Source organism: Gloeocapsopsis sp. IPPAS B-1203 (assembly GCF_002749975.1).
GTDB lineage: Bacteria > Cyanobacteriota > Cyanobacteriia > Cyanobacteriales > Chroococcidiopsidaceae > Gloeocapsopsis.
The window spans coordinates 1-56952 of the sequence record NZ_PEIG01000014.1 but is presented as its reverse complement, the minus strand read 5'-3'; the positions used below and the strand labels follow the sequence as shown (position 1 = coordinate 56952).

Genomic DNA, 56952 nt, shown 5'->3' with positions numbered 1-56952 from the left:
AGTGGTAGTAACCACGGTGTCATTGAAACTTGTACCGATTCAGCAGCTTTGGCTTTCACAGCAAAAAAGACTGCAATCCAAGAAAATGCTGAGGCAAAGATGACTGGTAAGAGTAAAAACGTGATGATAGAAAGGATACCAGTTTGAAAACGAAAGCCAATGAAGTAACCAACAAGAGTAATGATGATAACTTGGGCTAATAAGCGCCCTGCACCACCCAAAATTCTCCCAGCGAGTAATGCAGAACGGGCGATCGGGAGTGTTCGTAGTCTTGTATCCATACCACTATCAAGATCGTTATATAGCGCCGTGCCAATACTAGTGGTACTAAATAGTAATCCTTGAACGATGCTCAAGGGAACAAGAAACTGGGCATAGTCAGCATAACTTCCCTGTGGGACGACAACTCTGGCAAAGCTAGCTGTGAAAATGAGCATTAAAAAGACTGGAAACCCTGTTGCACCCACTATAACTGCGGGGTTTCTGATATCGAGTAACAAGTTGCGTTGCGTAATTAGGGCAATGTCATTAAGCGTACGGGTGATTCCACCCTCGCGGCGTTTTGCGACTAGGTTAGATGCAGTAGAAGATTTTGTCATGACACCCGTTGGTAAAGTCGAACTGCAATTAAACCAAAGGCTACAAGCAGCCCAATTAGCCACACAAGTGACCAAAATAAGGGAACAAGTAATTCAGTGCCATTCACTAAGGCACGCAGTGCAGCTGCAGTGTAGCTCACAGGTTGTACTTGGACAATTGGTTGCAGCCACTGGGGAAAATTTTCTGCCGGACTAAAACCTGTACTCAATAGTAGTAAAGGTGCATAAGGAACAATTAGCAGTGAGTTTACTAAATCTGGTTGACGTAAAACTAAAGCAAAAACCGCATAACCCGCTACAGCAGTTGTTGTAAAGAGTAATGTTAATGCTAAATAGCCAAGAACAGCGATAAAAGTTTGAAAGCGAAAGCCATATAAATGCGCAAAAGTCAATAAAATGATCGTGGCAGCGATCGCCCGCACCAAATATGCCAGAATCAACCCTCCAAGTACTGCAGCCCGTGAAATTGGCATCGCCCGACAGCGCTGAAGCATTCCTGTTTTGATATCTTTAGCTAAAGTCACTGCTGAACCCATAGCCGTAAAAAACATGGCTTGCAACGTAATAATCGGGACAAGATACTGGACGTAATCAATTCCTTGGAAACTCATCAATCGCTCAAACGCAAGCAAAAAACCGCTGAAAAATAAAATAGGAAAAAGTAATACTGAAACAATAACCGCAGGGGTACGACTGAGACGAATTAGGTTACGCCAAGCAATGAGTAAACTATCACTAATTGCCCGATTTATGCCCGATTCATGCCGCAGTTTTACCAATGATTGTGCTTTAGAGCGGAAATCAGCACTATTCACGATCCTTCATCTCCTGTTGCATGACCTGTTAAGGCAAAAAAGACATCATCTAAACTCGGACGACGCAGTGAAATGTCGGCTAACACAATTCCAGTAGCACTGACTCGTTGCACAATTTCTGATAATGTTGCTACTCCATCGGGTGCGGGAAGCGTTAAAGTTGACCCTCTACCTTGAAGCTCTCCAAGATCTACAAGTAATTGTCTGACTTGCATTTCATCTTTGGGATCTGCTAATTCCAACTCACAAAACGTTCCGCCAACGCGATCTTTCAAGTCGTCAGCAGTTCCTTCAGCAATGACTGTTCCTCTGTCAATCACAACAATGCGGTTAGCTAATTCATCCGCTTCTTCGAGATACTGCGTTGTTAACAAAATAGTGATTCCGCGTGCTTGCAAGGCGCGTACCATTTCCCACAACTGACGGCGACTGCGGGGATCGAGTCCTGTTGTTGGTTCGTCCAGAAATAAAACCAACGGTTCTGCTACTATACTCGCAGCGAGATCGAGGCGTCTACGCATCCCACCAGAGAATTCTTTCACGCGACGCTTACTGGCTTCAGTTAAGTCAAATTGCTCTAACAGTTCAGTTGTGCGATGCGCTGCTTGTCTTGCTGAAAGCCGCAAAAGTCTGCCAAATAAAATGAGATTTTCTCTTGCAGTAAGTTCTTCATCCACAGCTGCAAATTGACCTGTGACTCCAATCAAGGCGCGAACTGCAGCCGGTTGCTTCACTACATCATACCCAGCGATCGCAGCCCATCCTGCATCTGGTTTGAGTAATGTTGTTAAACAGTTGATTGTTGTGGTTTTACCTGCACCATTCGGACCAAGCACACCCAACACTGAGCCAGCAGGAACTGCTAAATCAATACCACGCAGCGCCACCATGTTGCCAAAGCGCTTTTTCAGTCCTTTGGCTTGTACCATTATGTCCGTCATCAATTTCTGAAAAGTAAGTAGGTGAAAATAAACGTAATATAAAAAAGTTTTGAGTTTTGAATTTTGAATTTTGAATTAAAAAATTTTCTTAACTCATAACTCATAACTCAACACTCTTAATGAGTAACTCTCTATTACCCATTACCTAACCTTAAAAGGCGTACTTTCTCATTATGCTTCATTGATAGATGCCCCTAGAGGGCATTGCAAATCTTCTGGAAAACTTATGTGATGAAGTATTAAGGGACAAATTGTGTAAAGTTTATCAAAAAATAGCAATGAGGACACAGCTGTTGAGTTTAGCAGGGTTAATTTTTTTAGCCCCAGGAATAATAATTGGTTGCTCTGTGGATCAAACTCCAGGCGAACCTCAAGCACAAGAACAGTCACAACCGCAAGCAGCAGCAGGAACGCTTCAAGTTCGTGCTAATGGCGAAGAAAGAGCAAGAGAAGGCTTGGTGAGTAGCGATGGCTGGAGAATAACTTTTAATAATTTGTACGCCAACTTAGCAGATGTTACTGCTTATCAAAGTGAGCCTGCATTTAATCCAGAACAGGGAGGAGAAATTCAAGCCGAAGAAAAAGTCGTAGTGCTTGACCAAGTTCAAACTGTAGATTTAGCGCAGTCGGGTGACGGACAAGATTCCGTTTTAGTTGCTGAAGCATCAAATGTACCTCCTGGTCAATATAATGCACTTTCGTGGCGCATGGTTCCAGCAACCGAAGGTCCAGCACAAGGACAAACAATGGTCATGAGTGGTACAGCCGAGAAAGAAGGGCAGACAATTAACTTTGTCCTTAATATTGATCGAGAGTTTGAATATGTTTGTGGAGAGTACGTCGGTGACGAACGTAAAGGAATTGTCCAAGCAGGCGACACTGCAGATTTAGAAGCAACTTTTCACTTAGACCACTTGTTTGGTGATGGCGAAAAAAGTGCAGACGATCCGATTAATCAAGGGGCGCTGGGTTTTGAACCTCTAGCTGCTTTGGCACAAAATGGGAACTTACAAATAAGTACCAGTGAGTTGCAGTCACAATCCCCACAGACTTACCAGCAACTTCAAGAGATTCTGCCATCAATAGGACACGTTGGCGAAGGTCACTGTCGAGAAGCTAACACCCAAACCGTTGGTTAAAATCTATCTTTTGTCCTGATGGTGTAACGCATACAAGGGAGAGCTTTTTCTCCCGCGTTGCTGAATTAATCAATTAATTACCTTAGTAGCTATTAATACAAATTAGACAAATTTAGAACAGAATTATGAATTCTCAGTGGAAAATAATCTTCCCATTTGTTGTTATTTCAGTTTTTGGCGCATCAACTAGAGCGATCGCCCATGGTGTCAGAATGCAAGCTAGAGAAACCCAAGCAATTGAGGTCAATGCTGAATACGATAATGGCGACCCAATGGTCAACGCTCAAGTTACAGTATATGCTCCTAATGACCCTGCTACTCCTTGGCTAGAAGGAACAACCGACAACAATGGCAACTTTGTCTTTACACCAGATGCCTCACAGTCGGGCAATTGGTCAGTACAAGTACGCCAGGCAGGTCACGGTAGTATTGTCAATGTTCCCATAGAAGGTAATCAAGCGCAAGCTGGAGGAGACAGTGCAACACCTGAAAGTAGCACTTCTCGTGTCATGAATACTGGAGCAGCTAACTTCACCCCACTGCAAATCATATTAATGGGAGCCGCAGGTGTCTGGGGATTCATTGGTACAGCATTATTCTTTATGCGGGGTAATAAAACCAATTCTGAACTGCGACGTTCTGAGTCGCAAAGATAAAGCTCGTAAGACTTTAGATATTAATCTTCTAGCTACAAAGTAATGCATATTCCTGACGGTATTCTTCCAGCTTCGATTATTGTTGCAGGCTACGCTACCACTGGCGGGGTAACTTGGTACTCATTGCGTCAAATCAAGCGCGATAAAAATCCTCAAGAAAATATTCCTAAAGCATCGTTGCTAACAGCTGCCTTTTTCGTAGCCTCTTGGATTCATATTCCAGTACCGCCAGTGAGTGTTCATTTGATTCTGAATGGACTGTTGGGAACTATTTTAGGATATTATGCCTTGCCTGCAATTCTCATCGGTTTATTTTTTCAAGCAGTGATGTTTCAGCATGGAGGTTTGTCAACACTGGGAGTCAACGCCACAATGTTTGGTATTCCAGCAATTGTGGCTTACCACTTGTTTCAATTGCGTCATAAAGTTGGTAAGAATAACCGCGTGTGGACAGGAGTATTTGCATTTCTAGCTGGTGCTGGTGGGCTGGGGGTGTCGGTAGTCATATTTTTCTTTTTGATAGTTACGAATATTCCCGCAAATATTGATGCAGCCGTGGAACGAAATGTCATTTACGGACTCGTGCTAGCACATATCCCGCTTATGTTCATTGAAGGTGCATTTACCGCAGCTGTAGCTTTGTTTCTGATGCGAGTTAAGCCGGAACTATTGAAACCATGACACATGGATTAGATGCTTATGCTTATCTGAAGTCTCCAATTCATCGTTGGGAACCCCGATGCAAGCTGATTGCGCTTTTGGCTTTGATCTTTGCCTTTGCTTTTGTACAGCAGTTAATTTTGCTACCGGCGATGGTGTTAGTAACTCTAAGTTATTATGCTATCTCGCGTCTACCAGGAGCTTTTTTATTAAAGCGGTTGCGTTACCCTGGTTTTTTTTTGGCAGCGATCGCCGTTTTACTACCCTTTAATGTTGGTAACATTGTCATCTGGCAACTAGGTTTTTTAGCACTGCGACAAGAAGGATTATTAGCGTTAATATTGATTGTTACTAGATTTTTATGTATTTTGACCGTTGGATTGATTTTATTTGGTACTGCCCCATTTTTGACAAGTATCAAAGCAATGCGATCGCTTGGACTACCATCAGTTTTAGCTGATATGATGCTGCTGTCGTATCGCTACATCGAACAATTTGGCGAAGATTTGGCAAGAATGCAGACAGCAATGCGCTTGCGGGGGTTCCGTGCTAACAAATTTAGTCGCCGTAACTTGACGGTTTTGGCATCTCTCGCTGGTAGCTTATTGGTGCGGAGTTACGAACAGTCTCAGCAAGTTTATCAAGCAATGATTTTGCGCGGGTATGGTTGCGTTCCTTCCCGCCGTCATCAACTGTTCAAAATTCATGCTAGCGATTTAATTGGACTACTGGTAACTTGTGTTGTTGCATTAGGGTTTGTCGTAGCAGAAATTATTTTAACAAACGCATGAAGCAGCAAGCACCAGTGTCATACTCCGAACAAGCGACAGCAGCAATCGCAATTCAAAATCTCACTTTTTCTTATTCAGAGTTGAATGTTTTACAAAGTATCAACGCAACTATCCACGTAGGCGAAAGAGTTGGTTTGATAGGACCTAACGGTTCTGGTAAGACGACATTATTTCTCTTAACTTGTGGCATATTAAAGCCCGCAGATGGAGAAATCCTATTATTTAATAAACCAATTGTTGTGGGAGAGTTTCGTCCTGAAATCGGTTTAGTATTTCAAAATCCCAACGACCAATTATTTTTGCCCTTAGTTCGCGACGATATTGCGTTTGGTCCAGAAAATATGGGGTTGTCTGCAGCTGAAGTAGAAGAGTGCGTACAAGAAGCTTTATCTCTAACTGGTATACAGAATTTAGTTGAGCGAGTTCCGCATAACCTCTCTGGTGGTGAGAAGTGTATGGTGGCTATTGCGGGAGTTCTCGCGATGCGTCCTCAACTAGTTCTATATGATGAGCCTTCTGCTAACTTGGATATGCGTTCTCGGCGTCGTTTAATTCAGTTTCTCCAGCAGTCGCAACAGACAATGATGATTTCTTCACACGACTTAGAACTAATTTTAGAAGTGTGCGATCGCGTGCTACTTCTCGATCAAGGTCAAATCATTGCTGATGGCGATCCTTGCGACGTTATGGGCAATCAGTTATTAATGGAAGCACACGGTTTAGAAAAGCCTTTTTCGCTGACAACCCATTAGTAGGTTGCACGCCGATTCTGAATACTATAGACAAATGTATCTATGTCCTACACGGATGAACTGTTCAGTTGTCCACACATCATCTTCAGCTTTGGCTCGTTGGTTGACGTTTACAGGAAGAACATATGCCCAGCTTTGGCTGAGGTTGATTAACTGTTCGGTTGTCCAATCTTGGTTGTTATTGTTTACTGTGTTGCGTCTCATATGAATTTTCTCCGTCGTTGTGATTTATTGGCAGGTTTCTTGTTGAACTTGAGTACTATAGAGAAATATGCTTGTTACCTATACGAATAAAACCTTCAGTTGTCCATACCTCATCTTCTGCTTTGACTCGGTTAGCGTTAACAGGAAAAACGTATGCCCAGCTTTGACTGAGGTTGATTAATTGTTCAGTTGTCCAGCCTTGGTTGTTGTTTGCTTTGCTGAAATTTTTCATATTGCTTTTCTCCGTTAGTGTTACTTTATGTTTCTAATATAGAAAAAAGTTACATAAGATACAAAAACTAATCTGCATGTTTGTTATGAGCAGCTTCGATGGATTAAGCTGAGTTACTTAGAACCGCAGCGACACAGACAAGAACAGATCAAATTCTGAAATTAGGATATGTAGGGTACTAGTCTGATTCTGAAATGTTTGCTAGATAGCTAGATCGTCTATCAGGGCGCAGTTGAAATTTATTGATAGGTAGCCATCATCACAATAGACCTCCTACGTGAATGCGATCTCGTATAAATTCGCACCTAAATAAATAAAGTCCACCTCCGTGGACTTACTACTAAAAATCTCATTTTAGTGTACGAAGGTACACTTTGCCTGGATAGCCCCGAAGGGAGTCGTAGGGCATCTACGATTCATGCAGGAGGTTTAATGGCTACACAATTTGTATTGATGACAAAGAACTGCGGCTAGTTTTTTAGCTGTGATTAACGAGTATGAGTTTGTGTAGGCAATACTGAAGGTAATTCTTGCAGTGGTGGATTGCTAAGATTAGCAGATGGACATAAGTCAGCTAGCACACAAGCATCACAGGCAGGATTTCTAGCTTTACAAATAGCCCGACCGTGATAAATCAATCGGATAGACCAGTTTTCCCAATCTTCTTGAGGTAGTAAGCGCATTAAGTCGCGTTCAATATGAAGCGGATCGGTGTGTTTCGTTAATCCTAAGCGATAAGTTAACCGCTTCACATGAGTATCTACTGTGACTCCGACATGAATATCATAACCATGAGCGAGAACAACGTTTGCAGTTTTCCGTGCAACTCCTGGCAACTTTAACAAGTGTTCCATCCGTGCTGGCACTTTACCACCGTACTCTTGCACTAACATGCGACAAGCCGCTTGAATGTTTTTTGCTTTATTACGATAGAAACCTGTTGGACGAATAATCGTTTCTAACTCAGCAGTATCTGCATTCGCGATCGCAACTGCATCAGGAAACTGCCGAAACAACTCTGGAGTGACTTGATTGACTCGCTCATCAGTACACTGTGCAGAGAGAATCGTAGCTACCAAAAGTTGCACCGGCGTTGCATAGTTCAATGTGCAAGGGGCTTCTGGATACAATCGCTGCAAACGAATCAAAATTTCCAGCGCCCGTTGCTTTTTACTTGCCAATTTACGAACAATACTCACTAGAACAACTTCTGCACCCACTCAAGGTTAGCAGTATCGCGCACAATTAAGAAGATACCTAATCCTAACAATAACATGAGTCCAGTTTGCATGACTCCGTCTTGAATATGTGTAGGTAGTGGCTTACCGCGCAATCCTTCAATCAGTAAAAAGGCAAGTTGTCCGCCGTCTAACGCAGGTAGAGGCAGAATATTAATTAAAGCAAGGTTAACGCTGATCAACGCTGCAAACTGAAAAAGATTACCTGCATCAGATTGGGCAATACTTGCACCAATTTCTACAATTTTTACAGGTCCAGCAACTTGATCTGCTGTTTGACTAAAGTTACTAATTAACTGAACAAAACCTTGCCCTGTCAAAACAACAATCCGCTGAAATTCAGTTGCACCTGTCGTAAACGCTGCTAGAATATTGCTGGCGCGTTGGCGTTCTACTTTACCATTAGGCGCTAGCTGTACGCCGATACGTCCTTTACCATCTTCACCAGCTTCTGGTATCACCTTTAAAGAAACTCTTTCGCTATTGCGTTGAATCGTCAGTGGTAGCGATTGGTTAGGGTGTTCTTGAATCACCTGACGCAAATATGGCAATGCTTCTTGTGAAGCAGGTAATTCTTTACCATCGACACTGACAATAATGTCTCCTGGCTTGATCCCAGCTTGTGCAGCGACACTCGTTTGTTCGCTAACAACAGCAGGAACTAAAACACCAGGTTCAAAATTGAGTTGTGGCGCACCAACAGTACCAATCTGGACTACGAGTAATAAGTAGGCAAAGATTAAATTGGCAATAACACCAGCACTAATGACAATTGCCCGATCGAGAACAGGGCGATTGCGCAGTAAATTGGGATCGTTGGGAGGAATTTTACTATCAGGATCGTCATCAGGAAAGCCGACATATCCACCTAAAGGAAATGCCCTGACAGCATACTCAGTTTCCTTTCCCTGGTACTTCAACAAAGTGGGACCAAAGCCCAGTGAGAAACGGTTAACGTGGATACCTTGAGACCTTGCTGCAATGAAGTGTCCTAGTTCGTGTACCACGATCAATAGCGCTAAAACTGCGATCGCTGCCAAAACTGACATAGATATACTCTATTAATTATTTACACATTTCTTTATTTTAAGGTGTTGTTCAAGTTAACACCTCTTGCCTGAGATAAGGTTGCAGTGCCTCGGGAACGCGTACAGTTTTATCAGGCTGTTGGTAGTTCTCTAAAATTGCCGCCATTGTGCGTCCTACCGCTAATCCTGAACCATTGAGTGTGTGAACAAACTGAGTTCCTTTCTTACCACTTTCTTTAAAGCGAATTCCCCCGCGTCGTGCTTGAAAATCTCGACAATTAGAACAGCTAGAGATTTCCCGATATTTGTTTGCTGCAGGTAGCCAAACTTCTAAGTCATAAGTTTTTGTCGCTGAGAAACCCAAGTCTCCCGTACACAATTCTATGACTCGATAAGGTAGTTGCAACTCTTGTAAAATCGCTTCAGCATGCGCAACTAACTTTTGATGCTCGTGTTCTGAAGTGTCAGGATGAACTAATTTATAAAGTTCGACCTTATTAAATTGATGCAGGCGAATTAAACCGCGTGTATCTCGCCCGTAACTTCCTGCTTCTCTTCTAAAACATGGGGTATATGCACAGTGATTAATTGGTAAATCTTCAACAGCGAGAATTTCTTCACGATAAAGGTTCGTGATGGGAACTTCTGCTGTCGGACTCAACCATAAATCATCCGCAGCACACTTAAAGCTTTCTTCGGCAAACTTAGGCAATTGACCTGATGCTGTCAGTGATTGAGTATTAATTAAAATTGGCGGTAAAACTTCTGTATAACCTGCTGCAATTTGGCGATCAAGCATGAATTGAATTAACGCTCTTTCCAAAGCTGCACCCAATCCTATTAGCGTAACAAATCGACTTTGAGCAACTTTTACCGATCGCTCAAAATTTAAAATTCCCAAATGTTCCCCAATTTCCCAATGAGGTAAGATTTCCGAAGAATTCTGAGGAATATATTCATCGCCCCAACGCCTTACTTCGACATTATCTTCTTCACTGTTACCAAGAGGAGTCGATTCACTCGGTAAATTTGGTAATGTCAACAACAGATCTGCTAATTGCGACTTAATTTCTCTTTCTTGGGGTTCGAGTTCGCCAATCTGGTTTTTGAGATCGTTGCCTTCTTGACGCAAACTTTGAATTTCTGGGCTTTGCGGATCGCTACCTGCTTTAATTTTCTGTCCTACAAGTTTACCAATTTCATTACTACGAGCTTGTAAATGCGATCTCTTTGCTTCAAGATCTCTTTGTTGCTGATCTAATGTTAATAGCGGTTGCAAATCATAGTCACCACGGCTTTGCAACCTTTTCTCTACAAATGATGGATTTTCTCGAATCTGTTTAATATCCAACACAGACTTATTCCCATTCTTGTCAATACAACAGAATACAATGCTTATGCCTATTCTGCCGCGACTTGGGCTAGTTTTTAGTAATGCGTCCTAAAAGAAATAGCGAAGCCACCAGTCCTGCAAAATGAGCCGCTACAGTGTTTGTATTTGCTTGGACTACTAATATATCTAAGGGACGAATGAGTTGCTGTGGATTGTAAATCGCTGCACCTAAACCTGTCTGTGGTAAAGCAAAAGACCTTAGTAGCAGTGTACCGGCGATCGCTTGCGCTCCCATGATTGTTAACAACATTCCTACCAAATTAACAATCAATCCCAGCCGGAGAATTTGAATGGTATCTGCCTTGCGCGGACGATTAGTCGCATTTGCCGAAAGTAAACGTTTACCAATGCGGATATAACGAAAAGCTAAATAAATACCTAAACCTAACGTGACTAATCCACTGACGGCTAAAACGATGCCAACGCCTGTTCCTGGACTTTGTTGTGCAGTTGGCGATGTATCTCGACTGACACTTGCTGATAACAATACCACAGCCGAGACTACCGCTAAAACTAACTGAGTCCAAAAACTAAGCCAGCCAGCTATCCGAAATGCGATCGCAATTCGTTGCAACCCCGAAGGTAGCGAAGAATCTGACTTGTTAATCATCGTTCTAGTCTCAAGTAGCAGTACCCATAACTAGATTCTTATCACATTTATTAGTGACTCTGACAGCACATTTAGTTGGAAATCTCACAAAATTGACGATCAACCAATTACACTTTGTTCAGCTAAGTGTTTCATTTATTAAGTAGCTTTCTCATTAAGCCATCACTACTTGACTTACATCTGTTACCACTTAAGCATTAAATAGAAAGTTTTTTGACTCACTAAACTTCTTTTCTCTGATTAAGTTTTTTTTCTTTATCATTGTTTTATCTTATATATGCCAGGCTTTACACTATCTAAAATTAAAATTATTTATAATCTATTTTTAATTGTGCAGGTACTTTTCCTTTATTAATAAGATAGGTATCGTAATTGATTTAACTTATGAGTATATTAGAGTTAATTATTTATCACTCTTGCCAGGAGAAAAATATCCTTTATTTTTCGATCAATTTTTCTCTGAAAGCAAAAAATATTGGTAAGTTTAAGATTTATTCATGTTAGTTATGTTTGCTCACCGCGTATAAGTACATATTTCATAGCATTAAGGTAATTTTAGTTTTTTATTCATAAACTTTCGCAGACAAAAGCAAATTAAAAGTATAGAATTACTAAACGGTACGCGTGCCCAAAATGCTTGTTGAATAGTCAGCCTTTCAATAGATTTGCAATGAGGCGAACAATATAGTTTTGATGATAAATACCTGGAGCAATGCTTGAAGTTAGCCATAGGCAAATTAAGCGATTTAAAGAAATGAAAATTCATGAGATTTATGAGTTTTTTCAAAACCCTCCTCCAACTTATTTATGCCAAGAATTAGCAGTATGTTATGTTTTGTCAGTATTGCTAGAAGCAGAGTCTTATGGAACAGAGTTAATTCAACGCTTGGAGACTGAGAATCCTCTATACCGTCTTTCTGATACTGTTTTGTATAGCGCGCTCAAATTTCTTGAAGATGAAAAAGCTATTACTGGTTACTGGCGCAAGGTAGAAGGTCGCGGTCGTCCTCGCAGGATGTATCAAATCAATCCTGATTGGTTGCCGCAGGCTCAGGAATTAGCAAGTTTATGGCGAGGGTATGCAGGTAGTGGTATGCGTGTAACAAATAATCAATAATTAAAAGAAAGCGTTGCACACTGTAACGATAAATGATGAGTGTTACATCTCTTGCTTCTACGTTGGTACTGACTTTGCTACTAGCAGTCGGGCTATTTTTCTTTATTCGAGCATCAGTTAAAGACCGTACCAAAGAAGTGACTCTTGTCTTTGAGCAAGAGAAAACTTCTATGTTTGATGAGCTACAACAGTATTTTGCTCACCGCTCATATCGGGTAGCTACCATTGACTCAGCACAAAATCAAGTGACATATGAAGGTTTCGTCAAACCGAGCATTTTCTTAGCAATTTTTTTAACATTGCTAGCAGCTATCGGAATATTGTGTCTGGCTCTTGTCTGGTCTTTGCTTTTCCCTGGGTTGAGTTCGCTCTTCCTTGTTTTAGTGCTACTGTCTCCTGTAGCCGGTATATTTTATTGGAAAAAAGCTGGTCGTCCAGAGCGGGTACTACTTAAGTTTCCCAATCAATCAAGCCTACCGCATGAGTTGCAACAAATTACAGTTGTGGCTCATAGAGACGAGCTAATTGAGTTACAGCGCTCTCTTAAGTTAAAACCATCTGAATAAGACACAAGGCTGAAATAAAATACCCCACTTAGAGATTTGCTCAAATGTGGGGTAAAAGATGTAAGACAGATTGCTCTACTTTCTGGCAAATCCTCGCAAGCTTTTCAAGAAAAAAAACTTTCTTAAAAATTTTTAACAGTTTGGCCAGCGATTGAGACAACAGGTGCATTCATTTGCGAACAGCCAGGCTTTCTTGCTCTGGAGATTCTAATGTTCTTAAACTAGGAAACAAAAAATGGTTTTCTTCCACATATTGCGCCCCGAATAGACCTTTTTCTGCCCAAAAATAACGGTCTGTCGTATGCTCATTCCGTTTAACTAGAAGCAATGCCGGTGGCAGAATCCCCTCCGCTTGAATAAATTTTCGTGCGGCTGTCACAGGTTTATCTTCGCCACTTTCAATGCTAAATTGGGCAATGTGCTCGAGGATTCGGCGTCCTTCTTGGCGACGACGACTCTTGCGTTTCCGTCTCCTTGCCAACCTCTTTCCCTCCTCTTTCAAGCTGAAGATTGTAGTCATGGTTACAAAAGCCGTCGTCAGTATATGAGATTGAGATTAAAAAATCAACTTTTATTAAGGTTTTGATACAAAGTCGTTTATTTTAGCCTAGGAAAATTTGCTTAAGATTTATAACTCAAGATTGAGTGAAGAAATAGCCTGACGATTTTTAAATAGAGAGTACCAGTTATTACTTTCTACGGCACGCTTGATGAAACCGTTATTGTTATATATGTACTTTCTTAGTCTTGTCTGACACCTGCTCTCACAGAATACTAGAATTAAAAGTTTGGTTTACACAGATTGAAAGAGTACTTTGTTAATGTTAATGTCCAATAGTTCCGAGTTAGTTGCGCTATATCGATCGCAAGTTGCCTTACTGACGCAAAGTTTAGGAGCAACTTTAAGTGTCGTGTACCTGACAGAAGAACTGCTAGAAGAAGGAGAAACACAAACAAAGTTAATTCCGGTCGTTGCCTATCCAGAAGCTGCTTGGCAAGCTTCACAGCCTGTAACGCTCATACCCGAAGTGAGTAACGCCTTGCTACCACTGTTATCTGATCCTCAGAAAGTTATCTCGTTAGAGGTTGAACCTTTAGAATCTTTACTAGAAACAGAGCAAATAAACGACACATCGACTCACTATAGTCTGTTACCAAGTACGCAAATTATTTTGCCCTTAATGCATGACAACGTTTTCATGGGACTACTAGTAACAAATCGCGAGCATATGCCTTGGGATGAGCGCGAACGTGATGAAATTGAACGTATTGCACAAACACTTGCATTAGCAAGAGTACTTGATCAACGTCGCGAGTGGTATGAACAGCAGTTTGCTCAACAGCAAGTTTTATTAGAAACGCAGCGCGATTTGCTTGATAATTTATTGCATCAATTGCGCAATCCTCTAACAGCTTTACGCACGTTTGGAAAACTTCTTATTAAGCGCTTTGTTCCAGGTGATGCTAATCATAAAGTGGCAGAAAATATTGTTCGAGAGAGCGATCGCATCCAAGAATTACTCAAACAATTTGACCGTATTATTGAGCTAACACCACAAACAGAAAAGCCTGTGTTGTTAGAAAAGTCAGTTGAACAAATATCAAAGCCTTTGGTACTTCTACCGAATATTCAGGAAAACACTGAGCCGTGTTCAATAACTAATATTCTTGCACCTCTATTAGATAGCTCAAATGCGATCGCTCAAGAACGTCACTTAAATATCCAGTTAGATATTCCTCCTAATTTGCCCTTAATCAGTGCTAATCCAGTCGCTTTAAGAGAAGTGTTCAGCAATCTACTCGACAATGCCTTAAAATATACACCACCAGGAGGACGAATTTATATTCAAGCTGGGCAAACAGCTGATAATTTTCAGGGTATTGCAATTAGTGATACTGGTTCAGGAATTCCAGCGCAAGATTTAGAGCATATGTTTGAGCGACACTATCGTGGTGTACAAGCAGCATCACAAATTCCTGGGACAGGTTTAGGATTGGCGATCGCGAAAGATTTGATTGAGCAAATGCAAGGAAAAATTCAAGTTTTTAGTCCTGCACAAATCTCTAATTCAACTAACAAAAATCCTGGAACGACTTTTGTTGTGTGGCTACCACTGACAAAAAAAAGCGATTAGCTATTGACTAATCGCTATACCAATGGGCAGGCAAGATGCCTAACCCACATTTCATAGCCTCTTTAGTTAAAAAACTGAATGACTGGTACTTGTTTTACTTTGTTGGACTATTGCGGTGATTGCTGTGTGGAACCTGGAGTAAGTACTAAATCAGAACCTAGTGTTAGTTGTAAATCAGTATCAGGATCAATAGCAACAAGATCAACACTGTCTCGACCTAAGAATAAGCCGAGTAAAGCACCAACGCCTGCACCACCTAAGACTTCTTCAGTAGCGATCGCCCGATCTCCAGTCACTGCAGAAATAGCAGCAGCAGCAGCAGCACCTAAAGCAGCATTGCGGACAATTCGACCTGCATTAGCTCCGCGACGTACTCGCTCTGTACGAGTAATCACTTCAGATGTTGCATCAAACTGAAAACGCTGCCCATTAGCTAAAACTAATTCGCGGGCAACAAATTGAGAACCCCCCTCCGCAGGTCGCAGTTCACCAACAACTTGGCTACCTGAAGGAATTAACACTGTGCCGTTTTGCGTGATGATGTTTTGTGCTACTGTGAGCGTCAACGGTGCTGTTTCATCGCGCGTGACGAGAATGCGCTCAGCTTGATCGTATCTTACAGGAAGACTTGTACCACTAGGAATTGTGAGTGTCGCTGGCGTTGTTGGTTGCTGCACTTGTCCGACAACATAGGGTGAATTAACGGCAGCCACTTGCCCCGCACTAGCTAACGCTTGATAGATAAATGCTGCTACATCTGCTCGCGTTGCTGTTTGCGTTGGATTGAGGAATTGGACATTTGGGTAATTAACAACAATGCGTCGTTCGGTTGCTGCGGCGATTGGAGCGCGTGCGTAGCTAGAAATCGCATTAGCGTCGCCATAAAATTGACTCAAAACAGTATTAGCGTCGGCACTCGCAGTGTAATTTAAACCATTAGCGAGAGACACTAAAACTTGTTCGCGGGGAATATTTTGATTCGGTTCAAAACGATTACCAGGATAGCCTGCCAGAAAGCCCGTTGTGTAAGCTTGCTGAATTGCTGCTGCGCCCCAGTAGTTTGCAGGTACATCGGTGAATTGGACTGCAGGTCTTTGTCCTGCGCGTGGAAAAGCCCTACTCACCATTGCCGCAAACTGAGCGCGTGTCACTGGCTCTTCTGGTCGAAAACCGCCATCTGGAAAACCTGCAATAATATTTCTGCTTGCTAGTTCTGCAATAAAAGGACTTGCCCAATAGTTAGCGGGAACGTCAGCAAACGCAGACGCTTGTGCAAAAGATGGAGCGGGTGCGATCAGAGGAGCAACAGCACCAACAGTTATCCCCAAAGCCATTAATCCAGCGGTTCCCGATTGCCAGTGCTTGAAAGTAGACATATGTAAAGGACTCTCCGAAAATTTTGGTAGCTATCTAGAATGAGTAGACATTAGCAGGAATTAAAGGTTCCTATGGTTAACTAATGCCAGAAAGTAGTTTGTTTAAGCGTAAAAAAGCGCAAATATTGCTCTTTTTAAAGCAATATTGCTACTTGTTCTCTAAAGCATATTGACGTACGGTTGACAAAATAGTTGCTTTAGTGCTTGCAGATCTTTTGTAACTTGAGACACATTTAAGTAGACAGTGTCTGAAGATAGAGTTGCAATAAACCAATGACAATTTCAGGTGCTTCAAGATGAGGTAATACACCTGTGGATGCGATCGCTTGAAACTGCTGAATCGTTTGTGGGTTCAACTGAGCTAGCCGTCTTCCCAAAGCAAGCGGTGTAAATTGTGCCGCTTCTCCCCAAAGGATGACTGTAGGTACAGTTAGCTGTTGAATATATAACGACAAGTCAAAATAAAGCTCTCCTTGCAAGAACGCCAGTGCTGCGTATTTGGCATTAGGTTGTTGTGCTGAGGCTAAGTAGGCAGCTACCATTTCCTCTGTAACTCGGTTTGGTTGAGCAAAGAGAAATTGCTGTAGAAAGTTACGGACTGCAAGTTCATTTTGTGCGCCTACAGCGTAAATCAAGTCGTTTAATAGCGGTGTTCCAATAAGTTGTAAGGGTAAGCGACGTCCCGCGCCCTGCCCAAAGTCGTCAAATCCAGAAGGACAAACAAGAAACAGCGACTGAAATAAATCAGGCTGTTGAACAGCGAGACGAATCACCAATGCAGCAGTTAAAGAAGAAGCAACAGCGATCGCACCTTGACGACAAGTTTTTTGGATGAACTCGGCAATAGTTGTGAGATAGTCATCAATTTGGTAATCTCGCGCAGGATGCGTTGATTGACCCCAACCGATTAAATCTGGTGCTAAAACTTGATAGTCATTTGCAAAAGCAGGGTAGACTTTAGACCATTCATAAGCAGAAGCCCCGCCACCAAAGTTATGTAGAAAAACTAAAGATGGTACATTTTCATCTGGCTTGAAGGTAGCAGCAGCCCACATCGGATCGACAGGGGCATAGTAGACGATTAAGCCTAATGATGTTTGTATAACTCCTTGACCAAAGCCTAGAGGCTGAAACTGTAGCATAATAATTTTAGAGTGATTTGAGCCTGTGCCAAAACGAATATAGACAATAGATATCTTGAAACAACCGTTTTTAGTAAGCTATTAAAAGCAAAACTATAGAGAGAGATATGATGATCCTGCCTGGAACAGCTGTGTGCGTGACAAATCCCAACGATACTTACTACCGTTTTCAAGGATTAGTACAGCGTGTGAGTGATGGTAAAGCCGCTGTGCTATTTGAAGGAGGCAACTGGGACAAGCTGATTACTTTCAACCTCTCAGAACTAGAACCAGTAGAGACTGGACGCAAAAAAGCCAAATAACCCAAAAGCAATTAGCTGTTAGCTCTTAGCAATTAGCTAATTGTCAGGAGTTGCAAGCCCTAGCTTGAGTTATAGAAAAAATCCATAGTATTTCTACATTTAACACCCCCACTGTCAGTTGTAGGGTTTAGCTAAAAGCTAATTACTATTTTGACCTCCGACCCCTCATATGCGTCTTCCCTTACCACAATTTGCCACAGGCGATCGCGCTCCAAACTACATCGCTGAAGTCATAGAAACCTCAACAACTGAATTCTGGGCTCAGTGTCTAGAACCAGACGATTTAAGCTTTCCTGTTATGCCTGCGTTCGGCAGTTGGGTAAAATCTGTCGATGAAGAATCTGGTAATCAAGTTTATGCGGTAGTTTACTACGCAACGACGATGCCAATTGATTCGATCCATCGGGCAAGAGCATTAGGTTTATCTTTACAAGACTTGCGCGAACAACAACCACAAATCTTCGCGATGCTCAAAACTGAATTCAGAGCTGCGATCGTGGGCTTTGAGCGACCGCCTGAGGCAAGATCTCCACAGCGATTTTATCAGTATTTACCACCCCGACCACCACAAATTCACCAAGCTGTTTATCACTGTGACCCTGAGACCATTGTTGCTTTCTCGGAACAACTCGATTTTTTGAGGACTTTGCTTCAAGTTAATGGCGCGCCTGTAGAAGCACTGACAGCTGCTGCAATTCGCGAAGTATATCAATTACGCAAAGCTGACCGAGAATGGCTAGTTAAAGCAGGGAGAACTTTAAGTGTGTTATTAAAAGATGACTACGACCGCTTAAAAGTTGTTCTTAGCCAAATTCATCCATAGAAGGGGTCAGGGATCAGGGAAATCAAGAATGCAGTCGCGCATGATGCTGCCCCACAACCCTTGTCTCTTTGTTGACTTACTGTTAAAAGCTTGCTCTAGGTACAAAGGTGCACACTTTGCTTGAATAGCCCCGATTTTAGTCGGAGGCATCTTAAGTCTCCTCAACTCCAATCCCCAATCTCTGACTTTTTGGTCAATTCAACATACAATCTCAGGAAGCAGTCTAACAACTTGAAGTAGGGAAATTTATCAAGTTTTCGTTGCCTTTGTTGTTTTTCTTGCTCTTGTAAATGCTGACAAGCTGGCTACATAAATCCCTCTAGCTTTTCTCCTCAGTGCTGTCTATGTCATTCCTTCACGTCCTTGCAGTGGAACCGGCTTCGGAAGTTTTCGCAAACGAACCAATCGTTCCTTTTGTGATTTTACTGATAGTCATTCTTGTTGTACCAATTGTATTTGAACGGTTGCGGCTACCAGGTTTAGTTGGTTTGCTACTAGCTGGCGTTTTACTAGGACCTAATGTTTTAAATTTATTCCAGACTGAACAGCCAACAATCAGGTTACTATCCAATATTGGTTTAGTCTATCTCATGTTTGTTGCTGGACTGGAAGTCGACATGGAACAGTTCCGGCAAACACGTAATAAATCTTTGGGGTTTGGGACTTTTACATTCTTAGTACCGCTTATTGTCGGAACACTTGTCGGGCGGATTTTTGGCTTCGGCTGGAATGCATCAATTTTAATTGGTTCGCTGTTTGCTTCACATACGCTATTGGCATATCCAATTATTAGTCGTTTGGGAGTTATTAATAATGAAGCTGTTACGGTTACTATTGGTGCCACAATTTTTACAGATATTGGCGCACTGTTAGTATTAGCCATTTGTGTAGCAATTCATGCAGGAGAATTTACTGCTCTGAGCTTGATTACGTTACTAGGCTCATTGTTTCTTTATTCAGCTGCGGTTTTAATTGGCTTTGATTGGGCAGGAAAAGAGTTTTTCCGACGTTCAGGTGATGAGGAGGGAAAGCAATTTCTCTTTGTTCTACTGGCAGTATTTCTAGCTGCTGTAGGCGCACAGTTGATTGGGGTAGAAAAAATTGTCGGCGCATTTTTGGCAGGATTAGCAGTCAATGACGTTGTTGGGGAAGGACCTGTTAAAGAAAAGGTTGTATTTGTTGGCAGTGTACTTTTTATTCCGATCTTTTTTGTTGATTTAGGGTTGCTGATTAATATTCCAGCTTTTGTTGCCAGCATTAGTAATATTTGGCTGACGCTGGCGATTGTTATTGGTTTGATTGGTAGCAAATTTATTGCTGCTTTTTTGGCAAAGCTGATTTATCGATACAACTGGCTAGAAGCACTAACAATGTGGTCTTTGTCAATACCGCAAGTGGGAGCAACCTTAGCTGCAACATTAGTAGGATACCGCGCCGGACTACTCAATGAAGGTATGTTGAATAGCGTTATTGTTTTGATGCTTGTAACAGCAACTTTGGGACCATTGCTAACGAGTCGAGTAGCAGTTGGGTTGATGACATCTACTGTGAGTGTGACTTCAGATGCAAAGCCACTTGATTTGGACGCTACAAATACTGAACAGCCTTTGACTGTGGTCGTTCCGGTCTACAATCCTGATACAGAGCAATATTTGATTGAAATGGCAGCATTAATCGCACGTCAAGCACAAGGACGGCTTGTACCACTTGCGATCGCTACTGGACCAGCACACATGGATGCACCACAGTTGGAAAGTGCTATCGTCAAAGCTGATGCACTGTTAGATAAAGCTACTGCACTCAGCCACGACTTAGGTGTCACTGCCGAATCAGTCCTACGCATTGATGATGCGATCGCCCTTGGCATCACGCGTGCTAGCCGCGAACAAGATGCTAATTTAATTGTTATGGGCTGGGGGAAACGTACTGGCTTTCGCGCTCGCTTGTTTGGTAATGTGATTGATAGTGTCTTGTGGGCATCACATTGTCCAGTCGCTGTCACCCGCCTGCTTGAATCTCCCACAAAAATTCGACGCATTCTTGTACCTGTGCAAAACTTTACGCCAGAAGCCTTGCGTCCGTTGCGTTTTGCTTTACTGCTCGCTACAGCCATTGGGGCACAGGTTACTTTATTGAACGTCTGCGATCGCCGCATTAAACCGAGTAGCATTGCCTGGAACAAATCAAATATTGAGCTTCTAGTGTCCAAACTGGCTTTACCTCAAGCTCCAGTTGTTGAAGTCGTCCCCCACGAAAATGTCGCACAAGCAATTATTACTGCAGCTAAAGCATACGATTTAGTCGTGCTGCGCTCGATTCAGCGTCGTACAAGTGCTGGCGGATTAGCGGTGAGTGATTTGACGTCTCAGTTAGTCGCGCAACTTTCAGGGTCGATTGTCTTGCTAGGAGAACCACAAAAAAGTAACGCTGCTGTAATTAGAGAGCAATTCCTGCAGCGCTCAAACCGCACAAAATTGGAGAAATAACAGACTGCGACAGAATCTATAAGAATTTATTAAAGATTTTGTGAATTGTACGCTATTATGCTGAGTTAATATTTCCAAATTTGATAGCTTGCTATTGAATCTCGTTAAATTAATACTCAGTTTGTTTCTAAAGTTGATTGAAGCTAGAGAAAAATTATCATTTGCGCTCAGAATACAGCCTAAATCGTGCCTGAGGTACAAGGGGAGGTAATGACTTGATTTTAGTATTGCCTCTTTACCGCTGCCTTAAGGCAAGCTACCTTATACAAAAGTGCGATCGCTGGTTAAATATACCTAATTTAATTTGTTGACAAACTATGAGAATCTTGGTTACAGGTGGTGCTGGTTTTGTTGGTTCCCATCTTATTGATCGATTGATGGTAGAAGGACATGAGGTTATCTGTCTAGATAACTTCTACACTGGTCACAAGCGGAACATCCTCAAATGGCTGGATCACCCTTATTTTGAATTAGTTCGTCATGACATCACCGAACCTATTCGGCTGGAAGTAGACCAAATCTATCACCTCGCTTGTCCTGCCTCTCCAGTTCATTATCAGTACAACCCAGTTAAAACAGTTAAAACCAGCGTCATGGGTACGTTGAATATGCTGGGATTAGCGAAGCGGGTCAAGGCTCGCTTTTTGTTAGCTTCAACATCAGAAATCTACGGCGATCCTGAAGTTCATCCCCAAACAGAAGATTACCGTGGAAATGTCAATCCAATTGGAATTCGGTCTTGCTACGACGAAGGTAAGCGAATCGCTGAAACGCTCTCATTTGATTATCATCGCCAAAATGATGTTGATATTCGTGTTGCTCGGATTTTTAATACCTATGGTCCACGAATGTTAGAAAATGATGGTCGAGTTGTCAGTAATTTTGTTGTGCAAGCCCTGCGTGGAAATCCCTTAACTGTCTATGGAGATGGTTCTCAAACTCGTAGTTTCTGCTACGTTTCCGATCTGGTAGAAGGGCTGATGCGACTAATGAATGACGATCATATCGGTCCTGTTAATTTAGGAAATCCGGACGAATATACGATTTTAGAGCTAGCCACTGCCGTACAGCAGTTGATCAATCCAGATGCAGAGATCAAGTTTGAGCCTTTACCTTCAGACGATCCTCGCCGTCGCCGTCCAGATATTACCCGAGCTAAAACTTGGTTGGGTTGGGAACCTACAGTACCTTTACAAGAAGGTCTCAAGCTCACAATAGAAGATTTTCGGACTCGCATTCAAAGTGAGCATCCTGTTGAAGCTAGCAAAATAGCAAAGTAGGGAATGTGAGTCAGAGGTCAGGGATCGGGGAATTGTCATGTTAAAACCTGTCGATCCACAATCTTGTAAACCTCTAAATCCCACATACTCTACTAACTACTAACCACCATAAAACAATAAAATCGAGGATTGACAAAATATGCGTGTTTGCGTAATTGGTACTGGATACGTTGGTTTAGTGACTGGTGCTTGCTTGGCTCATGTTGGGCATCATGTCATTTGCGTCGATAACAACGAGGAAAAAGTTAAGTTGATGAAAGCCGGACAGTCACCGATTTTTGAACCAGGACTGTCAGAGATTATGCAGGCGGCGATCGCCTCAGGCAAAATTGAGTTCACGACTGATTTAGGTGCAGGTGTGAATCATGGAGAAATTTTATTTATTGCAGTAGGAACACCTCCCTTACCAACAGGGGAAAGTGACACTCGCTATGTAGAAGCTGTCGCTCGCGGGATCGGTACGCATCTCAATGGTGGCTACAAAGTCATTGTTAACAAATCTACAGTACCAATTGGTTCGGGCGACTGGGTACGCATGCTCGTACTCGATGGGATTGCCGAACGTCAAAGCGAAAAAGTTCCTGTTACCGCTGGTAGCGTTAAAGAAGACTTGCCTTTAACACAAATCGCTGAGTTTGATATTGTCAGCAACCCAGAGTTTTTGCGGGAAGGATCGGCAGTTTACGATACATTCAACCCCGATCGCATTGTCATAGGTAGCAATAACCCTAAAGCGATCGCGATGATGGAGGAACTGTATACTCCAATTGTGGAACGTCAGTTTGCTGAAGATAAGGCTTTACCAGCAGTTCCCATTGTAGTCACAGATCTTAGTTCGGCGGAGATGATTAAGTACGCAGCTAATGCGTTTTTGGCAACCAAGATCAGTTTTATCAATGAAGTTGCAAATATTTGCGATCGCGTAGGTGCGGATGTTACTCAAGTTGCTAGAGGTATTGGGCTTGACTCGCGGATTGGTAACAAATTCTTACAAGCTGGGATTGGCTGGGGTGGTTCCTGCTTCCCTAAAGATGTCTCAGCATTAATTCATACTGCAGATGACTATGGCTATGAAGCCCACCTCCTCAAAGCTGCTGTAAGTGTAAATCAGCGTCAACGCCTAATTGGAGTTGAAAAACTGCAACAGGTTCTCAAAATCCTGAAGGGTAAGACAGTTGGCTTACTCGGCTTAACCTTCAAACCTGATACTGATGATATGCGTGATGCTCCTGCGCTTAACTTAATTGAGCACCTCAATCGTTTGGGAACAAAAGTCAAAGCCTACGACCCGATTGTTTCTCAAAGCGGGATGCGCCACGGTCTTTCTGGCGTAATGGTTGAAACCGATCCTGAGCGCCTTGCAGATGGTTGTGATGCTTTGGTTTTAGTGACCGACTGGAAACAGTTCCAAAACCTTGATTACGAAAAGATGGCAAGCTTGATGAACAATCCTGTTATGATCGATGGTCGTAACTTCCTCGACCGCGAGAAGCTACAGCAAGCTGGATTCTATTACGTTGGTGTAGGACGGTAGAAGAGGGAATAGGAGCGAGGGAAAGAGTATTTAGTGACTAGTGGGAGAGTAGGAAAGTGAGAGTGTGGGAGCATTGTAGGGATTGAGAGATTTAATTGCTATTTCTCCCTCTTACCCTCCTACTCCTCTTTATAACTAAGCATTACCAGGAATGCGGTCAATTTGAGCGTAGCCGCTGAAGATAAGTTTTTGACCTTGAGTTTCTAGACGGTTGATCCGCATCATGACGCCATCTAAGTCAAAGCGATCCAAATCAACCATGTTATTTAAGATTTCGGCTAAGGCATTAGTTAAAGTTTGCGAAAGCTCGCGTTGCTCTTCTGGAACGTCTTCTGCTTCAAACTGAGGATTTTGAAAAGTGACACGTCGGCGTCGTTCTACTCCTAAAGTTGCTTTTAGGCTAATTGGTACTAATTCGCCGTTACTGATGTCGGCTTTTGCTGAAATTTTGACTTGATTTTCTGGTAATAGTTGAACTCGAACATCGCTAAAAGAAATTGACTCACCACCAGAAATATCGGCTAAGCCTGGTAATGCAATATTTTGAAGGCGTTTTTTGACTAGTTCAGCGTTGAAAGCGTTATTGATACCGTCTTCAGTCAAGGTAACTTGAGCAACAGCTTGCGTGGATTGTTTAAGCGTTAGTTTGCCGCCTAGAACTGAGCTAAAGTCAATAGCAACCGCATCGGTTTCAAACGACATCTCATCGACATAAAAGTCTTTACGAATCACTAAGCCTTGACCGCTCATTTTGAAGCTGTCGATACTACCTTGAAGTAATTTACTGGAGGGATAGCAGCGGACAGAGACTTCTACCGACTCGCTTCGCGTAAATAAATGGCGAATCGTTTGACTGGCAACTGTATTGAGCATTCGCTCTCCCCAGTCAGTGCCAGTAGGATTGGTTAAACCACTAAGTCCGCCAAATAACATTGCGTTTTAAGCTTTACGGAACGTCTTCCTACCTTTGTAACAAAATGTGAAGAACTCAGCAAGTGAAAGTGTGATTAGCTGTCCTGAAGGATGTGATAAGTAATTGCGATTACACCTGCTGGGAGGGTGTTATAGGTTCAGTGTGAGATCTAGAGTAGCAACACAATCGCCACTAAAAGCAACTTGCAACTGACGTAATAGATTCATGATATTAACGCTACCGTATCCTGGAGATTCAGCACAATGTGTTTGTAGTGTTGTCAGAATCTCCTGAAGTTGCTGCTCTATTTCGGCTGGAGATTGAAAGTGCGAGTGCAAGTGACTTAAAATCGGCTCTAAAATCATCCGAACTTGGCTTTTTTTGACGTAATCTTGAGCAGTAGCTTTGAGCAAAGGGTAGCGGTTCAACAAGTAAATTTTGCCTGTGGCAATCTCCACACACACCTGTTTAATGAATTGCTCGATTGTGAATTCCATAACAATAGAATGTTGGATAAATCCAGCAGGACTTTTTTCAATCAGCGATCGCCAACTCAATGACTCTAACGTATCGATAACGTGCGATCGCGATATTGCCAAGACACCATCTGCTTGTAAGTGTGCGGCTAAAACTGGTTCGCGGTTGAGTGCAAGCCAGTACATAACTTGTTCTTCTAAGGGCGACAGCCGTTGAATTTGGTGAGCTAATAAATTGCAAATGCTATTAAGAGCAATGGTTCTTTGCTGTAAGAGGTCTGCAATCTTACCATCAAATAAATCTAAAATTAAAGTTGCCGCAATTTTTAAAGCTAGTGGATTCCCTTGGTAGCATTCAATGAGTTGTTCAGTTTCATCCACAGAACTTGGAAGTCCTTTTGTCACTAAAATCTCCTGTCCTGTACCTATTCTTACTCCAGAAACCTGCAGTGTTCTTACAGGAAGACATTTGTCTTCTAAAGCTGCGATTTCTATAGGTTTTTCTCGACTAGTGAGTAATAAACAACTTTGATGTGGTACTTTGCCGACTTGGAGTAGCAGTTCTCCATATTCCTCGTAGCCTGGGCGATAGCGACTAGTGCATTGATTGCTGCTGAGGATTGCTTCAAAGTTATCGAGAATGAGTAAACAACGAAAAGCCTGCAAATATTCGATGAGTTCGGGTATGTTGCCTACTGCAGGTAAAATCTCATGCTGTTGCGAAGTGAATTTAATGAGTGTTGTCAATAGTTCTGACAAAGGTGGCGCATCTCTAAGACTACACCAAATGACAAACTCAAACTGACTTTGCACTCGTTGTGCTAATTTCACTGCTAAAGCCGTTTTCCCGATACCTCCTACACCTACAAATGCGATTAAGCGACAGTAGTCTTTTGTAACCCATTGTTGAAGCTTGGCAAGCTCTAAGGCACGTCCGTAAAATACTGAAACATCGATTACTTCTTTCCAGTCGCAGTGTGAGGATGCGATCGCTTGTGGATGATTAATTGTCCTAGTTGCTAATTTTGCTTGTTCGCCGATCAAGTCGCTTGTTTTGAATTCTGCTACTTTTCTTCTTAAAACAGACTTGAAATTACTTTTGCTTACTTTTTCTCCTAGTGCTTTTGAAAGCATTTGCCACAATTGAAAACCAACAAACTTGATGTAATCAGCTTCATAATTGGTTTGTTCGGCAATCTCTGTGTAAGTTAATCCTTGCCATGTCAGGCGAAACACGAGTTCTTGTACATCAACTAGTCGTTGCTGTGGCAAAAGTTTGTCTATCAAGCGTAATGCTTCCTCTGCATCCATTGGCGATCGCTCCCTGAGTTTCTTCTTAAATTGCAATTCTCCTCTTCTACCTACTGATAGGTGCATGAGGCGAACTATATGCATTTGACACTATTTATGTATTTATACTTAAAAATCTTTCATTGCGGCATTTTTTTTAACAAACTTTAGAAAGTTTAGTTTAGATAAATTTACTGTTGAATAGGGCAATTTTTATAGCTTTGGGAAAAGCTATGCTTTGAATTAAATGAGTTGAGGCTGACTATCCAGCGCTTGTAAAGCCTTCTAATCTGAGACATCACCAGATGTTTAAATGTATTTTATAATACATCAATCTAAATATTTAAGCACTTTTAAGGACAAGTGTTACAAATCATTCTGAATATATTAATGTTTTTAAACATAAAACATTAATTTGAAATGATGTAATTCGCTCTTAATATGCATAGATAAGAGCTTGAATAAATCTATATATTGTTATATTTTTAAAAATTAATTAACTGTAAATACTAACTTTATCTAACTTTTTAATATTGCTAATAGCTTTATTTTCATGTTTGATTCTTTCTAGAAAGTTAAGTTTACGCTTACTGGCTTAGCTAAAAATACTATTTTCATCTCTGCTCAGATAAAAAATAGCTGCGTCTTGGTATTTTTAACTATTTATCCGCTATTTTCAGTTTCTCACTACATATAACAAAGGAATTCATTTTGATGCAACTCAATATAGATGAAACACTCCAACAAGCACTTGAAAAATCTCTTAGGATTTTGACAGCATTTGCCAATACTGAAGACTTTCTAGATAAGTTAACTGTTAGCTTTGGAAATAGTTTGGAGCTACAAGCAGCAAAGCTGTTGGCTCAAGACTGGGTAAAGGGAGATTTTAGCAAGCTACCAAAAATAGAAATTCGTCCAACATCTGAAATTAATGAGCCACACGGTACTTTTAATAGCACAAACAATACAATTGATGTATCACGAGATTACCTAAGTCAAAATATTGATAATCCCACAGTCATTACAGGTGTTTTACTAGAAAAAATTGGGCAATATATTAGTTCACGGGTTAATAATGACACTGAGGTGTTTGGTGATGAAGGGGCAATTTTCTCTGTACTAATGCAAGGTGCGATTCTAACTAAAGAGCAAATCCAACTTTTAAGAATAGAAAATAACTCAGCGCTTGCTTTAGTCAATAGTCAAAGCACTGAAACTGAGCAGTTGACGACAAATCTAAACAATACCAATCCTACTTGCGGCTGTACATTATGTAATTTGAATCGGTCAACACTAACTAAGCAGTTAAGCTATGGCTTTGATGATTCAACTTCTGCTTTAGGCACACCTTTGAATTCTACTGGGTCTTCTGACAGCATAGTTTTAGATAGTACAGTCTCTTCTGCTGGCATACCTGCAGCAGCAACTCCGACTTCAAACGGTGTTGTGTCTATAGTAAGCTTTTCTGGTTTAAACAACATTGATAGTCTAATCAGCGGACAAAAATGGGGAGGTGCTACTGGAACGGGTGCTAATTTGACTTATAGTTTCGGTGAATTTGGCATTTCATATTATGCTTTTAGTGTTTATCCTCAACCTGGTGCTCAACCCTGGAACGGCTTTACACCATTTACAGCTACTCAAAAAAATGCGACTAGAAAAGCTCTGGCTGCCTGGAGCGAAATGGCTAATCTTCAATTCACTGAAGTAATCGACTCTGCAACAGTTGCTGGCGATCTGCGCTTTGCTAGATCATCTCAACTGGCTAGTGGTGCGACTACAGCTGAGGCTTATACTCCCGCAGCCTCACCCACTGCTGGAGATGTTTGGTTTAGCAATAACAGCGTCTACAACACCGAAACTGAAGGGACGTACGGATATGCAACATTTATGCATGAAATTGGTCATGCGTTGGGGCTAAAGCATCCGCATGATTCTGGTACTGGTGGCATTGCCAATAGCAACATAGATACGACTGCTTATTCAGTTATGAGCTACCGATCTTACATCAATGCACCTCTTACTGGTTACACACAGAATTTTTATTCCACCTCACCGATGTTGAATGACATCGCTACCATTCAGTATCTCTACGGTACAAATATGAGTACGCGCAGCGGTAATACAGTTTACTCGTGGACACCAGGACAACAAATTTTTGAGGCGATCTGGGATGCCGGTGGTATAGACACAATTGACTGGTCTAACCAGTTTTCTAATGCCAATATTAACCTGAATGCTGGTACATGGAGCGAACTGGGTCCTACTTATTGGAATGGGCAAGCGGCTGAAAGTCGGACGCTCGCGATCGCTTACAATGTAACAATTGAAAATGCGGTGGGTGGCTCCGGAAATGATACGCTTACGGGTAACTCAGCCAGCAACCTAATTGAGAGCAGAAATGGCAATGACAACATTTCTGGTGGACTAGGCAATGACACGCTCGACGGCGGTGGTGGTATTGATACAATGAATGGCGGACAAGGTGATGACGTTTATCTTGTTGATCATGCTTCAGATTCTGCTATTGAAAACCCTGGAGAGGGAACAGACACTTATCGTTCGAGTGCAAGTTCGTTCCAGATGAATCCAAACGTCGAGAACCTCGTCATGCTTTCGGGTGCTATTAACGCGACTGGAACAAGTATTGCGAATCAGATCACGGGCAACTCCGCAAATAACACACTTGATGGCGGCGGTGGTGCTGATACCCTTATTGGAGGATTGGGAAATGATATCTACATTGTTGATAATGCATCAGATTTTGCTATGGAAAATGTAGGGGAAGGTACAGATACTTATCACTCCACAGCTACCTCCTTCGTAATGGATGCAAATGTAGAAAACATAGTGATGTTTTCTGGTGCAGTTAATGCTTACGGCACTTCAACAAATAATACGATGACAGGCAACTCCGCAAGCAATACCCTTGATGGTGGCGGTGGAAATGATATTCTTTATGGCAAGCTTGGCAATGACACTTTGATTAGTGGTACAGGAAACGATACTCTAGTGGGTGATGTTGGTGCAGATGTGTTGACGGGTGGTTCTGGTAAAGATGTTTTTTACTTTCAGTCGAGATCGCAAGGTATTGACCGAATTACAGATTTCTCAGTAATTGACGATACTATCCAAGTTTCCAGAGCAGGTTTTGGTGGTGGACTCGTTGCAGGTAGGGTAATTTCTACAGCTCAATTTATCATTGGTTCGTCAGCAGGTGATAGTAGCGATCGCTTTATCTACAACCGAAACACTGGCGGTTTTTTCTTTGATGCGGATGGTAGAGGCGGAAGCAGTCAAACCCAAATTGCAACACTCTCGTCTAATCTCGGACTGACGAATGCTGATATCTTTGTTGTTGCTTAAAATACTTACAAATTAGCTATCGAAAAACCACCCTTGATGCGATTGATACAGGGGTGGTTTATACTTTTGATAGCAATTTGTCAGCGAAAGCCAAGTTACATGGATAATGCTAGGCGCTTCCGGTAAAAGCAACTTCCGGAAATTTTGCCTGCGCTTCAGCAACTGGGCGATTTCTGCCTTCCTCTTGCCAGTAGTTGATGACTTCGGTTGCTTTGTTGAGCAACTCGACACGCTCTTGATCTGTAATCCAGTTTTTTGATTCTAATTCGTTTTTTAACTCTTCCCAAGCATCATTACGAGGCCAGAAAAAGTAACGAGTTAAAGGGCTTGTCCCTTTACCAACTACTTGATCGACAGCAAGCGCCACATTTTCGTCTAGCCAGAGAACTTTTAAAATAAACTTTGACAATCAAACCTCCGAGGCAGTACCAGGCAAAATTACTAACTGTGCAACCATTTATATTAACGCAATGCCATAACATCTGCTGAAATGAATTTAAAGGGGTCGGAGGTCAGGGGTCAGAGGTCTGAATTTTGTACGACTGGTGGATGAATAAATGGGGTAAAATGGTGAGACTCACAAGGGAATAATCCCTTAACGAGATAAAGATGACACAACAATCTCAACTTGTTTCAGCAATCGTTGTTTTTGATATTGATGGCGTAGTACGCGATGTTGGTGGTTCCTATCGACGGGCGATCGCAGACACAGTAGAACACTTCACACAAAATGCTTATCGTCCATCTTTAGCTGACATTGACGTGCTCAAATCTGAAGGCATTTGGAATAACGATTGGGAAGCGTCACAAGAGTTAATTTATCGCTACTTTGAGGAACAAGGGCAACAGCGTCATTCGATAACGCTAGACTATTCAACAATTGTCGCATTCTTTCAATCTCGATATCGCGGCTCAGACCCCGAAAACTGGACAGGGTATATTTGTAATGAACCATTGCTATTACAAAGTAGTTATTTAAACGAACTGAGTAAGGCTGGTATCGCTTGGGGATTTTTTAGTGGTGCGACGCGAGGTTCGGCAAATTATGTGTTGGAAAAACGCTTAGGTTTGCAATCTCCTGTGTTAGTTGCGATGGAAGATGCACCGAGTAAACCCGATCCGACAGGACTAATTGCAACAGTACAACAATTAACAAGTGACGCTCTTGACAATTTTACTCCTGTAGTGTATGTAGGAGATACAGTTGCCGATATGTACACAGTAGAAAAAGCGCGATCGCTTGATCCGAGTCGGATGTGGATTGGTGTTGGTATTTTACCACCGCACGTTCAAGAATCATTGCAAAGACGTAATGCCTACACTGAAACACTAAAAATCGCAGGCGCAAAAGTTATTTTTGATAATGTACAAGAATTAACTCCTACTGAAATTCAAAAACTTGTATGATTCAGTACAGGTTGTTTGGTGAGAACAGCTTGTTCAATGATATCTGCTGCACGACGCACTCCTCCTGCACGATGGATTGCTTGCTGTAGTTTAAGTGCATTTTGTTTGTAATTTTCATTTGTCAAGATCTGTTGAATCGCCTTTTGCAGCCTAGGAACACTCAAACGAGATAACGACACAAACTCTCCCGTTCCTGTCCAAGCAATTCTTGCTGCTACACCAGGTTGATCGTTTGTAATGGGTATTGCTACCATTGGTACACCATTACTCAATGATTCCAACGCAGTATTTAATCCGGCATGAGTAATTGTTAGTGTCGCTTTTTGCAAAAGTTCGAGTTGTGGTGCATATTGAACGACAAGCGGTTTGCCTAGTAGTTCAAGTAAGCTTTCAGGAGTGCTACCACCACCGAGAGAAATTACCAATTGAACGTTGAAATTTGTACACGCAGAGGCGATCGCCTGAAAAATTTTCTGCTGCTGATTTTGTAGTGTTCCCATTGAAGCATAAATGAGTGGTTGTCCAGTTAATTTTTCATAAGGAAAAGCTACTGGTTTACGCCCAGCAGGATCAACAAAAGGTCCTGCAAAGTGAAAACACTCTGGTAACTGCGTTCGAGGAAACTCAAATTCTGCAGGTTGCTGGCTAATTTGTGCCAAGTTGGATAACGAGTCTGCAACTTTTTTATAAAGTGGTAAATTCCACTTGCGGTGGTAATCATCTAAGACTTGGCGAACAGGTTGGGCGACACGTTCTAAAACTGCATAAGTTACGCCATTCCGAAGTAATGCCCACCAAGCTGTGTTACGCTGCCAAGGTGTTACAAAAGGAGGAATCCCAGGTTCTTGATTGAGAATTAATGCATTACAGATTGTGATGAAAGGAATGTTCAAGTGCTTTGCTACAGTTGCACTTTCTGGAGAAACTTGATCAACTAATAATGCTTCGATGCCAATTGATGTAATCATTTTTGGAGCATCACGCAGGATAATTGTGCCACCCTGTTTGATTAAATCGAGTGTAAATGCGATCGCCTTCAAACCACTGAGTTGACCAAGACGAGCAAATTTTTCGGCAAGTATCCCAGGTGGAAACTCTTTGGCACCAATTGCTTGAAACTCTAACCCTGCTGCTAATGCTTGAGACTCTAGTTCCGGAACTTGAATTAAGGTAACACGATGTCCGCGTCGTACTAATTCCTTACCCAATGCCATCATTGGATTGAGATGTCCAGGAGAACTAGGGCAAAGAATACCGAAGTGCGTCATATCAATTTAATACTTCATCTTGACTGGTAATTGGTACTTGGTCATTGGTAATTGTTAATTAGACATTGAAAAAACACCTATTACCCATTCGCCATTACCTATTACCAAATTAGCTTGCTAAGATTTTAATTTCTGAAACTTCTCTAATGCTGCTACCATGACAGGAGGCCAACGACGTATATTTGCGACCCAGTTGATATCTTGATAACGTTGATCGAGTCCAACTGCTGATACCCAGTTACTCTCAGCTTCGCCTTGTTTTCCTTGTTCCCAATATGCTGCAGTTAGGGCAGCCCGCATATCAGCAAAGTTAGGATATTTACGGACAATATTGCGCATATTACGAATTGCTTCGTCTTTTTTGCCGACTTGATACAACGCTAAAGCATAGTTGGCACGAGCAAAAGCAAAATTAGAGGCAATCTCTGTTGATTTACGATAATCGGCAATGGCATTTTCCCATTGTCCTAAACCAGCCTCAGCATTACCGCGATTGTTATACGCCATCGCATCATTGGGGTCAATTTCGAGGACGCGATTGTAGTCAGCGATCGCCAGATCCCATCGTTCTAATCCCTCATAGGCTGTACCGCGATTTAAGTAAGGATCGGGAGCATTCGGGGCTAATTCTACAGATTTATCGTAGTCGGCTAGTGCTTCATCAAGTTTGTTTTGACTCACTCTGGCATTTCCACGATTACTCCATGCAGCAGGGTTATCAGGAAATAAGTCAATAATTTGCGTCCAGTAGGTTTCTGCAGTGGCAAAATCGCCACTGTTGGTAGCATCTAAAGCTTGTTGGGCTAAACTGTCGAGTTGTTGAAACTGTTCTGCTGTTATTTGTGGTTGGGATTGCGCTAACGCCGGTTCCGTTACCCCAAATAAAAGTATTAAGAAAATAACAATGAGTCGTATCATCTAGATTTATCTGTATTAAATAGTGCGCTACAAGACTGACGAAGGTACCAAACTTTAACTTGATCAGGCAAGATACCCAACCCAAAAAAGCTGAATTAGTTCCAGCATAATGATAAGCGGTGATGGATTATTAAATTTAAGCACCCATTACCCATTACCCATTACCAAGTTCCATGCTTATGGTAGTAAAGAAAGCTGCTCATTAGGCGGAGTAAAACCCAAGTGTTGATATGCTGCAGGACTAGCAACTCTACCGCGAGGTGTTCGCTGGAGATAGCCTATTTGCATCAGGTATGGTTCATACACTTCCTCAATCGTCTGTGTATCTTCGCCTGTGGCTGCTGCCATTGTTTCAATACCGACAGGTCCGCCATTAAACTGTTCAATCATCACACTTAGCATTTGGCGATCTGTCCAATCTAAGCCGCAAGGATCGACTTGAAATAGTTCTAATGCTTCGGCTGCAACATTTTGGTCGATAGTTCCCGCAGATTTAACTTCGGCGTAGTCGCGTACTCTTTTCAGCAAGCGATTGGCAATTCTTGGTGTTCCGCGCGATCGCCGCGCAATTTCTAGCGCCCCATCATCAGCGATCGCCGTTTGAAGTAACTGTGCTGTACGCAAAACAATTTGACTGAGTTCTTCGGGCTGATAAAACCGCAATCGTTGTACTAATCCGAAGCGATCGCGTAACGGTGATGATAGCGAACCTGCGCGTGTTGTTGCTCCTACCAAAGTAAACTTTTGCAAGGGTATGCTGCGAGACTTGGCACTTGAACCTTTACCCGTTGTAATGTCAACCCGAAAATCTTCCATCGCCGGATACAAAATTTCTTCTGCCATGCGCGATAAACGATGAATTTCATCGATAAATAAAACATCTCCTGGCTGCAATCCCACAAGAAGACCCACAATATCTCGTGGACGTTCTAAGGCTGGCGCACTCGTGATTTTGCAATTAACGCCCATTTCTGCGGCTAAAATCAGCGCCATTGTGGTTTTTCCCAATCCAGGTGAACCATACAATAGTAGGTGATCGAGGATTTCACTTCTAGCTTTTGCCGCTTTAATAGCAATATCAAGAACTTCTTTTAAATCTTTTTGACCAATGTAATCAGCAAATTTTTGGGGGCGAATGCTTTCTTCTTGCTTACTACGCTCATCAACTGTCGCTTTCGGCTGTAAAAGTTCTTCACGCTGGGGAGTGGGACGACGAGTAGTTGTCGTGTTACGGCGTTCGGGTTCAGAGTGAGATTGCTTAGAAGAAATTATCGCCATGATTAAAAATTTAATTTAAATACACAAATTAATTGTGCTTTGATCGTTACACGACTAACTCAGGAGCAGGCAATGTTAGCAAAAAGAATTCTGCCGTGTTTGGATGTCAACGCGGGGCGAGTGGTGAAAGGAATTAACTTTGTTAATTTACAAGATGCGGGCGATCCTGTTGAACTTGCCAAAGTTTACAATGCTGCTGGAGCAGACGAACTCGTGTTTCTTGATATTACAGCAACTCATGAAGACCGCGACATCATTATTGATGTGGTGTATCGCACAGCAGAACAGGTGTTTATTCCCCTCACTGTTGGCGGTGGTATTCAATCCTTAGAACAAATTAAAAGTTTGTTAAGAGCCGGCGCAGATAAAGTAAGTATCAATTCTGCTGCTGTAAGGCAACCTGAACTTATTGACCGTGCTAGCGATCGCTTTGGTAATCAGTGTATAGTCATTGCTATAGACGCACGACGGAGGCAAGACGCAGCTAACCCTGGATGGGATGTTTATGTACGGGGTGGACGCGAAAACACTGGCATTGATGCGCTTTCTTGGGCAAAAGAAGTCGCACAAAGAGGCGCAGGCGAATTACTAGTCACGAGCATGGATGCTGATGGCACGCAAGCTGGATATGACTTGGAATTAACGCGGGCGATCGCTTCGGCAGTTGAAATTCCTGTCATTGCTTCTGGTGGTGCAGGCAACTGCGAACACATTCATACTGCACTCACTGAAGGTAAAGCCGAAGCCGCCTTATTGGCATCGCTGTTACATTACGGTCAATTAAGTGTTAGAGAAATTAAAGATTACTTGCGCGATCGCGGGTGTCCAGTCAGAGTCACAGCTTAAGAATTAACTCATATTTCGTTGCAAGCGCATTGTAAATTTTCTTGTTAAGATATATGAATAAGAATTAACTTTTTAAGAATGCTGATACCAATTCTCATATTTGATGTAGCGCTGGTGGCTTGGTCACTGCACTTAATGGAAGAAGCCTTTTATCGTAAAGAGTTTTCTTTGATGCTAGCAGGCACTCTAGTGGCACTTGCAGCCGCAGCAATGCTAGTTGTTTATTTTCTCATGGGTAACTGCATAACCTACCTCATGAGTGCGTCAGTGTAATCACATCAAATCAACCACAGCAAGCAAAACTTGACAACTTATCGATTATTCAGCCATAATACAAAACGCTCAAGGGGTTATAGCTCAGTTGGTAGAGCACCTCAATGGCATTGAGGGGGTCAGCGGTTCGAATCCGCTTAGCTCCATTCTTAAAACTAGTGTCAATATAGACATTTGCAATATTTATGAGGACAGGGATGCTACTGAGCATTGCATAACTAAAACATGGTGCAATTCCATCAGGTAGTGAAAAGAGGCATCGGTGATTTACTGCTAGCTTACTCACTACTCCTAAAATAATTCACTTAATTTTTAATTTGCGATCGCTTAATTGCCTTACATGCTCATCTTTTTAAGAAAGATGACTACGACAAAAGTAATTTTAAACGGTACTCAAACAATATAACTGTACTGTAAAGTTTTGTATTCCAATTCCGAAGATGTCGGATTATCTCGTGATGGAAAATACAAGATGGTAAATTTGCTGTCAAACTGACTAGTAGCTAGAGCAATATTCACATGAGCAGCCCACCATATTGAACGGCAAAAGCACACTAATAGCATTAGCTAGTGTAATCAAACGTCACTCAGCTATAGAGAAAGAAATAGATAAAACTAACTAGATTGAGAAGTTTCACTGTACTTTACACCAAAAGCTTTCTTATCTAATTAGGACAACAATTTCATTTTCATTTGCTAAAAAGAGCAAGAATTGTATTGAAGTATTTGGCATTTTATTTACTGTGAGACAACAAGTCAATATATTTCTAAGTCTATTTATGACGTAGATATAGAAGTATTATCGTAGAGCTGCATAATAATTACTGAACTAGATTAACAAATAAGCTAACGCTAAGTATTGTGTACCTATAGCTAGCAACACTCACCGTTCGCTTTGATAATCAGTAAAAAATACCTCAGTGTCATTGTGCAATGTACTCTACTACTCGAAGAGGTACTTTGAAGAGTAGTCAAGCAATATGAATCAACCAACAGAACATCCTCAGCTAATTATTAAGCGCTACAACCAAAATGGTACAACATTTGCTCATTGTTTAATTTGTAGTACAGTCCCTAATAATGCCGAGAGCCAATATCGTGAAGATCTGTTCTCAGATTATTCTTATTCTCTAAATGCTCTAGCTCAACTTAAAGAAACTCTAAAAAAGTTTATTGAATCCAAATGGGAGAACTCGGGACAAAATATCCTCGAAAAAATCAGTATTATTTTAGATATTCATGGATATAACGTTTCACTTGAAAATTTTGAAAAGAATACTTACGAGCCTTTAGAACGCAAGTTTCAAGTAGATACTTCTGGCAAATATTTTGATAATTTTGTAATTTTTATTAACTTCTCTTGGCCATCAGAATCAGTTCTTAAGTCTCAATGGATTGATTGGTTTCGAGCAATGCCACTAATGCTACAGCTACTTCTTATTGGGGCAGTCGCCTTAATATTTTTGTTTAGAGCAACTCTACTGTATTCATTAGGTTTGATTTTAGGAGGTTTAGTGTTGTGTTTAGTTGCTCTACGCCTAGTTGTCTATTTTCGAGATCGCGATCGCGCTGCCAATCATGGTGTTTTTGATGCCGTTGAGTTAGTACGTTGGTTACATGTGATATTACAAGAGATTCTTCAGGAAAAGGCACTTCATTCTCCTGAAGCAGCGGAACACTTAAAGTCAGATCCTGAGTTTTTTGGAGTTGTCAATCTCAGCTTTATTGCACATAGTATGGGTTGCTTTGTGACAACTCAGATGATTCGCATTCTCTCCGATATTTTTGATCCGTCCGCAATTATGCGGTGGAAGACGACTGATGGTCCTTTTGGCGGTACAGATACTAAAAGACCTTTAACTGCTGAGGAAATCGTAGAACTCAGCAAGATTGGACATTTCTTTACTTTGAAGTCGCTGATTCTGGCATCGCCAGATATTCCCATTTGGGCAATTACTACAGGTCACTCCAACTTTCTAAAAAGTTGCTTGCCGCGCTTTAAGGAAGCTTACCTGTTTACTAATGATGCAGACATGGTGCTACGTCTGGCTTCAACTGTGGCGAACTACTTCGTTTTTCCCTCGGCTTCTCGGATTGGTGGCTATCGACTTGGGAATCTTACACTCACTAAAAACCGCTCTTATGGCATGATAAATGTTGGCGATAAAGCTCTTGGTGTGCGTGCATTCACCCGTAATATTAATCTGACAGAGAAGCCTTTCTATTCTACAAGTGATGTATACCAGTATCTTACAGTCGTTGATTGTACTGATTATCAAGATAAGTTAGTTACTAATTCAGAGTTACAGGGACGGCGCTTAAGTGTACTGACAGCAAATAATTCCATCACAAATTTACTCAATTATATAGCAACCTCTATCTGTCATTTTCTAGGAATTGGTCAAATTGACTCTCATGGTGGCTACTTTCGTGGAAAGTTTTGCCTAGACCTTATTTACTTACTAGCGCTTTCTGGCAAAGCAAAATTACCACCAAACTTAAATATGGAACTCAAAAAGCATCAGATAGCCTGGATTGAGACTTGTAATAATCAAACCACTCATGTTACTAAGACATAATTTCCATTAAGTTACCTCAAGTGTCGGGTAATTCAAGACAGTTATGCAGTTCAAGATTTCTCTAAGCTTGTAGAAGTAAATTGTTAAGGAAATAGATTTACTGCTGTGTGGAGTTATAGATGATGAATAGAGTTAGCTCAAAATTCAAAATTTAAAACTTTGGGTCTATCTTCCCCTTTTTACAACAACCCACGATAACGAATAAATAGCAAAATCACAGCCCACGAACCTAAGGCAACTTTCGCGGCAACTAAAATGTTGAGAATAGGAATAACTCCTCCGCTCACAAGTGCGCCTAATTCTCCGTGTGGTAATTCTAGACCAGACAAAGTAATGACTGCTAGCCCAATAAAAATCAAAATCGAAACTTTTTCCCATGTAGCGAAGTGCCAGCGCTTGTAGAGTGCCTGCATCCACTCTGATGGCGAGGTAATCGCAACTAAACCGATCGCTGTTCCACCTGCTACTCCAGCGGCAAAACCACCACCAGGGCTTAAATGCCCCCGAATTGCAAGTTCAATACTGACCAATGCAGCAATGGTTGCACCTAAACGTGCTAACACAATCGATGGTTGATCGGTAAACTGATAAATTTTGGTCGATGGCTTTTCATTAGCCAGTAGAAAATAAGCGCCCAAGATGGAAATTGTAAATACTACAACCTCAAAAATTGTGTCATACAAGCGATTTCGGAAGATAATACCCGACACTGCATTGGGTACACCACTATCTCGAACAACCAATTCTACAATTGAATTATCTGATAAATTGAGTGCTGGATTGGGTATCAGCAGCATTTTGATAAATAGTGCAATTCCCGCCGCAATATAGACCCATTTCATGAATGCTCCTCCTTTGAGTCTGATGGCTTGACATAGGTAAGAATATTGCCTGGCGATGCAAGTTCTGCTTGCATAATTTCGTAGAGGCGTTGCACCCTGACGGCAGTATGAAAGGATAGTTTGTCATTTTCACAGGTTGCATAGTCTTGTTCAAAGTCAGACTGTGGTTGCGATCGCTGGCTGCATACTGCGTGTACTTCTTTCTCAATCAGTGCTTGATCTAATGACTGCATATCTGTGTAGGGAAATACCTCAAGTCGCATATGACGTTTGCCCAAGATGGTGCGTAAATCGTCTAATAGTTGTTCAAATTGGCGTTCGCCCTGTGTACTCAAATCTTTAAGGATACCAAGCCGCATTACGAGTGATGAACGTACTGCAACTGCATAAAGTGTAATTGCCAGCATTGTACCTACCAATGCTTCAGTTAAAGCCACATCTGCAGCTCCCAAAACCGCATACACTAATGCTGCTATTGCTCCCAAAATGCCACGCATAACTAAGGCATGGTAGGGATTAACCTGAAATATCAACATAAATGCAGTCAATGGCAGCAGTGCTGTAATAACATAAACAGAGATATCATTCTCGTTCATAGTTATCTCCACTACTAGAGCAGTAGGCTAAGACATATCCCAGCACAGTGTTCCAAATTGCTAAAGAGATAATCGCGAGAATCAACAAAGGCCATTCACTAGGTATTTTTATAAGTAGTCCGATGATGATACTCATCGATCCCAGAGTATCTGCAACTGAAAGACTATGTAGTTTAAATAAAATTGAGCGATCGCCAAGTAAATGCGAGGTTCCCCAAAACCAAAAAACTATTCCTAAACCTATACAGGTATAACTTAATACGTTAAGCATATTTTACTAATTAGAGACATCATTCAATCGTTTAATCACATGAGCCAGCAGCATTAATGCAGCATTTCCGACACTGAGGATAATCACAGCGACAATTCCGATCATCCAGTCGTCGCGTAAAACAGAAATCACGAGTGCCATAATTGATGTTTTGGTAGCAATACTGGCAAATGCCAACATCCGTTGCCAGACTTCATCATCTCTCCAAGCTTCGTAAATTGGTATCAGCAGCGCTAAAATCATTGCCATTATGACCAAATTCATGCTTTCCTCCGTCGCACTCGGTGGACTTCGTACCAGCCGTGTTCGTGATATTTCAAAACAATTGTTTTGGGGGTAAAAGTGATCAAGAATATATCAAGAAAGATGAGTCCAGGTGTCCGTTGCGGTGGCACTCGTTCCATGGTGACTTCCTCTTGAGTATGCGGACGGAGGATGATTTCAAAAGCTTCAATATATGCCTGTGGAATCGCTACAACAATCTCACCTAATGCCCGTAACCAATCTTTTAATGCCGTACGAGATCTATGTTTGTGGGGTAAAAGCAATGCCACACTCACACCAATGATGATATTAACCGCACTAAAGTTAGCAGTGAGGAGAAACCAGATAACGAGTCGCAATATCAAATTGAGATATCCAGTCATGCAAATACCATCCAAAACAGCAATATCAACATCAGACTCATACCACCAATGAGATGCTCAAATTGCTCAAGCATACGCGGTAGTTTAAGCTCTGCGCGACGTAAAATTAAGAGATACGCCATCCAGCCAATGGCAATAATGGCAAGTACTTTGGCAATATTTGCAATGGTATAAGCTTGGTAGTAAGCAATGTTTGCTAAGAGCAAAGCACTAATCGTCAAACTTATCCCTAGCACTAAACCAAAGCGAATTTTTTCTTGCCCTCCACGCGGGAGAAAGATGAATTTGGCATACACAATCGCTGTTCCTACGGCTCCAATGTTCATGGCGGTTGCATAAGCATTAGGCAAATAACTCAGTGTTAATATCTTTGCGCCAAAACCAACAAATAAAGGAAAACCTGAGATTGAAAGACCAGCTATAGTTAAAGCAATCCACAACACAGGATTAATTGCTCGATGTTGTTGTAGTTCTTGGAAGTTGCGACTTGGCAAATTCCCCGCAATCAAAAATAGCGTTGATTTTGCTGTGCCATGTGCCAGCGCATACAAGCCTCCTGCTTCTGGTGAAGCGAGAATCCAGCCCAACTGTGAAAGTGTACTTAATGCCAGCGTGCGCTTAGTATCTTTTTCTAAAATTGCATAGAATACACCAAACAATGCTGCGGCAACTCCAAAAATTCGGGCGATCGCATATACATCATCAACAAGCAGCGCACAACGTAAGAGAGGAAATACTCCCGCTTTGACGACAATTCCTGACAATAGTGCCGATACTGGTGTTTCTGATTCTGAATGAGTCAACGGCAGCCACAAACCTGAGATAAAGACTCCTCCTTTTGTTAATAATCCTAAAACAATCAAGGCAACTGCTTCAGTTGGTGCCTCACTTAAACCAGCAAAAGCAAAAGAGTGATTTGCCTTGTAAACTAAGATTGCGCCTACTAAATAAAACAGCATTGCCGTGTTGCTGACGAATAGATAACGTAAAGCAACCCAGATTGAGCGTTCCGTTCGCGGATAGGCAATCAAAAGAAATGCAGCAATTCCAATCACCTCTAATGCCACATAAAGGCTCATGAAATCTGCACAAATAAATACGGCATTCAAACTACCATGCAGAATAATAGTCTGCATATAAAAAAAAGCCGTTTTATCATGCCAACAGTAGATAATGACTGCCGCTGTTACTAATGCATTGGTTAATATGAAGTAGCCACTCAACTGATCGACGACTAATGTAACGCCGAAATTATCTAGCAATTGCAGCGTCAAAGGCGACTGTTGTACAAATACTTGCAACGCATATGCCAGCGAAACTCCAGCTACACTCAGTGCAAGATATCGGTCAACTTTGGGGAGCAAATAAATGACGAACCCCATAAACAGTGATAAAGCAATCCAGGCAATTGTCAGAGTATTCATGGCATATTGTTCTTCTCGATCTCGTTGCTTTCCAAAGTCGGGTTATCTTGTGCCAATTTCAGTACTCCAACTAGCATTAAAGCTTGAATCGAAAAACCAATGACGATCGCTGTTAATATCACTGCCTGAGGAACTGGATCGGCGTAAGCACCTTTTTGAGTATTTGCCAAAATAGGTGTAAATAAGCCATCTCGCGATGCAATCAGCACATAATAGGCAATGACTCCTGTACTCATAACATCCATTGAGATGATCTTCATCATTATGTTCTTTTTAAAAATAATGCCGAAAAATCCACATAATATTGTTGCGAGTATACATGCTTCTAACACGGGAATTGTTGTTTAGGTAAAGGGTGATTGTAATTATTTTTGAATGTTTTTGCTAAACAAGAGATTTTTTTAGGTTGCTGCATTTATACCCTATCAAGCTGAGCTTAAGACACAAAAACACCACTTGCTGATATAAAAATCTCTTCAAATGCAGCATAGTAGTGCTCCTTTAACAGCACCTCATCAATACTTGATTGGGCAACACTGCGGATTTGACCGCGATCGCTGCGGGCGATCGTGTTTCACCTCAAATGACGACCGCACTAACTAAACCTGATGGTGTGTAGGCAAATCGCAAATGATTAAGTAAATATGAAGTTGAAATTAATTTGATAATACTTGATTCCGCCCATTCTGACGAGTCTTAGTGCCATAGAAATCTAACATGGTTATGATAGAATTTCTCATTGCTAGAGCGTTAGTCTCACTCAGAGCGATCGCAACTTTCATTCGTCTTTTGAAAAATTACCGAAAGATTATTTGCTGGCATGGCAACAGTTTTAATGAGGGAAAAATGTTCAGTCTTGGCTACTTCTACAACGTCCTCTAAATTCCGCACTCCCCACGCTGGATTTTGGGCGCGTAAACTGGCATCAAATGTAGCATTACTCTCTGCCGTATGCTGATTACCTTGTTTAAAAGGTCCGTAGAGATACAAAATACCACCAGAGGAAAGAATTCGCTTTGCACCTGCAAGTAATCCTAAGCAAGCCGACCAAGGCGCAATGTGGATCATGTTAATGTTGACGATCGCAACAATTTCTCGTGATTGTTGTTCAACCGTCCAAACTGGATCGCAAGCATCGAGAGCGATCACTGGATATAAATTTTCGGCAGGAGCATGTTTGCTCCATGCCATGATACTAGCTCGTGCTACTGGATTAGGGTCGGACGGCAACCACTCACGAGGATGAATTCGCGGGGCAAAAAAGACAGCATGTTCTCCAGTTCCACTAGAGACTTCTAAGACTGTGCCTGTTGGTGGCAAAACTTCGAGTAGAACTTTGAGAATTGGTTCTCGATTGCGAAGAGTTGCAGGCGCGTATTGTCGGGCATCAAAATAATTCATTTAATTTGGCAGCGCCCTTGTGTTTTGCATTCTAACTGCTTTTGGCGCTCGGCAACAATTGCTGCTAAGTCTGGTCTTCCAGTAAGTCGCAACCGCCAGTCAGCCCAAATGCCATAGAGCATATCGGCAAAAGCACCAATGACGGGTAGCTTGGTGATAGCGTAAACCCATCCCATCCCTAAAGTTTCGTAAACTCGGCGAAAAACTTCTACATTCTGGATAACTTTACCATCAGGCATGACTGCATGAATCCGCCCCATCGCAGTTTCAAAATCTACGCCGCCATGTGCTTCAGGGGTATAATTTTCATCGGCAATATCTACAAATGCTACAAGCCCGCGACTAGCATCTTGTTTCCTCAAAAAGTTGACTTCGCGCAAACACAACGGGCACTCGCCATCATACAGTAACTTAATCTTCCAAGATGTTGAATCAGATACCTGTTGATTTGCTGTCAATTCGCGTGACTGGATGTTTGATGCAGACATGAGGTAGATCTCAAATTATTTTCAAACCAATACTTCTATTTTAAGAAAAATAAATAAAAATTAACTTAATTTAATTATGCTGATAGTTGTTTAGCTGCTACTTCATGTAAATTAAGGGGTTGCAACGAGAAAATAAGTTTATCTCTCATACGTTACAGTAGGAATCGCTTTACCTCAATCGCATCAATGGCAATAAGGGTATCTGCAATTAAATGATTCAAGTATTGTGTGCTGCACTGCTATGGGGCTTTGCTGGGGCGTTGGCTGGGCGTTTAATGGGAGGAACACTAGAACCTGCAATTCTGGTTCCGTTACGCTTTTTTGGGAGTTTTTTAGTTCTTTTGCCCTTCATATGGCGCTTACCGCCAAGTCATAAAGAGTTACCGCGCCTTTTTGCGATCGGATTAGCATTAACCCTAACTCAAGTTAGCTATTATTTAGCAATTCATTTATCAAGTGTGGCAACGGGGCTATTTTTACAGTATATGGCTCCAGTATTACTAACTTTATACGCTTTGGTTCGTGGAGAGAGTTTGTCTCGACCGAAATTATTTGGATTAGGATTTGCAGTTGTGGGAGCGTATTTTTTAGTAGTAGGTCCCCAAGGGCTGGCAGGAGGATTGGGAATAGCTTATGGCATAGCTTCGGCTTTTTTGTTCGCTACTTTTTCCTATCTCGGAATGGGAATGCAAGCACACCCGTTAACAGTATTAGGACTGGGGATGGGAGTCGGTAGTTTTCTGAGTGTACCGTTCACTCCCTGGCAAAAAATTCTTGACTTGAGTGTTATGGATTTAGCTGCAGTTGCATATATTGTTTTACTAGGAACTGTTGTTCCCTTTGGTTTATTTTTATGGGGAGTACGTAAGATTCCGGCACGTGTGGCAACCTTAGTCGCCATGATTGAACCAGTATGTGGGGCAATTTTTGCTATTTTCCTGGTTGGGCAATTACTTTCGCCGCTAGCTGTATTAGGTGGGGCAATGATTTTATGTGGCGTTTGGCTAAATACCGGTGTATCAGTTAAAAAGTCATCTGGTGCTTAAGGAGTTAACTAAATTAATATGATTAGCTGGGAGGTAGGCATCTTGCCTGTCAAGTTCGAGATAATAAGATCTTTAGTAACTTAATGGGTTGTCTGTGGCTAGTCAAGAAGAGTTAATTTCAGAAATGCTACCGTTAGCTCAAACGCCTCTGTATCAACTTGCACTCGAACTTAAAGCCCGACTAACTAGCTTTGGTGGTTGGGAAATGCCGGTGCAGTTTGTTGGCATTAGTAAAGAACATCAAGCGGTGAGAACTGCAGCGGGAATATTTGATATTTCCCACATGGGTAAATTCATCTTGCGCGGGAAGCAGTTAATTTCTCAATTACAGCGTTTAGTCCCATCGGATTTGAAACGCCTGCAACCAGGTCAAGCGCAATACACTGTCTTGTTAAACTCCCAAGCTGGAATTATTGACGATATTATTTTTTACTACCAAGGGGAAGATGCTGGTGAACAACGAGGCGTGATGATTGTCAATGCGGCAACTACTGATAAAGATAAAGCATGGATTTTGCAAAACATTGATTCAGAACAAGTACAGTTGCACGATGTCTCTTCAGAAAAAGTCTTAATTGCTGTGCAAGGACCCCAAGCTGCTGCCACTCTACAACAATTTGTTCAAGAAGACTTATCTGAGATTAAAGCTTTTGGTCATCTTGAAGCAACAGTTCTCAGTCAACCTGGGTTTATAGCGCGAACTGGGTACACTGGAGAAGATGGATTTGAAGTGATGGTTGATTCAGAGATAGGGATAAAATTGTGGCGATCGCTCTACGATGCTGGTGTCATTCCCTGCGGGCTTGGTGCGCGTGATACGCTGCGACTCGAAGCTGCAATGGCGCTTTACGGACAAGATATTGATGAAACAACCACACCTCTCGAAGCTAGCATGGGCTGGCTAGTTCATTTAGACACTAAAGAGGACTTTATTGGGCGTGAAGTTCTTGCCCAACAAAAAGCGCATGGAGTTCAACGCAAACTAGTCGGGTTGTGTCTTGAAGGTAGAAATATAGCGCGTCATGGCTATCAAGTGCTATCGCACTCGAAAGTTGTGGGCGAAATCACAAGCGGTACACTCTCGCCTACATTAGGTTATCCCGTTGCTTTAGCTTATGTTCCTACTGCTTTGGGTCAATTAGGACAGCAGCTAGATGTTGAGATTCGGGGGAAACTATATCCAGCGATCGTCGTTAAGCGTCCATTCTATCGTTCAAAAACGCGGCTATTAACTTAAAATCGTCCCAGATTTTTATGAAATAATGAGCGCTAGCACTAGAATGCTTACTCTACAGCTTGATGATGCATGCTGTAGAAAGTACTAAGTATCAAGACTTTTTATTATTGAGGTTGCATATGGTACTGGAATATCCCAGCGATTTAAAATATCAAGATTCTCACGAGTACGTAAGGTTAGATGGCGATATCGCCACAATTGGCATTAGCGCCTTTGCTGTAGATCAACTAGGTGACATTGTGTTTCTAGAATTGCCAGAAGTTGGTGATGCCATCACGAAAGGAGAAAGCTTTGGCACAATTGAGTCGGTGAAGGCTGTGGAGAACTTGTACGCTGCAGTAAGCGGTACAGTAGTAGAGTGTAATGATGCCATAGTGGAGGCACCTGAACAGTTAGCCGATGACCCCTATAGCGAAGGTTGGTTGTTAAAAGTAAAAATAACTGACCCTAGTGAACTTGATGATACGATGTCTGCGGATGAGTATCAGGCACAAGTAGAAGGTGAGTAGTTAGAGATTAAATCAGGCTAGGGATTAAAAGATTGAGGTATGAAAAAGTCATGAAATTGAATAATTATCCTGTCCCTAGTTCTCGTTATTTAAAATAATGTTGCAGAATATGAAGAAGAAGTCGTGTCTGGAGAGCAGCCTGTGGTAGCTTATAGCTCTAGTACTGGTTCAATTCGTCAGCAGCTGATAGAAGAAGCACAAGAATCTTTTTCTTTCGCACAAAGGCACATTGGTTCTAAGCCGGAAGAAATTCAACAAATGCTTGACGAATTAGGTTTGGCAACGCTTGATGCTTTGATCGACCAAACTGTACCGCAGGCAATTCGACTCAATGGCTCGCTTCAGCTAGAACCAGCGCAGAGTGAATACGCAGCCTTAGCTAAACTAAAAGAAATCGCCTCGAAAAATCAAGTATTTCGCTCATTTATTGGCATGGGGTATCACGACTGCATGACCCCACCTGTCATTCAACGCAATATTCTAGAAAATCCAGGCTGGTACACTGCCTATACTCCCTATCAACCAGAGATTTCGCAAGGACGACTAGAAGCACTACTGAATTTCCAGACAATGATTATTGATCTAACAAGTTTGGAAATTGCCAATGCCTCACTCCTTGATGAAGCAACAGCAGCAGCCGAAGCAATGGCAATGAGTTATGGGCTGTGTAAGCAAAAAGCAAATACCTTTTTCGTTTCCCAAGATTGCCATCCGCAAACGATCGCAGTTGTTGAAACTCGCGCTGTACCGCTAGGAATTAAAATTGTTGTCGGCGACCATCAAACGTTTACTTGGGATGATTCTGTCTTTGGTGCGTTGCTACAATATCCAGCGAGTGACGGGACAATTTACGATTATCGTAGTTTTGTCGAACAAGCCCATACAGTAGGGGCTTTAATCACAGTTGCAGCCGATCTTTTAAGCCTGTGTTTACTGACGCCGCCTGGAGAATTTGGGGCTGATATCGCGATTGGGAGTACTCAGCGTTTTGGCGTTCCCCTTGGCTACGGCGGTCCTCATGCAGCTTATTTTGCAACAAAAGAGCAATACAAGCGACAAGTACCAGGACGAATTGTTGGTGTTTCAAAAGATATTCATGGTAAGCCAGCGCTACGTCTTGCACTACAAACTAGAGAACAGCATATTCGTCGGGAAAAAGCAACTAGTAACATTTGTACTGCTCAAGTGTTATTAGCGGTTATGGCATCAATGTATGCGGTTTATCACGGATCGCAAGGCTTGAAAAATATTGCCCAACGAGTTCATCAGCTAACAGTCATTTTGGCTGAAGGTCTGAAGCATTTAGGCTATGCCGTTAGTTCAGAACACTACTTTGATACACTGCGAGTAGACCTTGAACCAGAAAGTGTTGCCCAAATCATTGCAGCAGCTTTAGCTCAGCAAATCAATCTACGAACTATTAATGAAAGTGCGATCGCGATTAGCTTAAATGAAACAACAACAGAAGCTGATCTCTATGATTTATGGCAAATTTTTGCTGGCAGTGAAGTGTCTTTTACGCTAGAAGAATTAGCAACTCCTCAATCGGCATTTGAGAGTGTCAAACCGTTTAGTCGCACTAGTCGCTATCTAACACATCCTGTATTTAACAGCTACCATGCTGAAACTGAGATGCTGCGCTATATTTACCGATTGCAAGCTAAGGATCTATCGCTGACAACATCCATGATTCCTTTGGGTTCATGCACGATGAAGTTGAATGCGACTACCGAAATGTTGCCAATCTCGTGGCAAGAGTTCGGGAAAATTCATCCGTTTGCACCCTTGTCTCAAACCAGAGGGTATCAAATCTTGTTTGCACAACTCGAACAAGCTTTAGCTGAAATCACAGGTTTTGCCGGAATTTCCCTACAACCAAATGCGGGCGCACAAGGAGAATATGCGGGGTTACTTGTGATCCGTCAATATCACGAAAGTCGCGGTGAAGCCCATCGAAATGTTTGTCTGATTCCAGAATCAGCCCACGGGACAAATCCCGCAAGTGCAGTGATGGCGGGGATGAAAGTCGTGGCGATCGCTTGTGACAAACAAGGCAATATTGACATTAATGATCTGCAAGCAAAAGCTGAAAAACACAGTCACGAACTTGCGGCTTTGATGGTGACGTATCCTTCAACACATGGTGTTTTTGAAGCACAAATTAAGGATATTTGCGCGATTATCCACGCCCACGGCGGGCAAGTTTACATGGATGGGGCAAATATGAACGCCCAAGTCGGAATTTGTCGTCCTGGCGATTATGGTGCGGATGTGTGTCACTTGAACTTACACAAAACTTTCTGTATTCCCCATGGTGGCGGTGGTCCAGGAATGGGACCAATCGGAGTTGCAGCGCATCTTATTGCGTTTTTACCAGGACATCCGGTGGTGGAGATTGGTGATGAACAAAGTATCGGGGCGATCGCTGCCGCGCCTTGGGGTAGTGCCAGTATTTTACCGATTTCCTGGATGTATATTACGCTGATGGGTGCGGCAGGACTAACGCAAGCAACTAAAGTCGCGATTCTCAATGCGAATTACATTGCCCACCGCTTAGAACCTTACTACCCAGTGTTATATAAGGGCAAATCAGGCTTAGTTGCGCACGAGTGTATTTTAGATTTGCGATCGCTCAAGAAATCTGCCGGAATTGAGGTAGACGACATTGCCAAGCGTTTAATGGATTACGGCTTCCACGCGCCTACAGTTTCTTGGCCTGTTGCTGGCACAATGATGGTAGAACCAACAGAAAGTGAATCAAAAGCAGAATTGGATCGCTTTTGTGAGGCAATGATTCAAATTCGCCAAGAAATTGCGGCAATTGAGGCAGGTAAGGTAGATATGCAGGATAATGTTTTGAAAAATGCCCCGCATACTGCTGAGACTTTGATTGCTGCTGATTGGCAACACTCTTACTCCCGCGAACAAGCTGCTTATCCAACACCACAAACTCGCGAACACAAATTCTGGACTACTGTTGGACGCATTGATAATGCTTATGGCGATCGCAATTTCGTCTGCTCGTGTTTACCAATGGAAGCGTATAGTGAGTAATTAGTGGATAGTGGTTAGTGAGTAGTGTTGAATGTTGAGGTTAACACTTCATGACTCTCTTAAACTCAACACTTCTGACTCATAACTTTCCGTCTCCTCTGTCCCTCGCCCCTCGCCCCTTGCCCCTCATTATGCAACCATTTACAACACAGCTAAGGGTACGTCATTATGAAATGGATGCTCTGGGTCATGTCAATAACTCAGTCTATCAACATTACCTCGAACAAGCCGCGATTGAACATTTAGAACATCTTGGTTTTTCTTTAGATGTTTATCGTCAACTCGGTGGTGTTTTTGTGATGCGCCGGATTGAGATTGATTACCTTCGTCCGGCGATCGCTGGTGACACTCTAGAAGTCCGTACTTGGTTGCAAGAAATGCGCGGTACGCGTGCGATTCGGCGCTATGAAATTCGCAAGCATGGCAACGACCACTTATTAGTGACAGCTGAAGCTTTATGGGTATGGGTAGACTCAATGACAATGCGCCCTAGACCAATTCCTGACGTGTTATTAGATGCTTTTGTGCAAATGCAACATTCTTGAAGGAATTTTCCTAATTTACCAGCTGAAATCTACCTCGGTACACTGTTTTGTTGAAAGCTGGAGCGCCTGAAGAATAGTAGATATTACCGTTGATAAAACCACTAACTCCTGAGTGGCGTTTAGTAGGTAATGGCGTTAACTCACGCCATGAATTTGTTTTAGGATTATACACTGTTACCTGATTAACTGCCATCTCGTGTTTAACTTCGCCACCCACTAAATATATTTCTCCATTAACGACAAAAGTTGCAGCCCCAATATGACTACGACCTTGTGGTAGATTAGCCACTTTCGCCCACTGCTGAGTTGCAGGATTCCAAGCATGGACGGTATTTTGTGTCGTTAAGTAGTCATCATAACTATGCTGCCCGCCGATCGCATAAATCTTGCCGTTGACAATTGCATCTCCTAAGTGCGAGCGCGGATTGGGTAAAGGCGCTGCTGGTTGCCAATTAGCAGCGAGATTGTTAAGCTTTAGTACCCAATGATTGCCACGGTCAATTCTATTAAGATCTGCTCCACCGAAGAAGTGCAATTCCCCTTTCAAATTACTAAATCCACCGCTCCCTCTAGCTTGTGGTAATGGTGGCATTTCAGACCAGGTATTTGTTGCAATGTTGTAGCGTAAAACTTTTCTTGTCGCAAATAACTGTCCACCTTCAGGCTTACCAACATACCCACCTGCTAGGTAAATATTTCCTGGGTCGGCTGCAACTCCTGCGTGCGTGATTCTTACTGGTATATCTGCAAGTCGCTGCCACGTATTTGTTGCTGGATCGTATACATCCGCGCGATTTGTTGGTCTCCAATTAGAAGTATATCCGCCCAATTGATATAATTTACCACCGACTACTGCACTCATTGCCTCTCCAGTTCCCACCGGAGAAGGTGCAACCGTAGTCCATTTAATTTCAGTTGCAGCTAAAGATTTAACTGTAGTGAATACTACAAAAATAATTATGATAAATGCTAATATTGTAGACTGTTTTTTAAAGTAACGCATTATAGTCTGTCACTGAGTTTTTACAGAAATTATAGATATTTTTACTGCTATATTAGATTGCTCTTAAGTTAAGAATAGGTAAATAAGGTCTTGAAAAGTTATGGTAAATAGTTAAAGCATAAATAAGTGTTTGGACAAAACGCATTATCTTTAACTAATAGCTATGCAAGCTTTTATCTTTATACCTAATAAGCGCTATTAACGCTAAAGTTTCTCTTTATTGAGGCAACAAGACAATGTTGTCCTATATATTCAGTTACCTAAATTTTTAGGCGAACATCATCAAGCTTCAGGTATATCGCAGTTGTTACGCGATCGCCGAATTGTGATTTTTGGAATTGCTGTCATCCTGTTTCACTTTGCCGAGGCTTAGCAATCATTGCAGTTTTCGTTCCTAAAGTTAAGCTACCTGCGATTAAGCCTGCAAGAATAATAAAAACTCCCGTTTTTTGAGAAGATAGAATTTTTGTGTGCGTACTCATTTTTGATTTTCTATGATATTTGCGATTTTCGTTATCTAAATATCATTAGTGCAAAAACCGTGCCAAATTCCTTTGCTATTACCATTACAACAAAGGCGATCGCTATTCTTGAGCACCTGCTGTTTTAAGCGATCGCACAACATTTTTATATCCATTAAATTCTGCCAGCATTAAAGCAGTGTAGCCTGCGGTATTTTTTAATGTGACATCTGCGCCTGCTTTGAGCAGTATTGCTACTGCATCAGTAAAACCTCGGTGGGCTGCCCACATCAAGGCGGTTGCATGATATTTGTCTTGGAGATTGACTTGCGCTCCAGATTTCAGCAAACACTCAATGACCTCAATGTGATTTCGATCAGCGGCTTTCATCAATGCGGTTTTTCCATCATCAGCAGGTAAATTGGGATCAGCACCGTAGTTGAGTAATAGCTGTACTGTCTCGGTATGTCCTTGAGTCGCAGCAAGTGTTAGCGGCGTTTCACCTAAAGTTGTGATATTGAGTAGAGCTTTATTTGATGTGCCTATTTGTAACAATTCACGAACAATTGAGCTATGTCCGTGTAACACTGCAACCATTAAAGGCGTATCACCTAGACAATTTCTAGCTTCTACATCAGCACCCCGACTCAGCAACAGCTGGACAACTTCTGTATGTTTTTCAACAGCGGCTAAATGGAGTGGTGTTTCTCCGTCTTGATCTTGAGCATTAATTTCAGCACCAGCATTAAGTAATGCTGAAGCGATCGCCATATAACCTCCTGCGGCTGCGGCTGCTAACGGACTACCACCCTCAATATTTAAATTTGGATCTGCTCCTGCGTCTAGCAGTGCTTGTACTACCTCAGTTGCACCCAAATCGACAGCTTGTATTAATATTGTCTCACCTTGCTCGTCTTGGATATTAACATCAAGTGTTCCAGAAGCTAGTAGCACTTGAACTACATCAACGTGCTGTTGCTGCACAGCAAGCTTGAGGGCAGTATCATCATCTTGATCGCGGATAACAGCCTTAGCGCCAGCATTTAGTAATACACGTACTATGTTTGCATAACCTTTGAGTGCAGCGATCATCAATGCAGTGCTACCATCTTCATTAATTGCATTGACATCCGCACCATGCGCTAACAACGTTTTCACAATATCCAGTTGATTTGCCGCTGCAGCTAACATCAGTGGCGTTAAACTGTAAAGCTTTCTTGGGCGGTTTACATCAGCCCCATTAACGAGTAGCAGTCGCACAATTTCGTTATAGCCGCGCTGAGTAGCAAACATCAAGGCGGTTGTACCATCGGCATCGCTAGCATTCACACTTGCATCCGCACTCAAGAGTGCATGGACTTGTTGAATGTCACCACTTTTAGCCGCCTTGATTAATGAGATGTCTTTTGTTGCAGTCATGTTCAAACATCATCTCATCGAAGGCATTGTTAGTGTATCGCTAAATGCAACTTTTGAATAGATGAGTGATGAAACACCACTAGATTATAGACAAGGTAGTAGCGAAACACTCTATTTAAGTACCGATTACCAGTTCCCACTACCGCATTGGGATAAATTACTCATTGGTCAAATTTCTAAAACAACTTATGCTAAGTTTTATCAAGTTTATTAACAGATGAGAACACAATGGAACTTTCACAAGCAGTTAAATTCTGGCTAAACTTCATCCACCCTGTTTTGATGTGGGGTTTGCTTGCGGCTTCATTTTATGCACTGTATTTAGGTGTACAAGTAAGACGGACTCGCTATGCCGAGGGTGAAGTTAAAAAAGAGTTGATTAAAGGTAGATATAACGTTAAACACTACCAAATTGGTTCGGTCATCTTAGCACTCATGGTGATAGGTACGCTAGCAGCGATGGGTATTACCTACATCAACAATCAAAAGTTATTTCTTGGACCTCACTTATTAGTGGGATTAGGTATGACAGGGATGATTGCAGTTTCTGCCAGCCTCTCACCATTTATGCAAAAAGGTCAGAACTGGGCACGTTACACCCACATTGTTTTAAATTCTGCTTTACTCGCTTTATTTAGTTGGCAAGCAGTTAGTGGCATACAAATCATCCAAAACATTCTCAGCAAGCGATAAGTAGAAACTTGCTGCCTTCGATGTGAAAGTCTCAGATCCTTAGTTCTACACATAAATTAAATAGAACTAATGTAATTAGTTGTGCATGGTGAAGGGTAAACGCTGTCTATTACCCTTCACCGCCGTTTTGCTTAAGAAACCACGAGTGGCGTGCGGCGGCTTCGCCAATTATCAACCAAAACAATTTATGTTTCACTTCAAGTTGCCCGTTTTGATTTTGTTGGCACAGGTAAACCCAGCGACTTATGAAAATCTTCTTGAACCTTATAGGTTAGACGACGAGAAACTTGTTTAACGATGTTGTTGAGAAGGCGATCGCCTGTATTTTGAACGAGTGATTTTGGTAAACGTTGAACAAATTTCGGGAAATGAACTGCAACTGCCAAATCTAGCTCCCATTCAACGCGTGTCATTGTTTTTGTATTGGGTGCGGGGGCTGCTTCTACAAGTTCCATCATGGCTTGAAAGTCTACATCATAACCAGGGGCAGTGTAGTTTGGAACTGGAATTGTCTGAATGCGATAAATGCCTTCATTTGGGGGCAAAAGTTCTAAGCCAACCTTAGGTTCTACTTCATAGCCAAACGAGCCAATACGACCAATCGTCAATGCATATGCATTTTCCTTGACAAAATCTACCTTCATTGGCTGAGCGCAGCGGCAAAACCAGCCTTGGTGAGCATTGAGGTAGTTTGCGACTGCTTCAGCAGAGGCATACATTTCCATACAGTCAGTGAACTTTCCCTGAAAGCATGTTGGTGAATCAGTATGTGAATAGTCACTTTCTGCTAGCGTTGATTGTGCATCCCAATGCACTTGCCCATTTCTAGTAGATTTATATTCACCATTGCTCGACAGCATAAACGCATCCTTTGTAATTTGACTTATGTATTTAGGATTCCCATGTCGGGCTTAGAGTTTCTCTGCCATTGTGCAGCTTATCTCAAGGTTCATCAAAACTACAATTGAGATCGAGAGTGAGTTAAACTGACTCGAAAAATTGTTCGTTTATTCAGCATAAGCTTTAAAATGAAAGCATTTGTAGCAGGGGCAACAGGCGAGACAGGTCGCAGAATTGTCCAAGAATTAGTTAAAAGAAACATTCCTGTGCGCGCCTTGGTTCGGAATGTAGAGTCAGCTAAATCGATTTTACCGGCTGAGGCTGAGTTAGTAGTTGGCGATGTTTTGCAGCAAGATAGTCTTCGTGCTGCGGTAGGAGACAGTACTGTCTTACTCTGTGCAACGGGCGCTAAACCTAGTTTTGACCCCACTGGACCTTACAAAGTAGACTATGAAGGAACAAAGAATTTAGTAGATGTTGCTAAGGCTAATGGCATAGAGCATTTTGTTTTTGTTTCTTCCTTGTGTACTTCTCAACTGTTTCATCCTCTAAATCTGTTCTGGCTAATCTTAGTGTGGAAAAAGCAGGCGGAGGAGTATCTCCAAAAAAGTGGTCTTACCTATACTATCGTCCGACCAGGCGGTTTGAAAAATGACGATAACTCTAATCCAATTGTCATGTCTGCTGCGGATACATTGTTTGATGGTAGTATTCCACGTACCAAAGTAGCACAGGTATGCGTTGAGGCGCTGTTTAATCCTGAATCAAAAAATAAAGTTGTGGAAATTGTCGCTAAGCCAGAAGCTTCAGCAAAAAGCTTTCAAGAACTCTTTGCGAGTGTTGTTTAAAGCGATTTTGTCAAAGAGGAACATACCGCAAGCGATCTTCCTCTGACTTTAATATAAGGGCAGTTTTTACTGCCCTCTCATTTTTTGTCGTTGATTTTTTGTGCAAATGCGTAAGTCTTGGAAACGTTTGATTGCAAGCAGTACTGCTGTTTTGGCACTAGGTTTTTTGGTACATTATCGACAGCCAGAAGTGAGGCGATCGCCTAAAACTGATTCCACCACAGGCTATCTTCCACCATTAGTCATGGATGGCGGCGATCCTTACCTTCGTGCTTTGATGCGTACAATATCAGCAAGCGAATCTAATCACCCCCAACCCTACACAATTCTTTATGGCGGTCAACACGTTGAAGATCTGAGCAGTCATCCAGAGAAGTGTATCACAATTGTTACAGGTCCAAATCAAGGCAACTGTTCTACTGCAGCTGGACGCTATCAAATGCTCAATACAACCTGGAAAGAAAAGGCACAGCAATATCATCCTCAGCCACCAGGCTTGATGTTTTGGCGATCATATAGTTTCCAGCCAGAATTTCAAGATGCTGTTGTTTACGCTTGGTTAAGCGATCGCCAAGCTTGGGGAACTGACATTGCAGCATTACTTCGCCAAGGAAACCTAAATCGCGTACTCAGGCTACTTTCTCCCACTTGGACAAGCTTAGGTTACGGTATTGAAGACAATGTCATGACACAGCGTTTACCTCAGGTCTATCAAAAGATGCTGCAAGAAGAATTAAAAGCTATTGCTCAAATATAGCAGGGGTCAAGGATCAAAAGACACGCGATCGCTCAGACCGTAGATTCAGAGATCAGGGTTAAAAGCCGGTTCTGATTTTCTGTAGCGTCCTAACTTATGTTGACCATTGCCACAGGTTAATCAGCTCAAATACCATCAAATACCAAATGCTGAAAAAGCGCCCCCTGAGTAGGAGGCGCTTCTGAGATTAGATTCAGGCTAAAAATTAACCGTTGATGCTAGGAGCAGTTAAAGCAACTGGAGTAGCATCGCCTGCTGCTAAGTCGAGTGGGAAGTTGTGAGCGTTGCGCTCGTGCATGACTTCCATACCTAAGTTAGCGCGGTTGAGCACGTCTGCCCATGTGCCAATCACGCGACCTTGTGAGTCTATCACTGACTGGTTGAAGTTGAAGCCGTTGAGGTTGAACGCCATGGTGCTGATGCCCAAGGAGGTAAACC

General features: G+C 42.1%; 59 protein-coding genes, 1 tRNA gene and 1 pseudogene (1 of these 61 only partly in view). 30 read left to right on the top strand and 31 right to left on the bottom strand.

The window, feature by feature from the left end:
• The 3 genes in view from CSQ79_RS21155 to CSQ79_RS21145 are tightly spaced (each overlapping or abutting the next) and all read right to left on the bottom strand, a layout consistent with a single transcriptional unit that may run on beyond the window.
• Window positions 1–599: the 5' portion of an ABC transporter permease gene (locus CSQ79_RS21155; protein WP_099703106.1), read on the bottom strand. It extends 223 nt beyond the left edge of the window; only the first 599 of its 822 coding nucleotides appear in the window; it begins with the start codon at window positions 597–599; its stop codon lies off the left edge, out of view.
• Window positions 596–1414 carry an ABC transporter permease gene (locus CSQ79_RS21150; RefSeq protein WP_099703105.1) on the bottom strand — a complete coding sequence of 273 codons (819 nt, stop codon included), beginning with the start codon at window positions 1412–1414 and terminating at the stop codon, window positions 596–598. The genes CSQ79_RS21155 and CSQ79_RS21150 overlap by 4 nt, the downstream gene beginning before the upstream one ends.
• Window positions 1411–2355 (bottom strand): ATP-binding cassette domain-containing protein, encoded by a 945-nt coding sequence (locus tag CSQ79_RS21145; protein WP_099703104.1) that lies wholly within the window; start codon window positions 2353–2355, stop codon window positions 1411–1413. Before CSQ79_RS21145 ends, CSQ79_RS21150 begins: the two co-directional genes overlap by 4 nt.
• A gap of 278 nt (window positions 2356–2633) precedes the next feature.
• Here CSQ79_RS21145 and CSQ79_RS21140 point away from each other — a divergent pair, with 278 nt between their 5' ends.
• The 5 genes from CSQ79_RS21140 (at window position 2634) to CSQ79_RS21120 (ending at window position 6353) form a co-directional block, all read left to right on the top strand.
• The gene (locus CSQ79_RS21140; protein WP_289501397.1) at window positions 2634–3494 is read left to right on the top strand and encodes a DUF4382 domain-containing protein; all 861 of its coding nucleotides are present in this window, start codon (window positions 2634–2636) and stop codon (window positions 3492–3494) included.
• A gap of 125 nt (window positions 3495–3619) precedes the next feature.
• Complete coding sequence (locus CSQ79_RS21135; RefSeq protein ID WP_099703103.1) at window positions 3620–4150, top strand: carboxypeptidase-like regulatory domain-containing protein; 531 nt, start codon at window positions 3620–3622, stop codon at window positions 4148–4150.
• Window positions 4151–4192: 42 nt separating this feature from the next.
• Entirely contained in the window at window positions 4193–4831 is a 639-nt protein-coding gene (gene cbiM, locus CSQ79_RS21130; protein ID WP_099703102.1) for a cobalt transporter CbiM, read from the top strand.
• Window positions 4828–5601 carry a cobalt ECF transporter T component CbiQ gene (cbiQ, locus tag CSQ79_RS21125; protein ID WP_099703101.1) on the top strand — a complete coding sequence of 258 codons (774 nt, stop codon included), beginning with the start codon at window positions 4828–4830 and terminating at the stop codon, window positions 5599–5601. Before cbiM ends, cbiQ begins: the two co-directional genes overlap by 4 nt.
• Window positions 5598–6353 carry an energy-coupling factor ABC transporter ATP-binding protein gene (locus CSQ79_RS21120; protein ID WP_099703100.1) on the top strand — a complete coding sequence of 252 codons (756 nt, stop codon included), beginning with the start codon at window positions 5598–5600 and terminating at the stop codon, window positions 6351–6353. The genes cbiQ and CSQ79_RS21120 overlap by 4 nt, the downstream gene beginning before the upstream one ends.
• 24 nt (window positions 6354–6377) lie before the next feature.
• Here the strand turns inward: CSQ79_RS21120 and CSQ79_RS21115 are convergent, their stop codons facing one another.
• From CSQ79_RS21115 to CSQ79_RS21095, 6 genes are all read right to left on the bottom strand, one after another.
• Window positions 6378–6557: a hypothetical protein gene (locus tag CSQ79_RS21115; protein ID WP_099703099.1), complete on the bottom strand. Its 180-nt coding sequence runs from the start codon at window positions 6555–6557 to the stop codon at window positions 6378–6380.
• 55 nt (window positions 6558–6612) lie between these two features.
• On the bottom strand, window positions 6613–6789 hold the full coding sequence (locus tag CSQ79_RS28275; RefSeq protein WP_289501396.1) for a hypothetical protein: 177 nt from the start codon (window positions 6787–6789) through the stop codon (window positions 6613–6615).
• 488 nt (window positions 6790–7277) lie between these two features.
• Window positions 7278–7988 carry an endonuclease III gene (gene nth / locus CSQ79_RS21110; protein ID WP_099703188.1) on the bottom strand — a complete coding sequence of 237 codons (711 nt, stop codon included), beginning with the start codon at window positions 7986–7988 and terminating at the stop codon, window positions 7278–7280.
• On the bottom strand, window positions 7988–9076 hold the full coding sequence (gene rseP / locus CSQ79_RS21105; RefSeq protein ID WP_099703098.1) for an RIP metalloprotease RseP: 1089 nt from the start codon (window positions 9074–9076) through the stop codon (window positions 7988–7990). The genes nth and rseP overlap by 1 nt, the downstream gene beginning before the upstream one ends.
• A gap of 49 nt (window positions 9077–9125) precedes the next feature.
• Complete coding sequence (serS, locus tag CSQ79_RS21100; protein ID WP_099703097.1) at window positions 9126–10409, bottom strand: serine--tRNA ligase; 1284 nt, start codon at window positions 10407–10409, stop codon at window positions 9126–9128.
• 67 nt (window positions 10410–10476) lie between these two features.
• Window positions 10477–11055, bottom strand: coding sequence for a DUF3611 family protein (locus CSQ79_RS21095; RefSeq protein ID WP_502693952.1), 579 nt, complete (start codon window positions 11053–11055; stop codon window positions 10477–10479).
• 757 nt (window positions 11056–11812) lie between these two features.
• Here CSQ79_RS21095 and CSQ79_RS21090 point away from each other — a divergent pair.
• Together CSQ79_RS21090 and CSQ79_RS21085 are read left to right on the top strand one after the other, a co-directional pair.
• Window positions 11813–12175, top strand: coding sequence for a PadR family transcriptional regulator (locus CSQ79_RS21090; RefSeq protein WP_099703187.1), 363 nt, complete (start codon window positions 11813–11815; stop codon window positions 12173–12175).
• Between the two features lie 35 nt (window positions 12176–12210).
• A complete protein-coding gene (locus tag CSQ79_RS21085) occupies window positions 12211–12741 on the top strand; it encodes a cofactor assembly of complex C subunit B (protein WP_502693951.1) in 531 nt (176 codons plus the stop codon).
• Between the two features lie 169 nt (window positions 12742–12910).
• On the opposite strand, the gene CSQ79_RS21080 is transcribed toward CSQ79_RS21085, so the two are convergent.
• A complete protein-coding gene (locus CSQ79_RS21080; protein ID WP_099703186.1) occupies window positions 12911–13222 on the bottom strand; it encodes a DUF3155 domain-containing protein in 312 nt (103 codons plus the stop codon).
• Window positions 13223–13562: 340 nt separating this feature from the next.
• Between CSQ79_RS21080 and CSQ79_RS21075 the strand changes: the two genes are divergently transcribed.
• Window positions 13563–14876, top strand: coding sequence for a sensor histidine kinase (locus CSQ79_RS21075; RefSeq protein ID WP_099703094.1), 1314 nt, complete (start codon window positions 13563–13565; stop codon window positions 14874–14876).
• Window positions 14877–14983: 107 nt separating this feature from the next.
• Here CSQ79_RS21075 and CSQ79_RS21070 read toward each other — a convergent pair whose 3' ends face one another.
• Together CSQ79_RS21070 and CSQ79_RS21065 are read right to left on the bottom strand one after the other, a co-directional pair.
• A complete protein-coding gene (locus tag CSQ79_RS21070; RefSeq protein WP_099703093.1) occupies window positions 14984–16252 on the bottom strand; it encodes an S-layer homology domain-containing protein in 1269 nt (422 codons plus the stop codon).
• A gap of 233 nt (window positions 16253–16485) precedes the next feature.
• Complete coding sequence (locus CSQ79_RS21065) at window positions 16486–17394, bottom strand: alpha/beta fold hydrolase (protein WP_099703092.1); 909 nt, start codon at window positions 17392–17394, stop codon at window positions 16486–16488.
• Between the two features lie 110 nt (window positions 17395–17504).
• On the opposite strand from CSQ79_RS21065, the gene CSQ79_RS21060 reads away from it, so the two are divergent.
• The 5 genes from CSQ79_RS21060 to CSQ79_RS21040 all read left to right on the top strand — a co-directional run bounded on the left by CSQ79_RS21060 (window position 17505) and on the right by CSQ79_RS21040 (window position 23819).
• Window positions 17505–17696, top strand: coding sequence for an NAD(P)H dehydrogenase subunit NdhS (locus tag CSQ79_RS21060; RefSeq protein ID WP_099703185.1), 192 nt, complete (start codon window positions 17505–17507; stop codon window positions 17694–17696).
• Window positions 17697–17865: 169 nt separating this feature from the next.
• Entirely contained in the window at window positions 17866–18519 is a 654-nt protein-coding gene (locus CSQ79_RS21055; RefSeq protein ID WP_099703091.1) for an HAS-barrel domain-containing protein, read from the top strand.
• Window positions 18520–18863: 344 nt separating this feature from the next.
• The gene (locus CSQ79_RS21050; RefSeq protein WP_099703090.1) at window positions 18864–21005 is read left to right on the top strand and encodes a cation:proton antiporter domain-containing protein; all 2142 of its coding nucleotides are present in this window, start codon (window positions 18864–18866) and stop codon (window positions 21003–21005) included.
• Between the two features lie 317 nt (window positions 21006–21322).
• Window positions 21323–22285, top strand: coding sequence for a UDP-glucuronic acid decarboxylase family protein (locus CSQ79_RS21045; RefSeq protein WP_099703089.1), 963 nt, complete (start codon window positions 21323–21325; stop codon window positions 22283–22285).
• 139 nt (window positions 22286–22424) lie between these two features.
• On the top strand, window positions 22425–23819 hold the full coding sequence (locus CSQ79_RS21040) for a UDP-glucose dehydrogenase family protein (RefSeq protein ID WP_099703088.1): 1395 nt from the start codon (window positions 22425–22427) through the stop codon (window positions 23817–23819).
• 135 nt (window positions 23820–23954) lie between these two features.
• Here the strand turns inward: CSQ79_RS21040 and CSQ79_RS21035 are convergent, their stop codons facing one another.
• Together CSQ79_RS21035 and CSQ79_RS21030 are read right to left on the bottom strand one after the other, a co-directional pair.
• Window positions 23955–24752, bottom strand: a complete 798-nt coding sequence (locus tag CSQ79_RS21035) for an LmeA family phospholipid-binding protein (RefSeq protein ID WP_099703087.1) — start codon at window positions 24750–24752, stop codon at window positions 23955–23957.
• Window positions 24753–24881: 129 nt separating this feature from the next.
• Window positions 24882–26585, bottom strand: coding sequence for a helix-turn-helix domain-containing protein (locus CSQ79_RS21030; RefSeq protein ID WP_289501394.1), 1704 nt, complete (start codon window positions 26583–26585; stop codon window positions 24882–24884).
• Between the two features lie 627 nt (window positions 26586–27212).
• On the opposite strand from CSQ79_RS21030, the gene CSQ79_RS21025 reads away from it, so the two are divergent.
• Window positions 27213–29864 (top strand): M10 family metallopeptidase, encoded by a 2652-nt coding sequence (locus CSQ79_RS21025; protein ID WP_099703085.1) that lies wholly within the window; start codon window positions 27213–27215, stop codon window positions 29862–29864.
• A gap of 109 nt (window positions 29865–29973) precedes the next feature.
• On the opposite strand, the gene CSQ79_RS21020 is transcribed toward CSQ79_RS21025, so the two are convergent.
• Entirely contained in the window at window positions 29974–30273 is a 300-nt protein-coding gene (locus CSQ79_RS21020) for a 30S ribosomal protein PSRP-3 (RefSeq protein WP_099703084.1), read from the bottom strand.
• Between the two features lie 200 nt (window positions 30274–30473).
• Here CSQ79_RS21020 and CSQ79_RS21015 point away from each other — a divergent pair, with 200 nt between their 5' ends.
• Complete coding sequence (locus CSQ79_RS21015) at window positions 30474–31271, top strand: TIGR01548 family HAD-type hydrolase (protein ID WP_099703083.1); 798 nt, start codon at window positions 30474–30476, stop codon at window positions 31269–31271.
• Here CSQ79_RS21015 and CSQ79_RS21010 read toward each other — a convergent pair.
• From CSQ79_RS21010 to ruvB, 3 genes are all read right to left on the bottom strand, one after another.
• Window positions 31256–32539 carry a glycosyltransferase gene (locus CSQ79_RS21010; RefSeq protein ID WP_099703082.1) on the bottom strand — a complete coding sequence of 428 codons (1284 nt, stop codon included), beginning with the start codon at window positions 32537–32539 and terminating at the stop codon, window positions 31256–31258. The genes CSQ79_RS21015 and CSQ79_RS21010 overlap by 16 nt on opposite strands.
• 117 nt (window positions 32540–32656) lie before the next feature.
• Window positions 32657–33457 carry a tetratricopeptide repeat protein gene (locus CSQ79_RS21005; protein ID WP_099703081.1) on the bottom strand — a complete coding sequence of 267 codons (801 nt, stop codon included), beginning with the start codon at window positions 33455–33457 and terminating at the stop codon, window positions 32657–32659.
• Window positions 33458–33634: 177 nt separating this feature from the next.
• On the bottom strand, window positions 33635–34735 hold the full coding sequence (gene ruvB, locus CSQ79_RS21000) for a Holliday junction branch migration DNA helicase RuvB (protein WP_099703080.1): 1101 nt from the start codon (window positions 34733–34735) through the stop codon (window positions 33635–33637).
• A 72-nt stretch (window positions 34736–34807) separates the two neighbouring features.
• Here ruvB and hisF point away from each other — a divergent pair, with 72 nt between their 5' ends.
• The 4 genes from hisF (at window position 34808) to CSQ79_RS20980 (ending at window position 38433) form a co-directional block, all read left to right on the top strand.
• The gene (gene hisF, locus CSQ79_RS20995) at window positions 34808–35581 is read left to right on the top strand and encodes an imidazole glycerol phosphate synthase subunit HisF (RefSeq protein WP_099703079.1); all 774 of its coding nucleotides are present in this window, start codon (window positions 34808–34810) and stop codon (window positions 35579–35581) included.
• Window positions 35582–35659: 78 nt separating this feature from the next.
• Window positions 35660–35854 carry a hypothetical protein gene (locus CSQ79_RS20990; protein WP_099703078.1) on the top strand — a complete coding sequence of 65 codons (195 nt, stop codon included), beginning with the start codon at window positions 35660–35662 and terminating at the stop codon, window positions 35852–35854.
• Between the two features lie 73 nt (window positions 35855–35927).
• Window positions 35928–36000 (top strand) — tRNA-Ala (locus CSQ79_RS20985).
• An 834-nt stretch (window positions 36001–36834) separates the two neighbouring features.
• Window positions 36835–38433 (top strand): alpha/beta hydrolase, encoded by a 1599-nt coding sequence (locus CSQ79_RS20980; protein WP_099703077.1) that lies wholly within the window; start codon window positions 36835–36837, stop codon window positions 38431–38433.
• Between the two features lie 179 nt (window positions 38434–38612).
• Here the strand turns inward: CSQ79_RS20980 and CSQ79_RS20975 are convergent, their stop codons facing one another.
• Genes CSQ79_RS20975 through CSQ79_RS20945 form a run of 7 tightly spaced genes read right to left on the bottom strand, consistent with a single transcriptional unit; the run spans window position 38613 to window position 42545 of the window.
• On the bottom strand, window positions 38613–39275 hold the full coding sequence (locus tag CSQ79_RS20975; protein WP_099703076.1) for a Na(+)/H(+) antiporter subunit B: 663 nt from the start codon (window positions 39273–39275) through the stop codon (window positions 38613–38615).
• Window positions 39272–39871 carry a DUF4040 domain-containing protein gene (locus CSQ79_RS20970; protein ID WP_099703075.1) on the bottom strand — a complete coding sequence of 200 codons (600 nt, stop codon included), beginning with the start codon at window positions 39869–39871 and terminating at the stop codon, window positions 39272–39274. The genes CSQ79_RS20975 and CSQ79_RS20970 overlap by 4 nt, the downstream gene beginning before the upstream one ends.
• Window positions 39858–40142 (bottom strand): monovalent cation/H(+) antiporter subunit G, encoded by a 285-nt coding sequence (locus CSQ79_RS20965; RefSeq protein ID WP_099703074.1) that lies wholly within the window; start codon window positions 40140–40142, stop codon window positions 39858–39860. Before CSQ79_RS20965 ends, CSQ79_RS20970 begins: the two co-directional genes overlap by 14 nt.
• A 6-nt stretch (window positions 40143–40148) precedes the next feature.
• Window positions 40149–40406 carry a hypothetical protein gene (locus tag CSQ79_RS20960; protein WP_099703073.1) on the bottom strand — a complete coding sequence of 86 codons (258 nt, stop codon included), beginning with the start codon at window positions 40404–40406 and terminating at the stop codon, window positions 40149–40151.
• Complete coding sequence (locus CSQ79_RS20955) at window positions 40403–40789, bottom strand: Na+/H+ antiporter subunit E (protein ID WP_099703072.1); 387 nt, start codon at window positions 40787–40789, stop codon at window positions 40403–40405. The genes CSQ79_RS20960 and CSQ79_RS20955 overlap by 4 nt, the downstream gene beginning before the upstream one ends.
• A complete protein-coding gene (locus CSQ79_RS20950) occupies window positions 40786–42213 on the bottom strand; it encodes a cation:proton antiporter (RefSeq protein ID WP_099703071.1) in 1428 nt (475 codons plus the stop codon). The genes CSQ79_RS20955 and CSQ79_RS20950 overlap by 4 nt, the downstream gene beginning before the upstream one ends.
• Window positions 42210–42545 carry a cation:proton antiporter subunit C gene (locus CSQ79_RS20945; RefSeq protein WP_099703070.1) on the bottom strand — a complete coding sequence of 112 codons (336 nt, stop codon included), beginning with the start codon at window positions 42543–42545 and terminating at the stop codon, window positions 42210–42212. The genes CSQ79_RS20950 and CSQ79_RS20945 overlap by 4 nt, the downstream gene beginning before the upstream one ends.
• A gap of 148 nt (window positions 42546–42693) precedes the next feature.
• On the opposite strand from CSQ79_RS20945, the gene CSQ79_RS28270 reads away from it, so the two are divergent.
• A complete protein-coding gene (locus CSQ79_RS28270; protein ID WP_289501393.1) occupies window positions 42694–42816 on the top strand; it encodes a hypothetical protein in 123 nt (40 codons plus the stop codon).
• A 153-nt stretch (window positions 42817–42969) separates the two neighbouring features.
• Here the strand turns inward: CSQ79_RS28270 and CSQ79_RS20940 are convergent, their stop codons facing one another.
• The gene (locus CSQ79_RS20940; RefSeq protein WP_099703069.1) at window positions 42970–43614 is read right to left on the bottom strand and encodes a DUF938 domain-containing protein; all 645 of its coding nucleotides are present in this window, start codon (window positions 43612–43614) and stop codon (window positions 42970–42972) included.
• Window positions 43611–44102: a thiol-disulfide oxidoreductase DCC family protein gene (locus CSQ79_RS20935; protein WP_099703068.1), complete on the bottom strand. Its 492-nt coding sequence runs from the start codon at window positions 44100–44102 to the stop codon at window positions 43611–43613. Before CSQ79_RS20935 ends, CSQ79_RS20940 begins: the two co-directional genes overlap by 4 nt.
• A gap of 212 nt (window positions 44103–44314) precedes the next feature.
• Between CSQ79_RS20935 and CSQ79_RS20930 the strand changes: the two genes are divergently transcribed.
• The 5 genes from CSQ79_RS20930 (at window position 44315) to CSQ79_RS20910 (ending at window position 50493) form a co-directional block, all read left to right on the top strand.
• Complete coding sequence (locus CSQ79_RS20930; protein WP_099703067.1) at window positions 44315–45148, top strand: EamA family transporter; 834 nt, start codon at window positions 44315–44317, stop codon at window positions 45146–45148.
• 94 nt (window positions 45149–45242) lie between these two features.
• Window positions 45243–46385: a glycine cleavage system aminomethyltransferase GcvT gene (gene gcvT / locus CSQ79_RS20925; protein ID WP_502693949.1), complete on the top strand. Its 1143-nt coding sequence runs from the start codon at window positions 45243–45245 to the stop codon at window positions 46383–46385.
• Window positions 46386–46504: 119 nt separating this feature from the next.
• Complete coding sequence (gcvH, locus tag CSQ79_RS20920) at window positions 46505–46894, top strand: glycine cleavage system protein GcvH (RefSeq protein WP_099703183.1); 390 nt, start codon at window positions 46505–46507, stop codon at window positions 46892–46894.
• 141 nt (window positions 46895–47035) lie between these two features.
• Window positions 47036–49948, top strand: a complete 2913-nt coding sequence (gcvP, locus tag CSQ79_RS20915; RefSeq protein WP_099703182.1) for an aminomethyl-transferring glycine dehydrogenase — start codon at window positions 47036–47038, stop codon at window positions 49946–49948.
• Window positions 49949–50079: 131 nt separating this feature from the next.
• Window positions 50080–50493 carry an acyl-CoA thioesterase gene (locus tag CSQ79_RS20910; RefSeq protein WP_099703066.1) on the top strand — a complete coding sequence of 138 codons (414 nt, stop codon included), beginning with the start codon at window positions 50080–50082 and terminating at the stop codon, window positions 50491–50493.
• A 10-nt stretch (window positions 50494–50503) separates the two neighbouring features.
• On the opposite strand, the gene CSQ79_RS20905 is transcribed toward CSQ79_RS20910, so the two are convergent.
• On the bottom strand, window positions 50504–51496 hold the full coding sequence (locus tag CSQ79_RS20905; RefSeq protein WP_099703065.1) for a Kelch repeat-containing protein: 993 nt from the start codon (window positions 51494–51496) through the stop codon (window positions 50504–50506).
• Window positions 51497–51716: 220 nt separating this feature from the next.
• On the opposite strand from CSQ79_RS20905, the gene CSQ79_RS28265 reads away from it, so the two are divergent.
• Window positions 51717–51869: a hypothetical protein gene (locus CSQ79_RS28265; protein WP_289501392.1), complete on the top strand. Its 153-nt coding sequence runs from the start codon at window positions 51717–51719 to the stop codon at window positions 51867–51869.
• A 211-nt stretch (window positions 51870–52080) separates the two neighbouring features.
• Here CSQ79_RS28265 and CSQ79_RS20900 read toward each other — a convergent pair whose 3' ends face one another.
• Window positions 52081–53376 carry an ankyrin repeat domain-containing protein gene (locus CSQ79_RS20900; protein WP_099703064.1) on the bottom strand — a complete coding sequence of 432 codons (1296 nt, stop codon included), beginning with the start codon at window positions 53374–53376 and terminating at the stop codon, window positions 52081–52083.
• Between the two features lie 61 nt (window positions 53377–53437).
• On the opposite strand from CSQ79_RS20900, the gene CSQ79_RS28260 reads away from it, so the two are divergent.
• Both CSQ79_RS28260 and CSQ79_RS20895 read left to right on the top strand, forming a co-directional pair.
• Complete coding sequence (locus tag CSQ79_RS28260; RefSeq protein ID WP_289501391.1) at window positions 53438–53590, top strand: hypothetical protein; 153 nt, start codon at window positions 53438–53440, stop codon at window positions 53588–53590.
• A 14-nt stretch (window positions 53591–53604) separates the two neighbouring features.
• Window positions 53605–54069, top strand: coding sequence for a DUF4079 domain-containing protein (locus CSQ79_RS20895; protein WP_099703063.1), 465 nt, complete (start codon window positions 53605–53607; stop codon window positions 54067–54069).
• A gap of 197 nt (window positions 54070–54266) precedes the next feature.
• On the opposite strand, the gene CSQ79_RS20890 is transcribed toward CSQ79_RS20895, so the two are convergent.
• Window positions 54267–54929 carry a DUF1997 domain-containing protein gene (locus tag CSQ79_RS20890; protein WP_099703062.1) on the bottom strand — a complete coding sequence of 221 codons (663 nt, stop codon included), beginning with the start codon at window positions 54927–54929 and terminating at the stop codon, window positions 54267–54269.
• Between the two features lie 168 nt (window positions 54930–55097).
• Between CSQ79_RS20890 and CSQ79_RS20885 the strand changes: the two genes are divergently transcribed.
• Window positions 55098–55757, top strand: a complete 660-nt coding sequence (locus CSQ79_RS20885) for an NAD(P)H-binding protein (protein WP_099703061.1) — start codon at window positions 55098–55100, stop codon at window positions 55755–55757.
• 106 nt (window positions 55758–55863) lie between these two features.
• A complete protein-coding gene (locus CSQ79_RS20880) occupies window positions 55864–56514 on the top strand; it encodes a glycoside hydrolase family 24 protein (RefSeq protein WP_099703060.1) in 651 nt (216 codons plus the stop codon).
• A gap of 205 nt (window positions 56515–56719) precedes the next feature.
• On the opposite strand, the pseudogene CSQ79_RS20875 reads toward CSQ79_RS20880, so the two are convergent.
• Window positions 56720–56952, bottom strand: a pseudogene (locus CSQ79_RS20875) (photosystem II q(b) protein); the annotation flags it as partial.

Excerpts from the sequence above, each read along its gene's own strand:
- CSQ79_RS21145 (WP_099703104.1), bottom strand. The coding sequence starts at position 2,355 with ATGACGGACATAATGGTACAAGCCAAAGGACTGAAAAAGCGCTTTGGC.
- CSQ79_RS21140 (WP_289501397.1), top strand. The coding sequence starts at position 2,634 with ATGAGGACACAGCTGTTGAGTTTAGCAGGGTTAATTTTTTTAGCCCCA.
- CSQ79_RS21135 (WP_099703103.1), top strand. The coding sequence starts at position 3,620 with ATGAATTCTCAGTGGAAAATAATCTTCCCATTTGTTGTTATTTCAGTT.
- cbiM (WP_099703102.1), top strand. The coding sequence starts at position 4,193 with ATGCATATTCCTGACGGTATTCTTCCAGCTTCGATTATTGTTGCAGGC.
- cbiQ (WP_099703101.1), top strand. The coding sequence starts at position 4,828 with ATGACACATGGATTAGATGCTTATGCTTATCTGAAGTCTCCAATTCAT.
- CSQ79_RS21120 (WP_099703100.1), top strand. The coding sequence starts at position 5,598 with ATGAAGCAGCAAGCACCAGTGTCATACTCCGAACAAGCGACAGCAGCA.
- CSQ79_RS21115 (WP_099703099.1), bottom strand. The coding sequence starts at position 6,557 with ATGAGACGCAACACAGTAAACAATAACAACCAAGATTGGACAACCGAA.
- CSQ79_RS28275 (WP_289501396.1), bottom strand. The coding sequence starts at position 6,789 with ATGAAAAATTTCAGCAAAGCAAACAACAACCAAGGCTGGACAACTGAA.
- rseP (WP_099703098.1), bottom strand. The coding sequence starts at position 9,076 with ATGTCAGTTTTGGCAGCGATCGCAGTTTTAGCGCTATTGATCGTGGTA.
- CSQ79_RS21090 (WP_099703187.1), top strand. The coding sequence starts at position 11,813 with ATGAAAATTCATGAGATTTATGAGTTTTTTCAAAACCCTCCTCCAACT.
- CSQ79_RS21085 (WP_502693951.1), top strand. The coding sequence starts at position 12,211 with ATGAGTGTTACATCTCTTGCTTCTACGTTGGTACTGACTTTGCTACTA.
- CSQ79_RS21075 (WP_099703094.1), top strand. The coding sequence starts at position 13,563 with ATGTTAATGTCCAATAGTTCCGAGTTAGTTGCGCTATATCGATCGCAA.
- CSQ79_RS21070 (WP_099703093.1), bottom strand. The coding sequence starts at position 16,252 with ATGTCTACTTTCAAGCACTGGCAATCGGGAACCGCTGGATTAATGGCT.
- CSQ79_RS21065 (WP_099703092.1), bottom strand. The coding sequence starts at position 17,394 with ATGCTACAGTTTCAGCCTCTAGGCTTTGGTCAAGGAGTTATACAAACA.
- CSQ79_RS21060 (WP_099703185.1), top strand. The coding sequence starts at position 17,505 with ATGATCCTGCCTGGAACAGCTGTGTGCGTGACAAATCCCAACGATACT.
- CSQ79_RS21055 (WP_099703091.1), top strand. The coding sequence starts at position 17,866 with ATGCGTCTTCCCTTACCACAATTTGCCACAGGCGATCGCGCTCCAAAC.
- CSQ79_RS21050 (WP_099703090.1), top strand. The coding sequence starts at position 18,864 with ATGTCATTCCTTCACGTCCTTGCAGTGGAACCGGCTTCGGAAGTTTTC.
- CSQ79_RS21045 (WP_099703089.1), top strand. The coding sequence starts at position 21,323 with ATGAGAATCTTGGTTACAGGTGGTGCTGGTTTTGTTGGTTCCCATCTT.
- CSQ79_RS21040 (WP_099703088.1), top strand. The coding sequence starts at position 22,425 with ATGCGTGTTTGCGTAATTGGTACTGGATACGTTGGTTTAGTGACTGGT.
- CSQ79_RS21035 (WP_099703087.1), bottom strand. The coding sequence starts at position 24,752 with ATGTTATTTGGCGGACTTAGTGGTTTAACCAATCCTACTGGCACTGAC.
- CSQ79_RS21030 (WP_289501394.1), bottom strand. The coding sequence starts at position 26,585 with ATGCACCTATCAGTAGGTAGAAGAGGAGAATTGCAATTTAAGAAGAAA.
- CSQ79_RS21025 (WP_099703085.1), top strand. The coding sequence starts at position 27,213 with ATGCAACTCAATATAGATGAAACACTCCAACAAGCACTTGAAAAATCT.
- CSQ79_RS21015 (WP_099703083.1), top strand. The coding sequence starts at position 30,474 with ATGACACAACAATCTCAACTTGTTTCAGCAATCGTTGTTTTTGATATT.
- CSQ79_RS21010 (WP_099703082.1), bottom strand. The coding sequence starts at position 32,539 with ATGACGCACTTCGGTATTCTTTGCCCTAGTTCTCCTGGACATCTCAAT.
- CSQ79_RS21005 (WP_099703081.1), bottom strand. The coding sequence starts at position 33,457 with ATGATACGACTCATTGTTATTTTCTTAATACTTTTATTTGGGGTAACG.
- ruvB (WP_099703080.1), bottom strand. The coding sequence starts at position 34,735 with ATGGCGATAATTTCTTCTAAGCAATCTCACTCTGAACCCGAACGCCGT.
- hisF (WP_099703079.1), top strand. The coding sequence starts at position 34,808 with ATGTTAGCAAAAAGAATTCTGCCGTGTTTGGATGTCAACGCGGGGCGA.
- CSQ79_RS20990 (WP_099703078.1), top strand. The coding sequence starts at position 35,660 with ATGCTGATACCAATTCTCATATTTGATGTAGCGCTGGTGGCTTGGTCA.
- CSQ79_RS20980 (WP_099703077.1), top strand. The coding sequence starts at position 36,835 with ATGAATCAACCAACAGAACATCCTCAGCTAATTATTAAGCGCTACAAC.
- CSQ79_RS20975 (WP_099703076.1), bottom strand. The coding sequence starts at position 39,275 with ATGAAATGGGTCTATATTGCGGCGGGAATTGCACTATTTATCAAAATG.
- CSQ79_RS20970 (WP_099703075.1), bottom strand. The coding sequence starts at position 39,871 with ATGAACGAGAATGATATCTCTGTTTATGTTATTACAGCACTGCTGCCA.
- CSQ79_RS20965 (WP_099703074.1), bottom strand. The coding sequence starts at position 40,142 with ATGCTTAACGTATTAAGTTATACCTGTATAGGTTTAGGAATAGTTTTT.
- CSQ79_RS20960 (WP_099703073.1), bottom strand. The coding sequence starts at position 40,406 with ATGAATTTGGTCATAATGGCAATGATTTTAGCGCTGCTGATACCAATT.
- CSQ79_RS20955 (WP_099703072.1), bottom strand. The coding sequence starts at position 40,789 with ATGACTGGATATCTCAATTTGATATTGCGACTCGTTATCTGGTTTCTC.
- CSQ79_RS20950 (WP_099703071.1), bottom strand. The coding sequence starts at position 42,213 with ATGAATACTCTGACAATTGCCTGGATTGCTTTATCACTGTTTATGGGG.
- CSQ79_RS28270 (WP_289501393.1), top strand. The coding sequence starts at position 42,694 with ATGCAGCATAGTAGTGCTCCTTTAACAGCACCTCATCAATACTTGATT.
- CSQ79_RS20940 (WP_099703069.1), bottom strand. The coding sequence starts at position 43,614 with ATGAATTATTTTGATGCCCGACAATACGCGCCTGCAACTCTTCGCAAT.
- CSQ79_RS20935 (WP_099703068.1), bottom strand. The coding sequence starts at position 44,102 with ATGTCTGCATCAAACATCCAGTCACGCGAATTGACAGCAAATCAACAG.
- CSQ79_RS20930 (WP_099703067.1), top strand. The coding sequence starts at position 44,315 with ATGATTCAAGTATTGTGTGCTGCACTGCTATGGGGCTTTGCTGGGGCG.
- gcvH (WP_099703183.1), top strand. The coding sequence starts at position 46,505 with ATGGTACTGGAATATCCCAGCGATTTAAAATATCAAGATTCTCACGAG.
- CSQ79_RS20910 (WP_099703066.1), top strand. The coding sequence starts at position 50,080 with ATGCAACCATTTACAACACAGCTAAGGGTACGTCATTATGAAATGGAT.
- CSQ79_RS20905 (WP_099703065.1), bottom strand. The coding sequence starts at position 51,496 with ATGCGTTACTTTAAAAAACAGTCTACAATATTAGCATTTATCATAATT.
- CSQ79_RS20900 (WP_099703064.1), bottom strand. The coding sequence starts at position 53,376 with ATGACTGCAACAAAAGACATCTCATTAATCAAGGCGGCTAAAAGTGGT.
- CSQ79_RS28260 (WP_289501391.1), top strand. The coding sequence starts at position 53,438 with ATGAGTGATGAAACACCACTAGATTATAGACAAGGTAGTAGCGAAACA.
- CSQ79_RS20895 (WP_099703063.1), top strand. The coding sequence starts at position 53,605 with ATGGAACTTTCACAAGCAGTTAAATTCTGGCTAAACTTCATCCACCCT.
- CSQ79_RS20890 (WP_099703062.1), bottom strand. The coding sequence starts at position 54,929 with ATGCTGTCGAGCAATGGTGAATATAAATCTACTAGAAATGGGCAAGTG.
- CSQ79_RS20885 (WP_099703061.1), top strand. The coding sequence starts at position 55,098 with ATGAAAGCATTTGTAGCAGGGGCAACAGGCGAGACAGGTCGCAGAATT.
- CSQ79_RS20880 (WP_099703060.1), top strand. The coding sequence starts at position 55,864 with ATGCGTAAGTCTTGGAAACGTTTGATTGCAAGCAGTACTGCTGTTTTG.